We start from the raw sequence: 56,696 nt of genomic DNA on the forward strand, positions 1-56,696 counted from the left end.
AAGCATCCCCGCGAGCAACCCCGTCGCCGGTTCGCGGGTCTACAGCCTGGGCCACCGCAACGTCCAGGGCCTGGCCTGGGACGCCCAGGGCCGCATGTACGCCACCGAGTTCGGCCAGAACACCACCGACGAGATCAACCAGATCGTGGCGGGCGGCAACTACGGCTGGCCGACGTGCGAGGGCACCTGCAACAACCCGTCGTTCCGCAACCCGATCATCACGTGGACGACCGCCGAGGCCTCCCCGAGCGGCCTCGCCTTCGCCAACAACACCCTGTTCGCGGCCGCCCTGCGCGGCACCCGCCTGTGGGCGGTGTCGCTCAACGGCTCGGGCGGCTCCGCCGGCGCCTCCGCCCAGTTCCAGGGCCAGTACGGCCGCCTCCGCGCGGTCGCCGTCGGCCCCGACGGCTGGTTGTGGGTCGGCACCAGCAACCGCGACGGCCGGGGCACCCCGGTCGCGGCCGACGACCGCATCATCCGGGTCCCCCCGGCGGGCGTGACCCCGTCCCCGTCGCCCAGTCCCTCGCCGTCTCCCTCGCCCAGCCCTTCGCCCAGCCCCTCGCCCTCTCCTTCGCCTTCACCCTCGCCTTCGCCGAGCCCGCAGCCCGGCGGGCCGTGCTCGGCGACCGGGACCGTGCAGACCCAGTGGGGCAACGGCTACGTCGTCCAGCCGGTGACCGTGACCAACACGGGCACCTCGGCGCTGAGCGGATGGCGGGTGACGTTCACGCTCCCGGCCGGGCACACGCTCTCGGGCTCGTGGAACGCCACTCTCACGGTCTCCGGGCAGACCGTCACCGCGACCAACCAGAACTACAACGGCAACCTCGCGCCGAACGCCAGTACCACGTTCGGCTTCCAGGTCACCCGCCCCACCGGCAACACCGCCACGGTGAGCGGCTACACCTGCGGCTCACCCTGACGTGAGCGACCCTCCCCGGCCTCAGCCCGGGAGGGTCTCGCCGCCGATCGGGGCCAGGACCTCGCCGGTGTAGTAGGACGACAGGCGCCCGGACGCGAAGAACACGTAGGACGGCGCGATCTCGTCCGGGTCGGCGGCCCGCTTCATCGGGGCCTGCTGGCCGAACTTCTCCACCTTCTCCTCGGGGAAGGTGGCCGGGATCAGCGGGGTCCAGACCGGGCCGGGGGCCACCGCGTTGACGCGGATGCCCTTGTCGACCAGGTTCTGCGCCATCGACATCGTGAAGGCGTTGATCGCGCCCTTGGTCGCGGCGTAGTCGATCAGGCTCTTGTTGCCGCGCAGGCCGTTGATCGACGAGGTGTTGATGATCGACGCGCCGTCGCCCATGTGCCGCAGGGCCGCCTTGGTGACCCGGAAGTAGCTGTGGATGTTCACCGCGAAGGTGTGGTTCCACTGCTCGTCGTCGAGTTCGTCGAGCGAGTCGACCGGCTCCTGATAGGCGACGTTGTTGACCAGCAGGTCGAGCCCGCCCAGTTCCTTGACGGTGCGTTCGACCACCTCCTCGCAGTGGTCGGCCCTGCCGAGGTCGCCCGGCAGCAGCACGCAGCGGCGGCCCTCGCGCTCGACCAGCGCGCGGGTGTGCTCGGCGTCCTCGTGCTCGCTCAGGTAGGCGATGGCGACGTCGGCCCCCTCCTTGGCGAAGGCGACCGCCACGGCCCTGCCGATTCCCGAGTCGCCTCCGGTGACCAGGGCCTTGCGGCCCTTGAGCAGGTCGCGGCCGGCGTAGTCGCGCATCTCGTCGCGGGGCTCGGGCGCCATGTCGCCGCTGCTTCCGGGATAGCTCTGCGTCTGGCCCGGCGGTGTCTGGTTCGGTTCCTCAGGCATGCTGCGACCCTGCCCAGGCGGTTGATCGCTTAACGGAGCCGGGCGGCCATGCCCTCGAAGTAGCTGCGGTGCACGGCGGCCAGGTCGACCCGCTCGGGGTCGAGCAGCCACACCAGGTGGGCGCCCTCGATGAACGCGGCCGTCTCGGCCGCCAGGATCGACGGGTCGAGCCCGGCGCGGGCGGAGCCGTCGGCCACGGCCCTGCCGTACAGCGAGGTCAGATGGGCCCGGAGCGCCCGGCCACGGTCGCGGAACCAGGTGTGCAGCGCGGCGCCGGGCTCCAGGTTCTCGGCGGTGAGCGTGGTGTGCAGGGCGGCCAGGTCGCGGTCGGCGGCGGCGGTGTGCCCGGCGTCCCGGACGAACCACTCGAAGGCCTGGTCGAGGGTGGGTTCGGCGTCCGGGGAGGCCGACAGCCGCTCCAGGGCCCGCCGGTCGGCCTCCTCCAGGACGGCCTGGACGAGCCCGTCCTTGCTGCCGAAATGGTGGATGAGGGCCGATGGGGTGGCGCCGGCGCGCTCGGCGACGGCGGCCACGCCGGTGCCGCGCACCCCCTGCCGCGCGAACAGTTCGATCGCGGCGTCGACCATGGCGCGGCGGCGCGCCACCCCCCGCTTCTGCACCTGTCCCTTGACTCCGGCCATGGGGATCAGGGTGCCGCCGGGGGCGGGGGAGTTCAACTCGGAAAACCGGGGTGCGCGATCACGGGCCGGCCATTATCTTGAACGACCATGCAGGAAAATAACGAACACATCGTCCGCGTCGGTGACCTCGACCTGTGGGCGGAGGCCTTCGGCGACTCCGGGCACCCGACGGTGCTGCTGGTCATGGGCGCGCAGGCGCAGGGTGTCCAGTGGCCCGACGGGCTCGTCCGCCGCCTCGTCGACGGGGGCCGCCGGGTGATCCGCTACGACCACCGCGACACCGGGCGCTCCTCGACCGTCGACTTCGCCGCCCACCCCTACACCGTCGCCGACCTGGCCTCCGACGCGATCGCCGTGCTGGACGACTTCAAGGTCGAACGGGCCCACCTCGTGGGCGCCTCCCTCGGCGGCCTCATCGTCCAGCGGCTGGCCGTCACCCACCCCGATCGCGTGCTGACCCTCACGAGCCTGTCGTCCCAGCCCCTCGGCACCGACACGGCGGCCGCGGTGCGGCGCGTCATGGAGGGGACGCCGACGCCGCCCGGCGAGCTCCCGCCCCCCGCGCCCGAGCTGCTCGCCGCGCTCGCCGCCTCGTTCCCCGAGCCGGGGGCGTCCCTGGAGGACTACCTGGCGGCCCGGTTGCCGCTGTGGCGGATCCTGCACGGCCCGGTCCTGCCGTTCGACGAGGAGGAGTACCGCACGCTGGAGCGGCGGGCCTACACGCGGGCGCGCGACCTGCGGGCCGGCCTCAACCACGCCCTCGCCGGGGCCGCCGACCCGGGCTCCGCGGCCGACCTGGCCGCCGTCACCGCGCCGACGCTGGTCGTGCACGGCACGGAGGACCCGATGTTCCCGCCCGCGCACGCCGAGGCCACCGCCGCCGCCATCGCCGGGGCCCGCCTGGTCATGATCGAGGGCATGGGCCACACCCTGCCCGCGTCGGCGCACGACCGCCTCGCGGAGGAGATCCTGCGCCACACCGGACGTCGTCCTTAGGAGGGCGCCGGGTCGAGCACGTCCATCAGCAGGATGACGCCGGCGGTCCGGCCGTCTTCGGCGAGCATGCGGGAGAACTCGATGCTCAGCCGGGTGGCGCGGCCCCGCCGGTTGACGGCGTCGACGGCCATGCCGTCGGGCCAGTCGCGGGGCTCGGCGTCGCCGACCAGGGCCCGCAGGTGGGCGGCGAGGTTGTCGAGGGGCAGGCCGATGTCCAGGCCGGTCAGCTGCTGCCCGGTGGCCTCGTCGGCGCGCACGCCCCACAACTCCTCGGCCCCGGGGCTCCAGATCAGCACGCGCAACTCGGTGTCGACGACCGCGACGGCGTCGCCGAGGCTGCGGACCATCGCCGAGACGAACGCGTTGGCCTTGTCGAGCTCGTCGCTACGGGCGTTGAGGGCGTCGTTGATCTGCTGAAGCTCGTCGTTGGTCGACTGGAGCTCCTCGTTCATGGTCTCCAGTTCCTCGTTCGTGGACTGGAGTTCCTCGTTGGTGGTCTCGAGCTCCTCGTTCGTGGACTGGAGTTCCTCGTTGGTGGTCTCCAGTTCCTCGTTGAGGGACTGGAGCTCCTCGTAGGCGTTCTCGAGCTCCCGGTTGGCCTGTTCGAGCTCGTCGCGCAGGCGGCGGTAGCGGGTGACGTCGTAGAAGTTGATGCCGACGCCGACGAGGTCGCCGTCGCCGTTCTGCAGCGGGACCACCGAGACGTCGTACACGCCGACGTCGGGCTGCCCCGACCGCTGCCAGATGATCTCCTGGAGCTCGACGGTGCGCAGCTCGGTCTGGGCCTGTTCGATCACCGAGCGCAGCTCGACGGGCCGGTAGGAGACCTCCAGGTCCTGGAACGGGCGGCCGATGTCACGCGGGTTGAGGCTGAAGAGCATCTCGGCGCGGCTGTTGACCAGGGCGAGCCGGCCGTTGGTGTCGAGGCCGAGCTGGGCGACCGGGCCGGAGGCCAGAGCCGAGCTCTGCAGCTCGCCCAACGTCGTGTGGGTGGGCAGCGCCGACGACCAGGCCGGGCGGGCCCCGGAGGACGCGGTTCCGGTCTTCTTGAACAACCGCATGCGCAGGTCGAGGGGCTCGAACTTGTCGCTGTGGTTGAGCAGCATCTCGGCCTTGCCGAGGAACAGGTAGCCCGGGTTGGCCAGCGCGAAGTGGAACCGGCGCACGATGTTGAGCTGCGTCTCGGTGTTGAAGTACATCAGGGTGTTGCGGGCCAGCAGCAGGTCGACCCGGGAGATCGGGGCGTCGCGCGTCAGGTCGTTGCGGCCGAAGATGACCTGGCGGCGCAGGTCGCGCCGGAAGGCGTGCAGACCCCCTGACGACTCGAAGTAGGCGTCGCGCAGTTCCGGGGGGACCTCGGCCATCTGGCGGTCGGTGTAGCTCGCGCTGCGGGCGACCTGGAGCGCCTGTTCGTCGAGGTCGGTGGCGTAGATCTTGACGCGATCCTTGAACTCGTCGACGCCGATCTCCTCGGCCAGGATCATCGCGAGGCTGTAGGCCTCCTCGCCGGTGGCGCAGCCGGCGCTCCAGACGCGGATGCCCTTGCCCGCCTGCTTGCCGGCGACGATGGCGGGCACGACCCGCTCGCGGAGCACCTGCCAGGCGACCGGGTCGCGGAAGAAACTGGTCACGTTGATCAGCAGGCTGTCGAACAGCCGGTTGAACTCCTCGGGCTCCAGCTCCAGGTAGTCGCGGTATTCGCTGTAGTCGCGGAGTTTCAGCGATTCCAGCCGACGGGCGATGCGGCGCATCAGGGTGGTGCGCTTGTAGCCGGTGAAGTCGAAGCCCCTGGTCTCCTTCAGCATCGCCAGGAGGTCGTCGAAGTCACGTTCGTCAGCCGGGATCACACCTCGACCCTATGCCCAGCACGCCTGTCAGGCGCCGGTGACGTCCTCTTCCGCGCCGAGTCGCGACTGCATCACCCTGATGGTCTCCAGCGCCTCGCGCGTCTGCTCGGCCTCCTCGGCGAGCCGGGACACCGACAGCCGGTGCCCCTGCCGCTCGGCGGAGTTGATCATGCGCTGGAGCAGCCGTCCGCGCTCCTCCAGGCGAAGCACGGCCACCCACAGGGCCCGCTCGACGGCCTCCGACTGCCCTGCGATCATGGTTTCCATCGACCACGAGTGGCCCACGCGGCAGTCGTAGCGGGGGTTCGGGTTGCCGGGCCGTATGTACAGCGGGCCGCTGCAGTCGGGGCAGGTGAAGCCGGACAGCTCCCCCTCGGGAGGGGTGCCGGGCAACCGGGGGGCCAGATAGGGGGCCAGGTCACGCAGCAGTTCCTCGTCGGGCATGGTCTCCTCCGCGATCACCGGCGACCGGGTCTGCTCCACGATCCATTCGGCCAGCCGCGAAGCCGGCAGGGTCCGGGCCCGCCCGCTCGCCCGCAGCGCCGCCGACGGCATGCCGGGGAACGCGCACTCCTCCGGGTCCTGCACGACCACCACCCCGCCGTGCCGTTCCACCAGCTCACAACCGCGGGCCCCGTCGTCGAGGGTGCCGCTCAGCACCACCCCGGCGACCCTCGGCCCGGCGGCGACGGCGGCGCTCATGAACAGCAAGTCGGCGGCCGGGCGGTAGCCGTTGTAACGCGGGCCCCGGCTGACCCGCAGGTGGCCGTCGTGCACCAGCAGGTGGTGGCCGGCCACCGCCACCCGGATCTCCCCGCGCACGAGCGGCTGCCCGTCCTCGGCGGGAGTCGCCTTGAGCGGCCCGGACCGGTCGAGGATGCCCGCCAGCGCGCTCGACCCCGACGAGGCCACGTGCAGGACGACCAGGACCGCCGCGGGTAGGCTCGGGGGCAGACGGGCCACCAGGGTGCGCAGCGGTTCGACCCCGCCGGCCGACGCGGCGACGACCACGAGGTCTCTTCCCTGATGGCTGTCCACGGAATTCCCCTGCCCGCTATCTCGGCGTATGCACATAAGACAGCAAAAAGGGGTAGGGATTCGAAATGATCCTTTCACTCGGCGTCGTCCACGAGGACGAGACCGACCTGGAGCTGGCACTGTCCGGCGACATCGACTGGTCCTGGACCGAGTGGCTGGAGAGCTCCCTGGCGTGCCTGCTGTTCCGGCGGTTCGCCCGGGTGACGCTCGACCTGGGCGCGGTGGGCTTCTGCGACCTGGAGGGAGCCCGGGTCCTGCTCCGCTTCAGGGCGCTGGTCGAGCTCGACGGCGCGACTCTGCTGATGACCGGCGGCGGTCTGGCCGTCCGCCTGCTCGGGCTGCTGTCGGCGGCCCCGGAGACCTACGGGCCCTCTACGGGCGGCGAGCACACGCCGGAACGGGCGGTCCGGCATCTGCCGCGCGTGCGCGGCGCCCGGCCCGATGTGGAGTCCCGGCCACGCCGGCCGCTCGACGCGAGCGGACCGGTCGCGGAGTCCGCCGTCCATCCGGCCATGCGGCGGGCCGTGGAACTGCGCGCGATCATGCAGGAGGGGGTGCGGACCATGCGGGAGCGCGCCGCCGCCAACTGCGCCGACGTGGCCGAGCTGCACGACCGGCTGGCGCGGATGCACGAGTTCGCCGGCCACGCCCTCGACTGCGACTGCGACTCCCACCAGCGCAAGGCCGCGGAGTTCCGGGCCAAAAGCAGCCGTTTCGCACCGGTGTGACCTTCTCGTGTGACCTTTTCGGATATTTCAGCGCCATGCCTTCTTACGGCATGGAGGCGACTGTGCGTGCGCCCTGGGGGCATGGTGTCTCCGATGTCGATCAGGCGATGGAGATGAGGCGAGATGAACGAATCGGCGGCCGGCGCGTTCGAAAGCGAGTTCATCGAGTTCCAGAAGCGCCTGGCGTACCTGAGGGAGTCCCGGTCCTACGTGACCGCCGAAGCCGGCCGCGACGAGTGGATCGACGCCGCCCTGCTGGAGCTCGACGTGGCCACCGAGGAGCTCAAGGTCCGCCAGGAGGAACTGGTCTCCTGGGCCGACCAGGTCGCCGCCGAGAAGAGCCCGGCCGAGCTCGAACGCCTCCTGCTGCGCGCCGCCTTCACCGGCTCGCCGTTCCCCACCCTGATCGTGGCCGGCGACGACGGGGTGATCAGGCGGGCCAACGCCGCCGCGCTCGCCCTGCTCGACGTGACCCAGTCGTACGCGGCCGGACGCCCCTTTCCCGTCTTCGCCGACCTGCGCTTCCGGGCCGCCCTGCGGTCGGCCCTGGCGGCGGCGAGCCGCACCGGCGAGGCCCGGACGGTCCGCATGCGCCTGGTGCGGCGGCGGCTGCCGCCGGTGGACGTCACGCTCGCCATCGCCCGGCTCGACCTGCCGGGCGAGCGGCCCCACCTGCTGATCGGCACCTCGGTCGTGCCGCCGGCGGAACCATTGCCGCCATCCGGCCCCGAGATCCGGCCCGCCCGCGAGGACGTGTTGTCCTCCTGGGCCCGGCTGCTGCTCTCGCCCGGGTTCTCCCTCGGGCAGGCGGCGGGCGCGCTGCGGGAGGCCCTGGCCGACTGGGTCCACGTCGACCTGGTGGACCGGAGCGGCGCATGGCGCCCGGCGGCCGCCGTGGCCGGCGAGGGCCTCCCGGCCGGGGTCGAGCGGCCGCTCGACCTGTCGCGCCGGGTGTCCGAGAGCGGGCGCATGGCCCTGGAGAGCCCGCTCGGCGACCTCGGCGTCCTGGGAGAGGACGCCGAGGGCGTCCCGGTGGCCGCGCGGCTGGGCGTCGGCTCGCTGGTCTGCGTGCCGCTCGTCGCCCGCCGCGCGATGGGCGCGGTGACGATCGCGCGCCGCGGCGGCGCACGGCGGCCGCTCTCCCTGGCGGAGGCCGGCCTGCTGCGCGAACTGGGCGACCAGCTCGCCCTCCGGCTCGACCTCGACGAACTTTTGGCCTGATCGGGGGCGTGGGGCGGGCGATGCGGGGCAGGCGAACCCTTGTCGGAAGGAGGAACGATGACAACCGCCCGCGAGATCATGACTCCGAACGCGGAGTGCGTGAACTCCGACCAGACCATCGCCGACGCCGCCGAGAAGATGCAGCGCCTCGACGTCGGCTCCCTGCCGATCTGCGGCGAGGACAACCGCCTCAAGGGCATGATCACCGACCGCGACATCGTGGTGAAGGTGATCGCCCAGGGCCGTGACCCCAAGTCGTGCCTGGCCGGTGAGCTGGGAGGCAGGGAGGTGGTGACGATCGGCGCCGACGACGACGCGCAGGAGATCCTGCGCACGATGGGCGAAGGCAAGGTCCGCCGCCTGCCCGTGATCGACGGCCACACCCTGGTGGGGATGGTCGCTCTGGCCGATGTCGCCAAGGCCCTTCCGGAGACGTCGGTCGGCGACCTCATGGCGGCGCTGACCACCGACTGACGAACTTCGCCGGCCCGGCCGTGCCGCCACGGCCGGGCCCGAAGGAGAGCACGGAGGAAAGACACCCAGAAAGGCAGAGACCATGCCCGCACGCCAGGAACTCCCCGACACGTTGAAGCGCTCCCCGAAGAAGGCCCAGCGGACCTGGCTCAAGGCCCACGACTCCGCCGTCGAACAGTACGGCGAGGGCGAACGGGCCCACCGGACCGCCAACGCGGCCCTGAAGCACAGCTTCGAGAAGGTCGGCGACCACTGGGAGCCCAAGGCCGAGAAGGGCCCCTCGGACCGCCAGGCCGAGAAGAGCACCCCCAAGCCCGGCAAGACCGCCGAGGGCGTCGACGCCAACGCCTCCAAGCAGCACCTCTACGACGTGGCCAAGCGCCTGGAGGTGCCCGGCAGGTCCTCCATGAGCAAGCCCGAGCTGGTGGAGGCGATCAAGAAGGCGAACCGGAGGGCGTCGGCCAAGGCCCGCTCGAAGTGACGCCCGGAGTGACCGCCGTCAGCCTGTGAAGAACGCCCGCACGATCGGCCCGGTGACCTCCGGGTCGATCGTATGCGTCTGGCCGTCGAGGGCCACGACGTGGGCTCCGGCGACCGCCGTGCCCAGGGCCCCCACCATGCCGCGCAGCCGGTCGGGACTGGCCGCGCCGTCGAGGACCAGCGTCGGCGGCGGGCGCAGCGCGGCGAGCTGGTCGGGCAGCTCGCGGTCGGTCACCAGCAGGGCGTCGTAGACCGACGAAGGCGCCAGCGCCTCCAGACGCCGCCAGAAGGGGGCGTTCTTCGCCTCCTCCACCATGTGGGGCGGCATGCCGATGATCTTCAGCTGGAAGTATTCGACCGCCTCCTCGCGCCGCCCCTGGGAGACCAGTTCGGTCAGGTGGCCGGCGTGGTCGGCGGGGGAGGGGTTCTCGTTCTGGTAGGGCGGCTCGTAGAGGGCCAGCCGGGTGATGCGGGCCCCGTCGAGCAGCGCCTTCAGCGCCAGCAGCCCGCCCGAGGAGTAGCCGAACACGGCCGCCTCGCCGCCCGCGGCCTCGATCATGGCCTTCAGGTCGTCGACCTCGTCGGCGATCCGGTAGGGCAGGGCCACCTCCCCGCTGCCGCCGCGCCCCCGCCGGTCGTAGACGAAGACGGTGAAGTGGTCGGCCAGCGCCTCGGCCAGCGGCAGGCCGGCGGCGCGCTCGTTGAAGACGCCCAGCACGACGATCACCGGCGGCCCCTCGCCGACCCGGTCGTAGGCCAGCGTGGTGCCGTCACGCGAGGTCGTAATCATCATGACAACCGTTCTATCAGCCGGTACCGTCGTACCCAGTCCAGCGAAACGAGGAGAGGCCATGGCTGCCCGCCCGGTGTGACCGGGGTGGTCCAGCGCTGCCCCGGTCAAGACGAGAGACAGTTTCTTTCTCACATTGACTGGAGCATTTCTTCCAATGCCGTGGTACACGGATTTCTTCACCGAGCTGCCCAACACCTTCTGGCGGGCCGCCGTCCCCATCGAACACACGACCCCCGAGATCGACTTCCTGATGTCGCTGCCGGGCGACCACGTCCTCGACGTGGCCTGCGGCAGCGGGCGGCACGCCCTCGAACTCGCCGCGCGCGGCCGCCGGGTGACCGGCGTCGACGTGTCGGCCGAGGCCGTCGCCCACGCGACCCGGGAGGCCTCCCGGCGCGGGCTCGACGCCGTCTTCACGGTCGGCGACATGCGCGCGCTGCCCGAGACGACCGCCGACACGGCGATCTGCATGGGCAACGCCTTCGGCTACCTCGACCACGACGAGACGATCGGCTTCCTCAACGGGCTGACCGTTCGCACGCTGGTCCTCGACTACGCCTTCGCGGCCGAGTCGTTCCTCCCGGGCGTGACCCTGGAGGAGGAGCCGATGACCATCGGCGGCGTCACCGCCGAGCAGGTCAACGAGTACGACGTGACGGGCGGCCGCTGGCTCACCCACTTCACCTTCACCCGAGGGGAAGAGGTGCACCGGGGCACCTCGGTCCAGCACGTCTACACCGCCGCCGAGGTCCGCCGCATGGTCGCCGGGGCGGGCTTCACGACGATCGATCTGTACGCCGGCCCCGACGGCGCCCCCTACGAGATCAGGTCCGGCCGCCTGATCCTGGTGGCCCGCCGCTAGGCCAGGAGTGCGACGGCCGCGCGGAAGGCCCACGGGAGCTTCCGCGCGGCCGGCGCGATCAGGTCACCGGCCATCGGGGTGCCCCTGACGCCCACCAGCGCCGCCGTGAGCGCCCGGTGCCGCCGCGACAAGCGCCTCCAGGCGCGCTCGTACGAGCCGGGATCGCCGGTCCGCAGGGCCGCGACCAGCGCCTCGGCCGAGCGCGCCGCCAGCGAGACGCCCTCCCCGGTGAGCGCGTCGACGTATCCGGCGGCGTCGCCCACCAGCAGCACCCGCCCGGCCACCCGGGCTTTGGCCCCCTGCCGCAGCGGCCCCGCCCCCCTGACCGGCGAGCACGCCGGACCGAGGCGGTCGCGCAGCGCGGGGAAGGCCGCCAGGTGCTCCTCGTAGGGCACCCGCCGTGAGCTCAGCACCGCCACCCCGACCAGCTCGGCCCCCAGGGGCGTCACATAGGCCTCCGCGCCCGGCGACCAGTGCACCTCGACGTGGGAGTTCCACGGGGCGACCGCGAAGTGGCGGCGCAGGCCGTGGCGGCGCAGGCGCCCCGGCGGGACGGTCAGCCCCAGGGCGGCGCGTAAGGGGGAGTGCAGCCCGTCGGCCGCGACCAGCCAGCGGGCCCGGCCGAACCCGTCGGCCTCGACGTCGTCCGGCCGCTGCCGGAAGCGCTCCACCCGCCCGGCGACCACCCGCACCCCGAGTTCGGCGGCCCGCTTGGCGAGCGCCTCGTGCAGGATCGTGCGCCGGACGCCGAGCCCGGAGAGCCCGCGCGGGAACGGCGCGGTCACCGAGCCGCCGGCGTCGAGGTAGGTGATGCCGCGCAGCGGCCACCCCTCCGGCCGCACCCCCAGCGCCCGCAGCACCTCGGCCCCCGTGGGCATCAGCCCCTCGCCGCAGGCCTTGTCGACCGGGGTCGCCCGGGGTTCGACGACGACGGCCTCCATCCCGGCCAGCGCGGCGTGGCAGGCGGTCGCCAGCCCGGCGGGCCCGCCGCCCGCGATCAATAAGTCGATCACGCGGTTTCCAGCCGGGTCAGGGCGGCCTCCTCACACCGGATGCGGACCACCATCAGCCCCGCGTTCAGCACCGTGAAGACGAGCGCCGTGACCCAGGCCGAGTGGACGAGGGGCAGCGCCAGCCCTTCGACGACCACCGCGACGTAGTTGGGGTGGCGCAGGAAGCGGTAGGGGCCGCCCGTGACCGCCTTCAGCCCCGGCACCACCACGACCTGGGTGTTCCACTGGTGTCCCAGCGTCCTGATGCACCACCAGCGCAGCGCCTGGGAGGCCGCCACGAGGGCCAGCATCGGCCAGCCGAGGGCGGGCACGAAGGGCCGGTCGGCGGCGTACACCTCGATGAGGCACCCGGCCAGCAGCCCGGTGTGCAGCACCACCATGAACGGATAGTGGCCCTGACCGGCCACGATCCCGCCCCGGGCCAGGCTCCAGCGCAGGTTGCGCTTCGAGACGACGAGTTCGGCCAGGCGCTCGGCCCCGACGAGGGCGACCAGCACGGCGTACCAGCCCATCACCACTCCAGCAGGACGAGTTCCGAGCAGAACCCCGGGCCCATCGCGATCATGAGGCCGGGGGTGCCCTTCGGGGGATCGAGCGCCATCGTGTCGGCCAGCACCCGCAGCACCGACGACGAGGACAGGTTGCCGACCTCGGCCAGCGACCGCCACGTCACGTCGAGGGCGTCGGGCGGCAGGTCCAGCGCCTCGACGACCGCCTCCAGGACCCGCGGCCCGCCGGGGTGGCAGACCCAGGCCGTGACGTCCTTCCTGGTCAGCCCGTGGTCGCCGAGGAAGCCGTCGACGTCGCCGGGCAGGTAGGTGCGGACGACGGCCGGGACGCTGGCGTCCAGCACCACCCGGAAGCCGCCGTTGGTGATGTCCCAGCCCATGACCTGGTCGGAGTCGGGGTAGAGGTGGGAGCGCGAGTCGACCACGCGGGGGCCGGGGCCCTCGGAGGTGGTGGCCACCACGGCGGTCACGCCGTCGCCGAACAGGCCGCCCGCCACGAGGTTGGCGATCGAACGGTCGTCGCGCTGGATGGTGAGGGAGCAGAACTCCACCGAGAGCAGCACCGCGACCTGGGCGGACTTGGCGGTCAGGTAGTCGTGCACACGGGCCACCCCGGCCGCGCCGCCCACGCAGCCCAGGCCGAACAGCGGCAGGCGCTTCACGTCGGGGCGCATGCCCAGGCGGGAGGCGATGCGGGCCTCGATCGACGGCGCCGCGAGGCCGGTCACCGTCGTGAAGAGGATCATGTCGACGTCGCGGGGGGTCAGGCCGGCCGCGTCGAGGGCCTCCGCGATGGCCTGGGAGCCCAGGTCGACCGCCGCCGCGACGAACACGTCGTTGGCCGCGCCGAAGCCGTCGAGTTTCACGTAGTCGTCGAGGGGCAGTACGAGATGCCGGTACTCGACTTGGGCGTGCCGGTGGAGTCGTTCGAGAACGCGGCGTTCGGTGGCGTCGAGGATGCCCAGCCGGGCGATCGCGTCGGTGATCTCAGCCTGCGCGTAGCGGTTCGGCGGCAGGACGCCATGAACGGCGGCGATACGTGACATCGCACTCCCAGATCGGCAGAAATCCATCCCCTTCCGATCTCTGCCCACCCCTCACGGGTTCATGTGCGTCCCGTTGGGAACCCCAACCTCTGTGCTCCTGGGATTAGCGCTCGCCTGCCACCCCGGGCCGACGCTGGCGGTCACCGCCCTCGTGACCGCGCTGGCCGCCGGATCGGGGCAGGACCTCGCCGGCTGCCTGCTCGTGCTGGCCGCCGTGTTGTCCGGGCAGTTGTCGGTGGGCTGGTCGAACGACGCCGTCGACGCGGGCCGCGACCGGGCCCTGGGGCGTACCGGGAAACCGGCGGTCTCCGGAGACGTCTCCGTGCGGACCTTATGGGTGGCCGCCGCGGTCGCCCTGCTGGCGTGTGTGCCGTTGTCGCTGGCGAACGGCCTGCTCGCGGGCGGGTTCCATCTGCTGGGGGTGGCCGCCGCGTGGGCGTACAACCTGGGGCTGAAGGCCACGCTGCTCTCGTGGGCGCCCTACGCGATCGGGTTCGGGCAGTTCCCGGCGTTCGTGTCGCTGGGGCTGCCCGGCCAGCCGTGGCCCGCCTGGTGGTCGGTGGCCGCCGGGGCGCTGCTCGGGATCGGCGCCCACCTGGCCAACGTGCTGCCCGACATCGACGGCGACCTGGAGACGGGGGTGCACGGCCTGCCCCAGCGGCTCGGCCGCCGCCGGACCCTGGTGCTCACCCCGGTCTTCCTGGTCGCCGCCGTCGCCGTGCTCTGGTGGCCCGCGGCGCTGCCCGCCGCCGCGCTGGCGCTGGCCCCGAGGCTGGTGCGCCACCCCGCCGCGCCGTTCCAGAGCGCCGTCGCCGTCGCCGCCCTGGCCGTCGTGCTGCTGCTCGTGCGCGGTACGAGCTAGCCCTTGTAGTTGAACACCTGGCGCAGCGTGTGCTGCACGGTCACCAGGTCGGTCTGGTCGGCCATGACCTGGTCGATCGGCTTGTAGGCCTCCGGGTGCTCGTCGACCAGCGCCGAGGCCCGGTCGGCGTTCCACGTCCGGCCTTCCATCGCCTTCTTCAGCGACGACGCGGTGAGCGTGCGCTTGGCCTGCCCGCGCGACATCCGCCGCCCCGCCCCGTGCGAGCACGAGTTGTAGGAGTCGGCGTTGCCCTTCCCGCGCACGATGTAGGACCGCGTCCCCATCGAGCCCGGGATGACGCCCTCGTCGCCGGTGTCGGCCTTGATGGCGCCCTTGCGGGTGATCCACAGCGACTTGCCGTGGTGCGTCTCCTTCTGGGTGAAGTTGTGGTGGCAGTTGATCGTCCGGACCCGGCGGCCCTTTCCGACCACCGAGAACAGCGCGTTCGACAACACCGCGTCCATCCGCGCCCGCGAGGCCATCGCGTAGGCCTGCGACCACAACATGTCGTCGATGTAGGCGGTGAACTCGGGCGTCCCCTGGACGAAGTAGGCCAGGTCGGGGTCTTCCAGCCCGATCGCCGCCTGCTTCATCGCCTTCTTCGCCCCGGCGATGTGGCGGGTGGCGAGCTGGTTCCCGATCCCGCGCGAACCCGAGTGGAGCACCGTCCACACGTGGTCGCGCTCGTCGAGGCAGACCTCCACGAAGTGGTTGCCCGACCCGAGGGTGCCGAACTGCGTGGCCACCGTCTTGTCCTGCTTGGCGGTCAGTTCCGTGTACGGCCGCCCGATCGCCTCCAGCGCCCGGTCGATGGCCCGGTCGTCGTGGCCCCGGCCCACGCCGGCCGGGATGCGCCGCTCGACCAGCGGCATCAGCGCGTCGAGGCCCGCAGGCAGGTCGGCGGCGGTCAGGTCGGTCTCGGTCGCGATCATCCCGCAGCCGATGTCGACCCCGACGGCGGCGGGGATGATCGCACCCTCGGTGGGGATGACCGATCCGACGGTCGCGCCGATCCCGATGTGCGCGTCGGGCATCAGCGCGACGTGCCCGGAGACGAAACGCAGGCGCGCGGTCCGGGCCGCCTGCTCGATCGTTCCGGCGTCGATCTCGCTGGCCCAGGACAGCAGGTTGTGGGCGACTTCCTTCGGCATGATGATCTCCTGTTCGGTGCGACCAGTGTGCCGAACCGGGGTTAAGCGTTCCCAATGGTTTTCCTCTGGAGGAATCCCCGTTGATCGGGCGCGGTTGTACCTGCTCTAAGCTGGCATACAGAATGGAGATGGTTACGTGCTGGTCGATTCGTACGGGCGTGTCGCGACAGACCTGCGGGTGTCGCTGACCGATCGGTGCAACCTCCGGTGCAGCTACTGCATGCCGCCGGAAGGTCTCGACTGGCTGCCCAAACCCGACCTGCTGACCGCCGACGAGATCGTCCGCCTGGTCACCATCGGGGTGCGCGACCTGGGCGTCACCGAAGTCCGCTACACCGGCGGCGAGCCGCTGCTCCGCCGTGAACTGGTCGACATCGTGGCCCGCACCTCCGGCCTCGGCGCCGAGATCTCCCTGACCACCAACGGCATCGGCCTGGCGAAGCTGGCCGCCCCGCTCGCCGAGGCGGGCCTCCACCGGGTGAACGTGTCGCTCGACACGATCGACCGCGAGACCTTCAAGAAGCTCGCCCACCGCGACCGCCTGCCCGACGTCCTCGACGGCCTGGCCGCCGCCGACGCGGCCGGGCTGCGCCCCGTGAAGGTCAACGCGGTCCTGATGCGCGACGTCAACGACCACGAGGCCGCCGGCCTGCTGCGCTACTGCCTCGACCGCGGCTACCAGCTCAGGTTCATCGAGCAGATGCCCCTCGACGCCCAGCACGGCTGGAGCCGCGACAACATGATCACGGCCGACGAGATCCTGGGCCTGCTCGGCGCCGAGTTCACACTCGACGACGCCGACCCGAAGGAGCGCGGCAGCGCCCCCGCCGAACTGTTCCTCGTCGACGGCGGCCCCGCGACGGTCGGCGTGATCGGCTCGGTCACCCGCCCGTTCTGCGGCGCCTGCGACCGCGTCCGGCTGACCGCCGACGGCCAGATCCGCAACTGCCTGTTCGCCACCGAGGAGTCCGACCTTCGCACGGCCATGCGCGAAGGCGCCTCCGACGACGAGCTGGCCGCCCGCTGGACCGCCTCGGTCGCCCGCAAGAAGCCGGGCCACGGCATCGACAACCCCGAGTTCCTCCAGCCGGCCCGCCCGATGAGCGCGATCGGCGGCTGACCGGCTGGGCCCGCCCTGTTTCCACCTGGTCTGGAGGCCGCTTGTGAACGTGCTGGAGGAATGGACCGCCCTGGTCTGCCGCGAACTCGGCATCGACCCGGCCGTCGTCGACCGCGACCTGGTCCTCGACCTGACGCGCGACGTGGCCCACGGGGTCGCCCGCCCGGCGGCGCCGCTGACGGCCTACCTCCTCGGGCTGGCCCAGGGAGCCGGAACGGCCCCACCCGACGCGGCGGCGGTCATCTCCGCCAAGGCGGCCGAATGGAGCCGCGACTAGCGCCCTGCTCCCGCCGGCTCCAGCCCGCGTCGCGGGCGGGGCCCGGCGTCCTCGGGGATCTCGCCGTGGAGATGATCGCGTGACCGTCGAGGCTCAGGGAGCCGCTCTCTTGCTCGCGCCACCCATGGGGAGATTCGCTGATCTTTTTTCGCGAGGAGGTCAGACGACGCCGCGAGTAAAGGGCGGCAGAAAAGGTCTGAACATAGGGCGACGCCGGGTGGTTACGGGGGCAAACCACCCGGCGTCGCTTCATCGGCGTTCCGACGGGGGCCCGGAACGCCGGCACCAGCGCTCCGACGGGGGACCAGAGCGCTTGGCTAAACTGTACACCTACCACCCTTAGGATGCGTCAAGACTTAGTCACGACCCGATCTCGCGTCGATGCCGTGGTATCTCGTTTTGGTTAGCTCCATCCATGTCCTGAAGTGGGGGAAGGTCCCTTCCCCGCTCGTTGGCCCCGATCACGGCAAGGTACGGCAAAAGCACCGCGCCGGCGATGAAGAGACCGCGCAGCCACAGCGGCGCACCGGGCCACGCCACGGCCAGGATGAGGCAGACGACGCGGATCGACATCTTGATCACGTAGCTGATCTCGCGCCTGCGGATGTCGGCCGTCAGAGACGGCTGCGCGTCGGTCACCTGGTGAACGGTCGTCTTCCGCCGTTGAAACAGCTTCACGATCCAACCCTACGCCCGGGGCATATGATCGTTTCGCGACGACAGGGAGGCACGATGTCTGACCGCACCTACCGGGTGACCGAGATCGTGGGAACGTCCGGGGACTCCGTCGACCAGGCCATTCGCAACGGGATCAAGCGCGCGTCGCAGACGCTGCGCCATCTCGACTGGTTCGAGGTGACGGAGGTCCGCGGCCACATCCAGGACGGCGAGGTCGCCCACTTCCAGGTGGGCATGAAGGTCGGTTTCCGCCTGGAGGACTCCGAGTAGCAGAAGGGGCGGTCCCGTGCAACACGGGACCGCCCCTTGACACCTTTGTCAGATCAGTTGGCCTGGCTCACGGTCGACATGTTGAAGTCGGGCACCCGCAGCGGCGGCATGATCGTGCGGGTGAAGTAGTCGTTCCACTCGCGCGGCAGGGTCTGCGACGCCGCGCCGACCTCGGTGACGCGGCCGAGCAGGTCGACCGGCGACTCGTTGAAGCGGAAGTTGTTCACCTCGGCCGTGACCTCGCCGTTCTCGACCAGGTAGACGCCGTCGCGGGTCAGGCCGGTGAGCAGCAGCGTCTGCGGGTCGACCTCGCGGATGTACCAGAGGCAGGTGAGCAGCAGGCCGCGCTCGGTGGCCGCGATCATCTCCTCCAGCGACTTCCCGCCCGCCGGGCCCTCCATGATCAGGTTGTCGATCGCGGGGGTCTCGGCGAGGCCGGTGACCTCGGCCGAGTGGCGGGTCTGGATCAGGTTCGCCAGCCTGCCGTCGGCGATCCACTTGGTCGGGCCCAGGGTGAAGCCGTTGTCGAAGACCGACGACTCGCGGCTCGACGCGTGGGCCACGGTGAACCCGCCACACTCCACCCCGGCCCGGCCCGGGTCGCTGTAGAGGTCGATCGGCAGCTTGGCCAGTTCCTCGCCGACGCGGGTGCCGCCGCCCGGCTTGGCGAAGACCGTGCGGCCGTCGAAGGCGTCGCGGGCGCCCGCCGACCAGTACAGGTAGATCATCAGGTCGGCCACCGCGCCCGGGGGCAGCAGCGTCTCGTAGCGCCCGGGGGCCAGGTCGACCCTGCGCTTGGCCCATTCGAGGCGCTGGGCCAGCGTCGCGTCGAGGGCGGCGACGTCGACGTCGGTGAAGTCGCGGGTGGCCGCGCCGACCCACGCCGAGCGGGTCATGTCGGGCGACTTGGCGTTCAGTTCCAGGCGGCCGGTCGGCTGGTCGTGGCGGCGGCGCAGGCCGGTGCTGGTGCCGACGAAGACCGAGTTGACCAGGTGTTCGGCGAACCCGTAGAGCCGGCGGCCCCCGGCCTCGGCGGTCGCGAACGCCTCGCCGAGCGCGGGGGCCAGGTCGCGGAAGACCGCGATCGAGGTCTCCTCGGCCGGGCGGTCCCAGTCGGCGGCGGCCTCTCCGGCCACCAGCGGGCGGGCGTCTTCGGACGGCTGCGCGTCGCGGGCCGCCCGGTCGGCCGCGGCCACGACGTCGGCGATCTGGTCGGGCGTGACGCCCGCCCGGGAGACGACGCCGGTGCCGCTGCCCGCGATCGAGACCACGGTCAGCCGGGAGCCGCGGGCGACGCCGTTGGTCGTCAGGGTGTTCCCGGCGAACCGCAGGTTCGCGGTGGTGTCCTCGTCGACGATGACGACGCGGTCGTCGGCGCCGGGCAGCGCCAGCGCGCGCTCGACTACTTCCTGCGGGGTCACTTGCCGCCCTCCTGCACCGTGTTGAGGATCTTCACACCGCGGAACCGGGCGGCCGGGCAGCCGTGGCTGACCGGGGCCACCTGGCCGGGCTGGCCCTTGCCGCAGTTGAACGCGCCACCGAGCACGTAGGTCTGCGGGCCGCCGACGGCGTCCATCGAGCGCCAGAAGTCGGTGGTGGTGGCCTGGTAGGCGACGTCGCGGAGCTGGCCCGCGAGGCGCCCGTTCTCGATCTTGTAGAAGCGCTGGCCGGTGAACTGGAAGTTGTAGCGCTGCATGTCGATCGACCAGCTCTTGTCGCCCAGGACGTAGATGCCGTCGTCGACGCCCGCGATCAGCTCCTCGGCCGACGGGCCGCCCTCGGCGGGCTGGAGCGAGACGTTGGCCATGCGCTGGATCGGGGTGTGGCCGGGGGAGTCGGCGAAGGCGCAGCCGTTCGAGCGGCCCAGGCCCTTCAGCAGGGCCATCCGCCGGTCGAGCTGGTAGCCGACCAGGGTGCCGTCGCGCACGATGTCGAACCGCTGGCCCTGCACGCCCTCGTCGTCCCAGCCGACGGTGGCCAGGCCGTGGTCGGCGGTCCGGTCGCCGGTGACGTTCATGATGGGGGAGCCGTAGGTGAGCTCGCCGAGCTGGTCGAAGGTGGCGAAGGAGGTGCCCGCGTACGCCGCCTCGTAGCCCAGCGCCCGGTCGAGCTCGGTGGCGTGGCCGATCGACTCGTGGATGGTCAGCCACAGGTTCGAGGGGTCGATCACCAGGTCGTAGTCGCCCGCCTTCACCGAGGGGGCGGCCAGCTTCTCGGCCAGCAGGTCGGGGATCTCGGCCAGTTCGGCGGGGAAGTCCCAGCCCGTGCCGGTCAGGTATTCGTAGCCCCGGCCCACCGGGGGCGCGAGGGTGCGCATGTCGTCGAAGAGGGCGCCCTCGGACTTCATGGCCGTCAGCGAGGGATGGACGCGGACCCGCTGCTGGGTGGTGACCGTGCCGGCCGAGTCGGCGTAGAACTTCTGCTCCTTGACCTGCATCAAGGAGGCCGACACGTGGTCGACCCCCTTGGCCAGCAGGCCGGCGGACCAGTCGCCCAGCAGCGCGACCTTGTCGCGCAGCGGCACGTCGAACGGGTCGACGTCGTAGAGGGACACCCAGACGCCCTCGTGCACCGGCTCGGCGGCCAGCTCGACGGGCTCCCGGTTGAGGGGGGCGCTCACCTCGGCCACCTGGACGGCCTGCGCCGCCACCTCGGCCGCGGCCTCGGGCGTGAGCGTGATGCCGCCGGCGAACCCCCAGGTGCCGTTCTTGACCACCCGTACGGCGAAACCGAGGTCGTCGGCGTCGCTGGAGCCTTCGAGGCGGGCGTCGAACAGGCGGAGCGTCTCGGCGCGCACCCGTTCCAAACGGAAGGCGGCGAACTCGGCGCCCAGCTCGCGGGCCCGCTGGAGGGCGGCGTCGGCCAGCCGCCGCAGCGGCAGGGCGAGGAAGTCGGGATCGATCTGACGCATGGAGGGGATCCTAGTCCGCCCCGTAAGAGATGATCTGGAGTAACCCCACCACGCCGCAGCCGCGATCTTGTCTCGGGCGAACAAGAGGCTACCCGGGAGTAACTAGTAACGTCGGGTACATGCCTCGTTCTGTACTCGTCACCGGCGGCAACCGCGGCATCGGCCTCGCGATCGCCCGGGAACTCTCGGCGGCCGGAGACCTCGTCGCCGTCACCCACCGATCCGGCCAGGCCCCCGACGGGCTCTTCGGCGTCACGTGCGACGTCACCAGCCAGGAGTCGGTCGACGCCGCCTTCGAGAAGGCCGAGGCCGAGCACGGCCCGGTCGAGGTCGTCGTGGCCAACGCCGGCATCACCAAAGACACCCTGCTGGCGATGATGAAGGAAGAGACCTTCACCGACGTCATCGACACCAACCTGACCGGGGCCTACCGGGTCGCCAAGCGCGCCGTCCGGCCGATGCTGCGCCTCAAGCGCGGCCGCATCATCCTCGTCTCGTCCGTCGTCGGCCTCCTCGGCTCCGCCGGGCAGGCCAACTACGCCGCCTCCAAGGCCGGCCTGGTCGGCTTCGGCCGGTCGCTGGCCCGTGAGCTCGGCTCCCGGAACATCACCGTCAACATCGTGGCCCCCGGTTTCGTCGAGACCGACATGACCGCCGTCCTCACCGAGGAGCAGCAGGCCGCGATCCAGAAGCAGATCCCGCTCGGCCGCCAGGCCAAGGTGGGCGAGGTCGCGCGCGTCGTCCGCTTCCTGGCGAGCGAAGACGCCTCCTACATCACCGGGGCCGTGATCCCCGTCGACGGCGGCCTGGGAATGGGGCACTGACCATGGGAATCCTCGAGGGCAAGCGCATCCTCGTCACCGGCGTGCTGACCGACGCCTCGATCGCCTTCAGCGTGGCCAAGCTGGCTCAGGAGGAGGGCGCCCAGATCGTCCTCACCGGGTTCGGCCGCCTGAGCCTGGTCGAGCGCATCGCCAAGCGGCTGCCCGAGCCGCCGCCGGTGCTGGAGCTCGACGTCAGCAACACCGAACACCTCGACAGCCTGGCCGAGCGGGTCGGCGAACACCTCGGGGGGCTCGACGGGGTCGTCCACTCCATCGGGTTCGCGCCGCAGACCGCCCTGGGCGGCAACTTCCTCAACACCTCGTGGGAAGACGTCGCCACCGCCTTCCAGATCTCCACCTTCTCCTACAAGTCGTTGTCGATGGCCTGCCTGCCGCTGATGAAGCAGGGCAGCTCGGTCGTCGGCCTCGACTTCGACGCGTCCAAGGCGTGGCCGGTCTACGACTGGATGGGCGTGGCCAAGGCCGGGCTCGAGGCGACCAACCGCTACCTCGCGCGTGACCTGGGCAAGCACGGCATCAGGGCCAACCTGGTGGCGGCCGGTCCGCTGCGCACGATGGCGGCCAAGAGCATCCCCGGCTTCAAGGAGTTCGAGGACTCCTGGCCGGCCAAGGCCCCGCTGGGCTGGGACCTGGCCGACACGGTCCCGGCGGCCAAGGCGTGCGTCGCCCTGCTGAGCGACTGGTTCCCGGCCACGACGGGCGAGATCGTCCACGTCGACGGCGGCGTCCACGCCATCGGCGCCTAGGGTTCTCAGGCGATGCGCTGACGGCGTCGCGACGCCGACTGGAGCCCGGAGAGCGGCAGCGACTCCGGGCACATCGCCTCAAGCTCTTCCTTCCTGGCCCGCTTGAGCCAGGCGACCCGCGCGGCCAGCACCGCCGACACCAGCAGCAGCGTCGTCAGCCCGGTCGCGACGGGGTCGTAGGCCTGCTTCGGCCGCACCGGCGCCTTCCGGGTGTCGCTCATGAGCTCGGGGATGAGCTGGCCGGGCCACAGCAGCGGCGGGGCGACCTCGTCGACGCGGACCGGCTCGGGCTCGGCGACGGGCGGGGGAGTGGGCTCCGGGGAGGCCGTGATCGACTCGCCCGTGGTGACGAACTGGGGGCGGGGCTCCGGCCGACGCTCCCTGCGGTTCTCGCGCCGGCCGGTCGTGGCGGGCTCGGTGGGTTCGGTGGGCTTCACCCGCCCCGGCTCGGCGTCGAGCGTGGGCACCGGGCTGTGGCCGCAGGCGACCGAGCAGCCGTCCACGGAACCGCCGTCGGTCGTTCCGGTCTCGACGCCGGTCGACGACTCCTTCTTCTGGTTCTTCTCCGGCTTGCCCGAGTCCTTGCTCTCCCCCGGAGCGGATGAGGACGTCGAGTCGTCGCTGCCGGTCACCCCGCCGACGACCTTGTCGACCGTGTCGGTGACGTCGCCGAGACCGCCCTTGGTCACGTCGTCGACGACGTCGGTCGCGCCGTCGACCACCTTGCACAGCGTGTCGGTCACCCCCGGCAGCAGGCCGCCCCGGTCGCAGTCGGCGGCCATGGCGGCCTCGGCCATGACCAAGGGGAGAGCGGCGCCAATGGCCACGGCGAGAACGCCGGCGCCGAGGGTGGACGCGCGACGCCCGATCCTCATGTGCCCCTCCCCAGTCACCGGCGGGCCCCCTCCCCTGTGGGCGCACCGCTCCCGTTGGCGCGCTCCAGTCTCTCCCCAACGCCGGGTGGATTTCGCGCTGAGTCGCCCTTCGGTATCCAGGTGTGATACGCGAGACCATTTCTCGTTCGGTTTCTGAACCTTTCAAAGGCCACCTGCTGCGGGCCGGGCCGCGACGCCCCGCGCGTTGACGGCACACCCGGCCGGTCCCGACGATCGGGGCCATGCAGATCACCGCAGTGGTCCTCACCGCCGCTCTGCTCGCGGCGCCGGCACCGACGCCGGCGCCCTCGCCGACCGGCAGCCCCGGCCCGGTCCCCCTCACCTGCCGGACCGGTCCCATCCCCACGAACCCGCCCGCCAACGCCCCGCCGACCGCGCCGGGCGCGCCGTCGGTCGACTGGTGGTTCTTCAACGGCGCGTACCTGCGCTGGGCGCCGTCGACCGACGACCACGGCGTGGCCTGCTACGAGGTCTACGAGGACGACGGAGGGAACGGGATAATCCGGGCCGTCTTCCAGGGGCCTGCCGAGGGCTGGGTCAACCTCCCGACCCCCACGGGAACCAAGGACTATCCCGTCTACGTGGTCGCCGTCGACCGCTACGGCGTGCGCGGCGGCCGGTCGCCGGTCACCCGGGTGCGCATCAGCAACGACATCGTGCAGCCGCAGCCGAGCCGCCCGGTCGCCGCTCCGCTGAGCCCCACCAGCGTCCGCCTGTCGTGGACGATGCCCTCGTACGCCGCACCCGCCACGGCCTACCAGGTCATCTCGGGCGGGCAGCTGCTCATGACGGTCCCGGGCACCACCGCGACCCTCACCGGGCTGACGCCGGGCACCGAGTACTCCGTCACGGTCCGCCCGCTGTACGCCGACCGCAGCTGGGGGTACGAGTCGCCGCCGGTGGTCTTCACCCCCAGCACGCCCGCCGTGTCATGCGAGGTGGACTACTCGACCCGCACCTGGGGCACCGGAATGACCACGAACGTCGCGATCACGAACACCGGCGACGAGCCCATCGAGGACTGGGAGCTCACGTTCACCTTCCCCACGCACGGGCAGCGGGTGGACCGGGGCTGGTCGGCGGTCTGGGAGCAGAACGGCCAGCGGGTCACCGCCACCGGCGTGGACTGGAACAGGGACATCGCGCCCGGCCGGACCCTGTGGATCGGCTTCAACGGTGAGCACACCGGTGCGAACCCCGCGCCGGCCGACTTCACCGTCAACGGCTCCGCCTGCGCCTGACCCGCAGGCGGCGATCACCCGGGAGGCCCTGGGCGAGGTGTCACGACGACACGTCGTCCAGGGCCTCACGGATCTCCCAGGGGAGCACGAGCGTCTCGGACTCCAGCACACCGAGGAGCTGGGCGTGGGTGCGCGCGCCCACGATCGCCGAGGCGACCCCGGGCCGGTCGCGGACCCACGCCAGCGCCACCGCCAGCGGCGAGGCGCCCAGGCCCTCGGCGGCGGTCACGCACGACTCGACGATCCGGCGCGACCGCTCGTCGAGATAGGGCTGGACGAAGTCGGCGAAGTGCGGCGTCGCGGCGCGCGAGTCGGCCGGGATGCCGGTCCGGTACTTGCCGGTCAGCACGCCCCGCCCGAGCGGCGACCAGGCCAGCACGCCCGCGCCCACGTGGGCGGCGGCCGGGAACAACTCGTCTTCGGCCTCGCGGGCCACCAGCGAGTATTCGACCTGCGCGGCCACGATCGGGGCCCGCCCCGCCGCCGAACGCTGGTGCACCCCGGCCGCCGCGACCTGCCAGCCCGCGTAGTTGCACACCCCGGCGTAGGCGGCCCGCCCGGTCGAGACGGCGATGTCGACGGCCAGCAGCGTCTCTTCGAGCGGCACGTCGGGATCGAAGGCGTGGAGCTGCCATAAGTCGACCTCGTCGACGCCCAGGCGGTCGAGCGAGGCGTCGAGGGCGCGGATCAGGTGGCGACGGGAGCCGTCTTTGCCGCCGGGCGTGAGGACGGCCTTGGTGGCGATCACCAGGTCTTCTCTGGGGACCACCTCTTTGAGCAGCCGGCCGATCAGCCGTTCGGCGTCGCCGCCCGCGTAGACGTCGGCGGTGTCGACCAGCGTGCCGCCCTCTTCGGCGAACGTCGTGAGCTGGGCGGAGGCCTCTTCGGCCGACGTGTCGCGCGCCCAGGTCATGGTGCCGAGCCCGATGCGTGAGACGGACAGGCCGCTGCGCCCGACATATCGCTGATCCATTGCGAGTCAGAGTATCGTGTCCGAGGCTCTAAGCTGGCCGACCGTGAACGTCTTTGAGGCGGTCGTCCTCGGCATCGTGCAGGGGCTGACCGAGTTCCTGCCGATCTCCAGCTCGGCGCACCTGCTCATCGTGCCCAAGCTGGCGGGCTGGGAAGACCCCGGAGCCGCGTTCACCGCCGTCATCCAGCTCGGCACCATGCTGGCGGTGCTGATCTTCTTCTGGCGCGACATCCTGCGGATCACCGCGGTCTGGCTGCGCAGCCTGACCGACAAGGAGCTGCGCGCCCACCTCGACGCGCGCATGGGGTGGTACATCATCCTCGGCACGATCCCGATCTCGGTCGCCGGCCTGCTGTTCTCCGACGCGATCGAGGGGCCGGCCCGCAACCTGTGGCTCAACTCGGCCATGCTGATCGTGTTCGGCCTGATCCTGCTGGGCGCCGAGCAGTTCGGCAGGAAGGCCAAGCAGCTGTCCGACCTGGGGCTGAAAGACGGCCTCATCATCGGCGCGTGGCAGATGCTCCCGCTGATCCCCGGCGCCTCCCGCTCGGGCTCCACGATGACCGGGGCGATGTTCCTCGGCTACACCCGCGAGGCGGCGGCCCGCTACTCGTTCCTGCTGTCGATCCCGGCGGTGGTCCTGTCGGGCGTCTACGAGATGCGCCACGTCGGCGACGGCGGCGGTCCGCCCCTGGTCGGCACGGCCGTGGCCACGATCGTGTCCTTCGTCGTCGGCTACGCCTCGATCGCCTGGCTGCTGAAGTGGGTGGCCAAGAACTCGGTGAACATCTTCGTGATCTACCGGGTGTTCGCCGGCACCCTCCTGCTGACCCTTCTCGGACTGGGTGTGATCACGGCATGACGACCCTCCTGCTGCTGCGCCACGGCCTGACCCCGCTGACCGGGCCGGTCCTGGCCGGGCGCACGCCGGGCGTGCACCTCGACGACCGGGGCCGCCGGCAGGCCGCCGACGCCGCCGAGCGCCTCAAGGACGTCCGGCTCGACGCGGTCGTCTCCAGCCCGCTGGAACGCTGCCGTGAGACCGTCGAACCTTTCAACGCCGAAAACCTCCAGATCGACGACCGATTCGCCGAGTGCGACTACGGCGACTGGACCGGGAAGAAGCTCGGCGACCTCGCCAAGGAGCCCGAGTGGCGGGTCGTGCAGGCCCACCCGAGCGCCGCCGTCTTCCCGGGCGGCGAGTCGCTGGCCGCCGTGTCGGCCCGCGCGGTGGCGGCCGTCCGCGACTGGAACGCCCGGCTGGGGGAGCGGGCGACCTACCTGGTCTGCTCACACGGCGACGTGATCAAGGCGATCGTGGCCGACGCGCTCGGTCTGCACCTCGACCAGTTCCAGCGCATCAACGTCGATCCGGGATCGGTCACAGTTCTCGAATACACCCCCATACGCCCCTTTCTTCGCAGACTTAACGACACCCGAAATTTCGGGCTTCCGGAGCCGCCTCCGGAGCACAAAGATGGAGGAGAAAACATCGCGGGGAGCGACGCCGCCGTCGGCGGCGGAGCCGGGACCACGTAAGGTCGGGGCTATGCCGGTCTTCGATTACGATCCGCCTGAGAGGTTCGTGGCCGGTGCCGTTGGGCAACCGGGCGCGCGAACCTTCTTCCTACAGGCGAGGGCGCAGGGGCGCCTCACCACGGTCTCGCTCGAGAAGTTCCAGGTCGCGGTGCTCGCCGACCGCCTCGACGAGTTGCTCGATGAGGTGCTGCGCCGCAGCGGCGGCCGCGCCCCCGTCCCGGCCGTGGCTCCCGGCGAGGTCTCCGACGAGGGCCCCCTCGACACCCCCATCGAAGAGGACTTCCGGGTCGGCACCATGGCCCTGGCCTGGGACCCCGACACCTCCCAGGTGATCATCGAGGCGCAGGAGGCCACCGCCGAAGAGGAGGAGGACCCGATCTTCGGCGATCCCGACCGGCCCGAGCCCGCCGTCCTGCGGGTGCGCATCAGCGCCGCCGCCGCGCGGGCCTTCAGCCGCCGGGCCCTCGACATCGTGGCCGCCGGGCGGCCGCCGTGCCCGCTGTGCGGGCAGCCCCTCGATCCCGAGGGTCACATCTGCGTCAGGCTCAACGGACACCACCCCGGGGGACTCACCGCATGACCGCTGAGAACGCGGAAGAGGGAACGAGGCTCGACGACGCGGCGGCCATGCGCCTGCTGCGCGGCGGGCGGCTGGAGATCGCCGGCCGTCTGATCGAGGCCAGCAACATGACCCTCTACTGCACGATCAGCGCGGGCGACCAGGTCGCGGCCTGCGTCTACAAGCCCGTGGAGGGCGAACGCCCGCTCTGGGACTTCCCCGACGGCACCCTCGCCGCCCGCGAGGTCGCCGCCTACGAGGTGGCCGTGGCCACCGGCTGGCGGCTGGTGCCGCCCACCGTCTACCGCGACGGCCCGTTCGGCCCCGGCATGGTCCAGCTCTGGATCGACGCCGACCCCGACGCCGACCTGATGGCCGTCATGCGCAGCCGCCAGCCCGCGCTGCGCCGCATGGCCGTGCTCGACGCGGTGATCAACAACGCCGACCGCAAGGGCGGCCACCTCCTGCCGCTGCCCGACGGCCACGTCTACGGCGTCGACCACGGAGTCTGCTTCTCCGTCGACACCAAACTCCGCACCGTCCTGTGGCAGTGGAAGGGCCGGCCGCTCTCCCGCGAGGCGGTCGCCGTCCTGGTCCATCTCGATCAGGAACTCGAAAGAGGACGACTCGGGCGAAGATTGCGCGAACTGCTGACCGCCGCCGAGGTGGAGGCGACCTGGAACCGGGTACGCAGACTGCTGGACACCGGAATTCACCCCTACCCATCGGGCGACTGGCCCGCGATCCCCTGGCCCCCGATATAACTGCTTTCCCGGAGCCTCACTGAGCTGGACGTAGCACTTTATTTCCGGCACTCTGCATGAGTCTCTACCGATAGTGGAGGGAACGGGCATTGTGTACGGTCATCGTGAGCTTCGACCCCGATGCGGAGTCGCCGATCCTGCTGGCCGGGGTCCGCGACGAGTTCGTCAACCGCCCCTGGATGTCCCCCTCCGCCTACTGGCCCGGCCATCAGGGCGTCGTCGGCGGCCGTGACCTCCTGGCGGGCGGCACCTGGCTGGCCCTCCACCCCGCCGCCCGTCGCGTCGCGGCCCTGCTGAACGGCCACGGCCTGCTGACCTCCTCGCCCAACCGCGCCTCCCGCGGCGAGCTGCCGCTGCTGGCCGCCTCCGGCGGCGAGATGCCCCTGGTCGAGCTGACCCGCTACGACCCCTTCCACCTGCTGCTGTGCGGCCTCGACGGCGTCCGGTTGTGGACCTGGACGGGCGACCGGCTGTCGGAGGAGAAGTTGCGCCCCGGCACCTACGTCGTGGTCAACGCGGGCCTGGCCGACCCCCGCGAGAACCCTCGCGTGGCCCGCTTCCAGCCCGCCTTCGCCACGGCGCCCCGGCCCGGCCGGCCGGGCGGGGGACCCTCCGAACGCTACTGGGGCGAGTGGCTCACCCTCGCCTCCGGCGACGGCCTGCCCTACGAAGACCCGGCCGCCCTGCTGGTCCGCCACGAGCTGACCGACGGCCGCCTGTTCATGTCGTTGTCGGTCAGCCTCGTGGCCCTGGCCGAGTCGGGCGTGCGCTACGACTTCCTGCCCGCGCCCGACGACCCCCTCACCTGGCATCCGGTGGACATCCCCCGCGAGGCGCGCGGATAGGCTCACACCATGCAATCGTGGTCTTCGTCGAACGTCCCCCGCCTGCCGGGCCAAGGTCACCCGCTCCGCCTCTACGACACCGCCGCCCGCGAGATCCGGACCACGGAGCCCGGCCCGGTGGCCCGCATGTACGTCTGCGGCATCACCCCCTACGACGCGACCCACCTCGGCCACGCCAACACCTACCTGGCCTTCGACCTGGTGAACCGCGCCTGGCGCGACGCCGGCCACGAGGTCCACTACACCCAGAACGCGACCGACGTCGACGACCCGCTGCTGGAGCGCGCCCAGCGCGACGGGCAGGACTGGCGCGAGCTGGCCGAAGACCAGATCGAGCTGTTCCGCACCGACATGGCCGTCCTGCGCATCCTGCCCCCGGCCGAGTACGTCGGCGTCACCGAGGTCGTCGACCAGGTCGCCGCCCTCATCGAGCGGCTGGGCGAGGCGACGTACACGATCGACGGCGACGTCTACTTCGCCCGCACCGCCGCCCCCAAGTTCGGCGCGGTCTCCGGTTACGACGAGGAGACCATGCTGGCCCTGTTCGGCGAGCGCGGCGGCGACCCCGGGCGGCCGGGCAAGCGCGACCCCCTCGACTGGCTGCTCTGGCGGGCCGAGCGTCCCGGTGAGCCCTCCTGGCCCTCGGCCTTCGGCCCGGGACGCCCCGGCTGGCACATCGAGTGCACCGCGATCGCCCTGGCCAACCTCGGCCCCGGCTTCGACGTCGCGGGCGGCGGCACCGACCTGATCTTCCCCCACCACGAGATGGGCGCCTGCGAGGGCCACGTGGCGACCGGCGAGTGGCCGTTCGCCAAGGCCTACGTCCACTCCGGCATGGTCGGCCTCGACGGCGAGAAGATGTCGAAGTCGCGGGGCAACCTGGTGTTCGTCTCGAAGTTGCGGCAGCACACCGACCCGATGGCGATCCGGCTGGCCCTGCTCGCCCACCACTACCGCACCGACTGGGAGTGGACCGACGCCGAGCTGGCCGAAGCGACCGACCGCCTGGCCCGCTGGCGCGCGGCCGTCGCGCGGGAGCGGGGTCCCTCGGGCGCCGAGCTGCTGGAGAGGGTGCGCGACCGGATCGCCGACGACCTCGACGCCCCCGGCGCGCTGGCCGAGATCGACGCCTGGGCCGCCGCCGAGGGTGACGATCCGCAGGCGCCGGAACTGGCCCGTGACGTCGCCGACGCACTGCTCGGGATCACCCTCGGAAAGTGAGGATCGCGGTTGAAGCGGTTATTGGTAGGTCTTGTCCTGATAGCGGGATGCACGACCGCGCCACCGCCCGCCGCGACGCCCACGAGCGCCCCCACGCCTGAGTTCACCATCACGGCCGGCCTGCGGCACGTCGCGAACGTGCCGCCCGGCCCGCCGTTCGACACCCCCGAGTCGTTCGCGACCGACCTGGCCTTCCAGGGGAGGTACGCCTTCGCCGGCAACTACGGCGGCTTCACCGTCTACGACATCGGCGATCCCACCAGACCGACCGTGGTGGCGCGGGTGCTCTGCCCCGCCGACCAGAACGACGTCTCGGTCTACAACAACCTGCTGTTCCTGTCGGTCGACGTGCCCCGCGCCGGTCCCGACTGCGCCAGCGGCCCCGGCGACCCGTCGGCGGAGACGCAGTTCGAGGGTGTGCGGATCTTCGACATCACCGACGTCGCCCGGCCCCGCTACGTCACCGCGGTCCGCACCCCCTGCGGGTCCCACACCAACACGATCATCCCGGGCGACGACGTCCACCACGTCTACGCCTCGGCCGCCGGGCCGGCCCCCGACACGGCCCGCTGTCCCGCGCCCCACGAGCTCGTCTCGGTCATCGAGGTGCCGGCCGCCGACCCGGCCGCCGCCAAGCTCGTGGCCACGCCCGTGTTGTTCACCGACCGCGACCCGGGCCGGTTCGGCGGCTGCCACGACGTCAGCGTGCTCCCGGCGAAGAACCTGGCGGTGGCCGCCTGCTACGGCGACGGCCTGCTGCTCGACATCACCGACCGGGCCGACCCGAAGGTGCTCCAGCGGGTCACCGACCGGAGGAACTTCTCGATCTGGCACTCCGCGGCGTTCACCCCCGACGGCACGAAGGTCGTCTTCAGCGACGAACTGGGCGGCGGCACGGCCCCGATGTGCACCGCCGAGGTGCCGGGGAACAAGGGCGGCACCGCGATCTACGAGATCACCGACGACCGCCGGATGCGGCCGCTCGGCCTGTTCAAGATCCCCAGGGCGCAGAGCGAGGCCGAGAACTGCGTCGCCCACAACGGCAACGTCATCCCGATCGAGGGCCGGAACCTGATGGTGCAGGCCTGGTACCAGGGCGGCGTCTCGGTCTGGGACTTCACCGACCCGGCCAAGGCCCGGGAGGTGGCCGCGTTCGACCGGGCGCCGCTGGCGGCCGGCACGCTCGGCGGGTCGTGGTCGGCCTACTTCTACAACGGTTACATCTACTCCAGCGACATCACCCGGGGGCTCGACGTGCTGGAGCTGACCGAGCCGCCGGTCGCCGGGGCGAAGAGGCTGCCGGGGCTCAATCCGCAGACGCAGGAGTAGTGCCGCGCCGGGCCGCGACCCATCGGGCGGCGCGGTCGGCGGCGCCGTACAGGACCGGGGTGGAGAGCACCAGGTTCACGGCGCGGCGCCTCGGCTCGTGGACCAGCCAGTGGCGGGCCGCCGCGACCGAGGGGCGGGCCAGGCGGCCCTCGGCGACCATCAGGTCGCCGGTCTTGAGGCTGTCCTTGTAGCCCTTCTCGCCCCGGCCGAGGTCCATCAGGGTCACCCCCGCCTCGGCGACCGCCCGGCACAGGCGCAGGCGGTGGATCAGGCCGGGGGAGTAGAAGGCGAAGGCCGGGTCGTAGACGGGGAACCAGGCGATGATCGTCGTCTCGGTGCGCACCCCGAAGTTGCCCGCGACCAGCGTGTCGCCCGCGTAGAGCAGGCCCAGGGTGCCGGTGAACACGGGGGTGCGGACGTCGTGGAGGCGCTCGGTGACGGCGACCACCCACGGCTCGGCGAAGCGGTCGGGGCGGCCGGTGCGGCGGTACTGCGCCGACTTCCACCGCTGGAGGGTGCGCAGGGCCGCGCGGTCGGGCGAGTCGAGCTCGAACCGGACCTCGCCGACCTCACGGGCCAGCCGCCGCTCCTTCTTCAGGGTCGACTTGTAGATCTTGTTCGACCGCTCGGCCAGCCCCTTGGCGTAGACGTCGTAGCCGCCGGTCAGGTCGATGACCGGGGAGGGGTGCAGGGCCTTGTGGTGGTGGACGAACTGGGCCGGGTCGAGATGGTCGAAGGCCCACACCTTGAGGTCGCAGGCGCGCAGCAGCTCCCTGGGCGCGACCTCCAGCCCGGGTTCGGCCGCCATGCCCTGGAGATCGGAGAGCACCGAGCCGATCGGGAGGCCGACCGCGCCGCGCCGCTCGAACGGGAAGAAGGCCCGGCCGCCGTCGACCACGGCCACGTGGGCGTCGTCGCGGACCGCGCCGACCGCCTGGGCGTACTCCGGGGCCAGGAACGGGTTCGGGCGGCGGTCCAGGCGCTCCAGGGCCCGCCAGTCGGCGAGCTGGGCCGCGGAGAGCTCCGCCGGCCGCACGACGTCGATCCTCACCCCCGGCCCCGCATCCGCAGCGCCCGGTCGGCGAGCGCGTGGAGCCGGGGGTTGCCGACGATCGTCTTCTTGATCCGCCGCGCGGGCGCGGTGCGCGCCCAATGGAGGGCCGCGGCCGCGCCGGGCCGCCGCGCCACCCCTTCCGACAGGGGGAGGGTGCCGTTGCAGATGGTCTGTTTGTATTCTCCGGCGGTGCCGGTGTCGATGTGCCGCAGTCCGCGGGCGGCGGCGGCCTCGACCAGGCGTAAATGATGGATGAGACCGGGTGAATACGACCCGAGTTCCGGATCGTAGGCGGGGAACCAGCCCGCCATGACGCCTTCGCTGACCAGCCCGAAATGCGCGGCGACCGGGCGGTCGCCGATCTTCAGAACCGACAGCGGCGCGCTGAATTCGGGGGTCTGAACGTCGCGCAGCCTTTCGATCAAGGCGGCCACCCACGGTTTCGCCGTGCGGTCGGCGCGGCCGATGCGGCGATACTGGTCGGACTTCCAGCGCAGCAGCGCGCCGAAATGATCGTCGGAGGCGTATTCGTAGGTCAGCGGGCCGATGTCCCGCTGGATCTTGCGCTCCTTGTAGACGATTGTCTTGTACGACTTCGGCGAAGTCTCACGAAAGAACTTGATATATCCGTCATATCCGGATTCGAGATCGAGCAGCATCGCCGTCCGATTCTCGTCGGAAGTGAACCACGGTTGCCCGCCCACCAGATATTCGAACTCGAACACGTCCAGCCCGCAGCCTTTCAGCAGGTCCGGGCCGGTCACCTCGAATCCCGGCCGGTGCACCAGCCCCTGCGCCAGGGTGACCCACGCGGCCAGCGGCCGGGCCGCCCCGGGGCCGCACGGCTCGAACGGCAGGAACCCCGCAAGGCCGGTGTCGTCGCAGATCACGGCCACTCTGGCGGCGTCGCGGACGTGGCTGACCGCCTGCGCGAACTCGGGCGCCAGCCACGGGCTGGCCAGGTGGGGGGAGGCCCTGCGCATCCGTCTCCACGCCGACAATTCCGGCTCGCCGAGATCGCGGGGACGTACGACATCGATCTTCATATGCGATGAATTCCGGTGACCTAGGGGGTGATGACCGCGCCATACTAATCACGCGAATAACGTCTCGTCCCCCGACCCGAGGTGCTGCCCCTTATGACCGTCGTGCAGGACATCGACCTGGGCAGCCTCTCGTTCTGGGGCAGGCCCCATCCGGAGAGACTGGCGGCCTTCGAACGGCTGCGGGAGATCGAGCGGCCGATGTACTTCGGCGAGCCGCGGGTCCCGGGACTGCGGTCGGGCAAGGGGTTCTACGCGCTGGTCCGGCACAAGGAGATCACCGAGGCGCTGCGCAACCCCGGCGTGTTCAGCAGCTACCCGTCGGTGTCGATCCCGCCGCCGCCGTTCTGGGCCAAGTACATCTTCGGCAACTCGATGGTGAACCTCGACGACCCCCAGCACGGCCGCCTGCGCCGCATCATCGCCCGCGCGTTCACCCCGCGCATGCTCGACAAGAGCGAGCAGGACGTCACCGCCAACGTCAACCGCATCATCGACCGCGTCGTCGCCGCAGGTCCGGGCGGTGACTTCATCACCCAGGTCGCCAACCCGATCGCCGCGGGCGTCATCTGCGACATCGTGGGGGTGCCCGAAGAACACCGCGGCCTGGTCATCGAGCGGGTGCACACCTGGGCCGACTACACCGGCGTGCGGCCCGGGTTCGCCTCCTCCCTGCGCCTGGCCGCCAAGAACACGATGGGCCTGGTCGGCCTGCGGCGGATGGTCATCGAGCTGGGCAGGGAGCGCGGGAAGAACCCCCGCGAAGACGTCATCTCGCAGCTCGTCACCGCCAACATCGACGGCGAGAAGCTCACCAGCATGGAGCTCGGCGCGTTCTTCACCCTCCTCGTGACCGCCGGCATCAACACCGCCAGCAACGCGATGGCCCACGGCCTGCGGCTCCTCACCACCCACCCCGACCAGCGCGAACTCCTCGTGAACGACTTCGACGCGCACATCGGCACCTGCATCGAGGAGATCGTCCGCTACGTCACGCCGGGCATGCGCACCGGCCGCACGATCAAGGTCGAGCACGAGGTCGGCGGGCAGGTGCTCAAACCGGGCGACAAGGTCGTCCTGTACTTTCTCTCGGCCAATCGCGACGACTCCGTGTTCGCCGATCCCGACACGTTCGACATCACCCGTGACCCGAATCCACATGTCGGGTTCGGGGCGCCCGGTATCCACTTCTGCCTCGGTGCGAATCTCGTCCGGAAAGAACTCACCGTGGCGTTCCGGGAACTGTTCCGGCGCCTTCCCGGCATCCACGCGATCGGCGAAGGACGCCAACTTCGCTCCAACTTCGAGAACGGCCTGACCGAGTTGCGATTCGGCTTCTAGATTCCGGGGTAACCGGCGATTCATTCTTTCGCCCGATATCGTGGCCGGGTGGCACGAGAGAATCGGCGGCACTGGCGTCACGCGCGCCGTTCCCTCCGCACCAGGCTCGTCATGCTCTTCGCGACCGTCACGGTCGCCGGCGCGGCCGGCGCGCTCGTCCTGGCGATGTCCGGGCCCCCGGCCGTGCCGTGGCAGCCCTTAGGCGACCAGGGGAACCCGCCGCCCGAGGCGGTGGCCGGCCCGGCCGCGGCCAAGCCGATCGTGGTCGGCGGCGGCGCGCCCGCCGGGTTCCCCGTGTGGGGCTTCTCCCACACCCGGTTCAGCGTCGACTCCGGCCCGCCCGACGTGACGGCCGTCGCCGAGAGGAGCCTCGCGCGCGGCCGGATCATCCAGAACCAGCACATCATGGGCTTCGGCACCCTCAACCCCGAGCCCTCGCCCGGCAGGTACGACTGGAAGTCCATGGACAGCCGGATGGCCGCCATCAAGCGGTCGGGCGGCCTGCCGGTCATCACCCTCTGCTGCGCCCCCGACTGGATGGTCGGCGGCGAGCCCGGCGAGACCGACTGGGAGAACAACTTCACCCAGTCGCCGCTGCGCGAGCACTACCGGGACTTCGCGAACCTGGCCGCCGCCGCGGCCAAGCGCTACCCCCACGTCCGCCACTTCATCGTCTGGAACGAGTTCAAGGGCTTCTTCAACGAGGGCCTGAAGCGGTGGGACTACGAGGGCTACACCGAGATGTACAACCTCGTGTACGACGCCCTGAAGAAGGTCAACCCGAAGATCCAGGTCGGCGGCCCCTACATCAACGTCACCGACCGGCCGGGCTGGAAGTCCGAGGTCTCCGGCCCGTGGGGCAGTCAGGACCAGCGCGGCCTCGACGCCATCCGGTTCTGGCTGAAGAACAAGCACGGCGCCGACTTCCTGGTCGTCGACGGCACCTCCGAGTCGTCCAAGGGCATGTATCCCGACGAGTTCTCCGCCCTGGCGAAGTTCTCGGCCGTCAACGCGTGGCTGCGCAAGCAGAGCAACCTGCCGGTCTGGTGGGCCGAGTGGTACTTCGAGCCCGCCGAGTCCGACTGGACGACGGGCCGCCGCCTGGCCGTCCAGGCCGCCGCGATGATCGAGTTCGCCAGGAGCGGCACCGCCGCCGCCCTCTACTGGTCGCCGCAGGGCGAGGGCCCCGAGTGCGACGGCTGCCTGTGGACCAACCTCGACCAGCCCGGGGCCGGCAAGGCGCTGCCCGCCCTGACGATGCTCCAGGACTTCGCGAAGTGGTTCCCCGCCGGCACCCGTCTGGTGAGCGTGCCGTCGGCCCACCCGTCGCTCCGGCTGCTGGCCTCGGCGAAGAAGATGGTCGTCGTCAACACCCGGGGCGAGGAGACCACGGCCACGGTCGACGGGAAGCGGCTGACGCTCAAGTCCTACGAGGTGCGGTGGGTCACCCGATGAAGAACACCGACCGCCCGCCGGTCAGCGTGGTCGTCTGCACGACCGGCAACCGCCCCCAGATGCTGCGCGAGGCGCTGGCCTCGATCCGGGCGCAGGACTACGAGGGCGACGTCACCGCCGTCGTCGTGTTCGACCGGTGCGACCCCGACAAGGAGGTCCTGTCGGACGACCCGCACCGCCGCGTGACCTGGACGACCAACGAACGGGTGCCCAACGTGGCCGGCAGCCGCAACAGCGGCATCCTGGCGGCCTCCGACGACCTGGTGGCCTTCTGCGACGACGACAACACCTGGCGCCCGTCGAAACTGCGCCTCCAGGTCGAGGCCCTGCACCGGAACCCCGACGCCGCGCTGGTGTCGTGCGGCATGGTCTCGACGCAGGAACGCCTCTGGCCGTCCGCCCACATCACCTTCGACGACCTGCTGCGCTCCCGCATCCCGGCGGCCACCACGTCGTCGTTCCTGATGCGCCGCCCCCTGCTGCTGGGCCCGGTCGGCATCTTCTCCGAGGAGATCCCGCGCGGCTTCGCCGAGGACTACGAACTGCTGCTGCGCTGCGCCCGGCACGCGCCCATCCCCTACGTGCCGGAGATCCTCGTCGAGGTCCCGCCCCACGAGGGCTCCCACTTCTACGGCCGCTGGTCGATGATCGCCGACTCCCACGAGTGGCTGCTCGACCACTACCCCGAGTTCCGGCGCGACCGCCGGGGATACGCCCGCCTGGCGGGCCAGGTGGCCTTCGAGAGCTCGATGGCCCGCGACTGGGGGCGCTCGCTGAAGTGGGCCCGCCGGGCGTTCGCCGCCTCGCCGCTGGAGCCGCGCACCTACGCGGCCCTGGCCGTCACCTCCCGGTTGGTCTCCGGCGAGTGGGTCATCGGCAGGGTGCAGGCCCGGGGCAGCGGCACCTAGATTTCGCAGTCGATTGTGTGATGCAAGTAGCAACGTCTACAGTTACTTTTATCACGCTATCGACTAGGGAGACGTTGTGAAACAGAGCCGGGCACTGCTGCGCGCCACCACCTGGCCAGGTGTTCCCGACCGTCTGCTCGTCCTGCTGGCCGTCCAGCTTCTGGCGGCGCGGCGGTACCGCGAGGGTCTGGAACACTTCCGCGCGCTCGCCGCCGAGCGGCCCGGCTCGGCGCTGATCCAGAGCCTGACCGGCGTCTTCGGCGTCCACCTCGCCGGACCGGAGGAGGAGGCGCTCGCCGCCCTCGACGCCGCGGCCGAACGCGAACTCGGCCTGCCGCACTACTTCCGGGGCACCACGCTGGCGGCCCTGCCCGGCTGCGCCGGCCGCGCCGACACCGTGATCGCCGACCTCGAGTTCGTCCTCGCGGTACGCGACCAGTTCCCGCCCGGGTTCATGCACGCCGTCCAGTGGGCGCTGGCGCGCGGCTACGCGTGCGCGGGCCGCCCGCACGACGCCCGGGAGGCGCGCGGGCGGGTCGGCCACGACCACGATCTGGCCCTGGTCGCCGACTACCTCGCCGACCCCGGCCACGGCCTGCGCTTCGGCCCTCCCCGCCTGGTGGAGACGGCGCCCGGCGTGCACGTCGCCCAGGGATACGACTTCGCCGACTTCGGGTTCGTCGTCACGGGCGAGGGCGTCGTGGCGATCGACGCCGGCAGCGACCCGGGTCATGTGAAGGCCGCCCTCCGCGACCTGCGCGCCGTCACCGACCGGCCGATCACCCATGTGATCCTCACCCACGCCCACTTCGACCACATCGGCGGCCTCGACGCCCTTCTGGGCGAAGGGGTGCAGGTCATCGCCCAGGAGGCGTTCGCCGCCGAGCTCGCGCTCCAGGCCGCGAGCCCGCCGCCCTTCCCCTATCTGCTCCCGGACGGCCAGGAACACCGCAAGCACGTCGTGCCCGACCGGCTCGTCAGCCGCCCGGAGACCCTCACCGTCGGCGGAGTCGAGTTCGGCCTCGTCCCGATCCGCGGCGGGGAGAGCGCCGACGGGCTGCTCGTCCACCTGCGCGACCGGGGCGTGGTGTTCACCGGGGACATGTGCATGCCCTACCTGGGCGCGCCGTTCTTCCCCGAAGGGTCGGCCGAGGGTCTGTTCGAGGCCCTCGCGACCGTCCAGGAGCTGCGGCCGCGCTCACTGGTCCACGGGCACACCGCACTGACCGAGAACTTCACGGTCGAGGCCCTCCCCGGCCTGCTGGCCGCCCTGCGCGAGCTGCACGCCGTCGTGCTCGCGGGAGTCGCCGCCGGACGTCCGCTGGTCGAGCTGCTCGACCTCGACCACCTGCCCGAGACGCTGCGCGACCACCCCGCCGCGATCACGCCGTATCTGGTCATCCGCGACGGCTTCCTCCAGCGTGTACACCACCAGGCGTCGGGTTACTGGCAGCCCGACGGAACGGGCGTGGAGCACTTCTCCGCCGGAGAATGGGCCGCCGCGCTCGACCTGCTGGGCGGCGGAGGAGCCGAGCCCTTCGCGGCGGCCGCGGCGGAACTGCTGAACCGCGGTGAGCCCGCTCTCGGGCTGCGGATCGTCGAGCACGGGCTGCTCCGCCACCCTCAGGCCCCGGCGCTCGCCGAGCTGCGTCACCGGCTCCTGCTCGCGCTCGTCGAACGGAATCAGTTCTTCGATCCGTTCAAGTTCGCCTACTACGCCGGGCTGGCCGGACTGACGCTGGCTCCCGCGGGCTGAGCCCCCGGACCGGGTTCCATGTCGCAGTCGTGCGGCCCGAGCGACCGGCCGCACCGGTCACAGGTCAGCCCGGGCCGCAGCGACCCGCCGCAGCCCCGGTGCCGGACCAGCAGCGGCGGGCCCTCGGTCGCCCGGTGGTGGTCGCCCCACAGCAGCAACGACATGATGACCGGCCACAGGTCCAGCCCGGCCGCCGTCACCTGGTATTCGTACCGGTCGGGCCGGGTCTGGTAGAGGGATCGCTCCAGGACGCCCGCCTCGCAGAGCTTGCCGAGCCGGTCGGACAGGATGTTGTGGGCGATGCCGAGGTTCGCCCGGAAGTCCTCGAACCGGCGGGTGCCGCGCAGCGCGTCGCGCACGATGAGCAGCGTCCAGCGCTCGCCGACCACCTCCAGCGAGCGGGCGATCGAACAGACCTGTCCTTCGTACGTACGCGGCAGCATGCCCCCATCCTAGGTCCATTGCATCACGCAAGTAAGAGGAGGTTCAGACGCTCAGCAGCATGAACCTCTCCAGCACGACCCAGCCCGCGAGCAGCAGGAACGGGAGCGACAACCAGGCCAGCCGCCGGCTCCAGTACCAGGTGCCGGGGCGCTGCCGGATCCGGATGACCTCCCGGGTCAGCACGATCAGGACGAAGATCCCCAGGGCCACCAGGCCGTAGGGCGTCCACGGGGTCTCGCCGATGCGGAAGGGGGTGCCGCGCAGCTGGGGGGCGATGCGGCCGGTCGGCTGCTCCTTTAGGGCGTAGACGGCCGCGTCGTCGTTCCAGACCAGGGTCCTCAGGTCAGGGTGCTGGGCCAGCGACACCCGGATCTTCGGGCCCCAGTCGGCCGGGTAGTTGGCGTCGATCTCCAGCGACGCCTCCTGGCTGCGGGTGGCCAGGATGAACGAGCCCGGGCCCGCGTCGCGGAGCTGCTCGACCACGTTGTCGACCTTGTACGGGTCGCGGCCCGCCGTCGCGCGGATCTGCCGCACCCGCTCGACCCCGGTGAGGCTCCACGAGATCGACGAGCCGCCGTCGCCCTCCGGGACCAGGTAGAGGATGCGGGTGGTCTCCAGATCCTGCTCGTAGATGTAGTCGATGGCGGCGCGTTCCTGCGGGGACGTCCACTCGTACTTCTCGTTGCCGAACCGGGCCAGCAGGAACGCGCCCGCGAGTCCCAGCACCAGACCGCAGGCCACGACCGGACGCAGTGTGGCCAGCACCGGGAAGCGGCGCTTGGCCGGCACCTTGCTGGGCAGGCCCGGGTAGAAGAGGTAGGCCACGAGGATGCTGGTGGCCGGCAGGGTGAACAGGTAGACGCGCAGGCCCAGCTCGCCGCCGTAACTGAGCATGGCCAGCGACAACACCGGCACGACCATCATCACGAAGACGACCCGGTCGCCGATGCCCTTCTTCAGCCGGCGCAGCAGGCCCAGCCCGGCCAGGCCCAGGATCACCCCGGTGATGGCCAGCCGCGTGTAGAGCACGACCAGGCGTTCGGGGTTGGTCGAGCTGATCCGGCCCGTGGTCTGCGAGGTGAGGTTGCCGCCGACCTGGCCGACCGAGCCGACCATCGCGTCGAGGTGGCCCGACCAGTAGGCGACGGCCATGTAGTTGACGTACGCCGCGACGATCGCGCCGAACAGCACGACCATCATGAAGCTGAGCCGGGTCCGCCGGAACACCACGAAGCCGAGCAGCACTCCGCACATCATGAACGGGGTGATCTGGTGGGACGTCGCGGTCGCCACGAAGATCATCACGATCAGGACCAGGATGATGACCCGGTCGGCGACGGTGCTCTTCCTGGGGGCGCGTTCGCCGGGGATGAGCGTCCAGCGGCGTCTCCAGAACGACGAGGCCGGGTCGACGCGCAGGAACCAGGTCACCAGGATCGCGACGAAGAGCAGATAGAGCAGGTACGTCATGCCCTGCGGCGAGAAGTAGTCCTGCCCCACCCACTGCGACACCACGAAGACCATCAGGGCCAGCCATTTGGCCCGGCGGTCGGCCTGGAGCCGCCGGACGATGACGACCAGGGGGATCAGGTAGGCGACGTTCGAGATCAGCGGCCACCAGTTGAGCAGCGCCGCCGCGTCCTCGACCCCCGCCGCCCTGATCATGAACGCCGAGAAGACCGAGAAGCCCGGCCAGTTGAAGCGGGCGTCCAGGGCCGTCAGGGTCTCGCCGGTCCGGGCGATGTAGTCGACGAACCCGCCGATCGTCCAGGCGACCGGGAAGCGGGGGAGCGGCTCGACCAGGACCGCCGCGCCGTGCAGGGCGAACAGGACGGCCAGGATCTGGAACAGCAGCAGGACCGGCCGGTTGCGCTGCTGGGTGAGCGTGTCGAAGAAGCTCAGGATGAGGAGCGCGACGGCCAGCAGGGCGACCGGCGGCATGACCGACACCAGGCCGAGGCCGGTCATCGCGTAGAGGTCCACGCCGACCAGCCCGGTGGGGCGGGCCTTCATCGCCAAGACGTACATGACCAGGGCCTGGACCGTGATGACGGCGCCCAGCCACTCACGCGGCTGCCTCATGAGCAGCGCCGCGCCCGCCAGCCGGCCGCTTCTCTTCGGCGGGGTCACCCGCTCGGGCACCACGACGAGCTCACCGGCGGGCGCGACGTCCCATCCGGGGGCGACGACCCGGATCAGACCCGAATTCGCTGACTCATCGGTGTCCAGCCCGGAATCGGCATCGTCCCGGTCGGCATTCTTCTCGGCGACGGGCGGAGGTTCGGGCGTTTCCGGCCCGTTGGATTCTCCGGCCTTTTCGATTTCCGGATCCGCTTCTTCTTCGGCCGGAATTCCACCGTTGTCATTGTCGTCTTTCGCGGAATTCTCGACGGCGTTGTCTTCTCCGTCGGGCCCGTCGACTATCGGGTCGGTGATTCTCGACGTGGTCAGCCGGCGGATGCCGCCGAAAGGGAGGGCTACGGGTTTGATGGTGTCCACCGTTTCCGAGTCGTCGGAGGTGTGCCGCGACGGTGGGGGTTCGATCGAGGGCACGGCATCTGTTTCTGCACCTTTCGGCTGGCAGAGCCGGAACAGCGCGGGGGCCACCGCCGCCGCCATGACACTCTGCGTGACGACCAGCGCGATGCCGACGCCCTCGATGCCCTGGCGGGGTAAGAGCAGCCACGTCAGCCCCAGCGCCAGCGCGCACCGCACGGCCTGGATGGAGAGCAGCGCGCGGCCCCGCCCCAGGGCCCGCAGCGCGCCGAGGTAGAGCTCGACGAACGCCCGCGCCAGCGTGGCCAGGGCGATCAGCCGCAGCAGGGTGCTCCCGTTGTCGGCGAACTCGGCGCCGAAGACCGACAGGACCAGCGGCGCGGCCAGCACCACCACGACGATCAACGGGATCAGCACGGTCAGGCTGCGATGCAGTGCCCGGCGGGTGTTGCGGCCCAGCGCGGCGGGGTCGAAGGAGCCCTCGACCGTCAGGCTGGTCGCCATCGTGAACGCGAAGATCTCCAGCAGGCCGCCGACGGTGACCGCGATGCCGTAGTAGGCGTAGGTCCGGTGGTCGACCTGGGTGGCCACCACGACCGGGATCAGGTAGATCGCGGCCAGCGTGAACACCGAGCCGAAGTAGTCGCCTCCGGCGAACCGGGCGATCCTCTTCGGCGACGGGGGAGTCCGGTGCGCCGTCTCGGCGACGTGGCGGGGGATGACGCGTACGAAGAGCAGGTAGTTGACGGGGAGAACGGCCAGCGCGCAGGGCACGATCCAGGCCAGGAACACCTGCCACGAGACCACGTCGCCCCGCGCCGCGACCAGGAACGCGCAGGCCGCCACGGCGGTGACCTTCACGAACCCCACGGCGACGTTCACCACGGGCACCCACGTCGAGCGCCGCAGCGCCGACAGCACCACCTCTTGCAGCGTGTAGACCGACCACACGATCACGACCAGCGCGAACACCCCGGCGGGCACCCAGCCCCACAGGATGCGGAAGCCCGGTTCGTCCTTGGTCGCCACGACGAAGACCGCCGTGGCGACCAGCCCGAGGCCGCCGCCCAGCAGGTAGACCGCGCCGACGAACCGCCCGGTCGCCCGCCCGGTCTCCGGCACGAACCGGGTCAGCGCCCCCACGAACCCGAACGAGGTGAGCGCCGCCAGCATCCGCATCGCGTTGATCAGCGCCTGGCCCTCGCCCACGTCGGCGGCGGGGAACAGCCGGGCCGCGATCACCCAGTAGCCGACGCCGAGCGCCGCCCCGATGCCGGCGTTGACGACCAGCGCGTAGGCGTTGCGCAGCAGCGGATCCTGAAGGTCGGCGGGCAACCGCCGGCGAAGCGTCTCGGTCACCGGTTCTCAGTCGTCACGGGTCGGGGCGGGCGGCCCGGCACCTGTCGGCACCGGGCGTTTCTCGAAGCGGCGGGTCGGCCGGCGCCCTGCGGCACCGGTCGTGGGGTTCCGTGGTCAGGCCGCGCCCTGGTCGGCGGGGACTCCGGTGTCCGTGTTCACGCGTGCGGGCGCGGGGAGCCGGGTGTCGCGTTCGCGCAGGATCGTCTTCAGGACCCGCCAGCCGTCGCGGAACGTGCGCAGGTTGCTGGTGCCGTGGATGCGGCCGCGCTCGTGGCTGGGCACTTCGTGGACCTTCAGGCCGGCCTTGGCGGCGCGGATGTTCATCAGCGTCTCGACCTCGAAACCGGCGCAGTCGGGCGAGAGGACGTCGAGGCCGCTGGCCCAGAACGCGTTGTAGCCGTAGCAGAGGTCGGTGTAGCGGGTGCCGTAGATGAGGTTGACCAGGCCCGACAGCAGCAGGTTGCCCAGGCGGCGGCCGAGGGTGATGTCGTCGCTGCCGCCGCCGTGGGTGAAGCGGGAGCCCTTGGCGTAGTCGGCCCCGGCGACCAGCGCGGCGACGAAGCGGACGATCTCCCGGCCGTCGGTCGAGCCGTCGGCGTCGATCATCACGATGATCTCGCCGGTGCAGGCGGCGAACCCGGCGGCCAGCGCGTCGCCCTTGCCCCGGCCCGGCTGGGTCACCACGCGCAGCCCGGGGCGCAGTCGCCGCGCCACCGCGACCGTGTCGTCGGTCGAGTCGCCGTCGACCAGCACGACCTCGTGCACCCACCGGGGCAGCGTCGCGAAGACGTGGGGCAGGTTCTCGGCCTCGTTCATCGCCGGGACCACGACGCTCACCCGAGGTGCGATCGCCATTAAAGGGGTGATTGTGGTAAATGACCCTAAATGGGATATAGGACGAGAAATGCTGCTCTCGGGATTCATGGTGCGGGGATCCTCCGGGGCAAGGTGCGTGCTGCGTCGTTGCAAAGGGGGCACGATTGCCATCGCGAGCTGCGAGGACGTGAAACGTACCAGGGATGGGCTCGCCTTGGGAACCGCGTCCGTCCGGATGTGTCCGGACCGGAACGCGGCCGAAACAAGGAGCGCTAAGACGCTACATGTCCTGATCTCATGCCGGGTGGAGATCCCGCCGAAACACGCCAGGACGTAAAGAAGATCTTCATTCGGCCCCCACCTCACATCACCGGGAAGTTCCCTCGTTGGACGTTAGGTGCATGTACGTCCACATTCCAGGTGTATTAGAACGATGTATACATCTGAGCAAGATTGATCACTTCGGTCAACCGTGACGACCGATTTCGGTCAGGGTCTCCGAGAATCCGATCGCGGGGCCATGATCGAATACGCGGTCGGGCCGTTCGGCGAACATCACGCCCCGGCGCGGCAGCGTCGCCTGCTCCAGCTCCCAGATCAATGGGTCGAACCGGCGGCCGACCATCCGGTGCCACACCCGCTCGCGCAGCTCGGGCAGCAGGTCGTAGAGGTAGTCGCCGGGGCAGCGGGTGTTGTTCAGGTCGCGGTGGCCGACGATCGACTCGTACGGGTCGAGGTCGTAGATCGCGCACAACCACGCCGTCAGCTTGACCAGCGAGCCGAGCAGGGGCAGCGGCGGGCTGGTCCGGGCGTAGGTGCCCTCGTTCTCGATGCCGAGCGTGGTCCGGTTGTGGTCGGCGGTGTGGGCGCCCACGGCGTGCATGCCGCGGGAGACGGCCAAGAGGGTGCGGTTGCGGCCCTCCATGATGTGGCCGCCCCGGCTGATGGTGAACTGCTCGCCGATGTCGTCCCACCGGTTGCGGCGCATGTGGTGCTTCTGGATCGCCCGCGAGAGGCGGTAGGCGTGCTCCAGGCTGTCGTCCATCGTGTTGGACGTCGCGGTGTGGTGGATCACGATGTACGCGGGGGCCCGGCGCAGGATCGTCGCCGTCTCCTGGGGTTCCCGGGCCCCCCATTCGAGCCGTTGGTGGATGCGGGGCCGGATCGGCCCCCGCGCGGCCCCCGCTCTCGCGGCGCCCAGCAGGGGGACCGCGGCGCCCGCGATGCCCACAGAGAAACCGAGCGAGAGGACGTGGCGGCGGTCCAGGGGCATGCGCGCTCCTCCGAGAGGCGGGAGGAGACGGTCTTTTCGAGGCAGATTCAGAACGCGAGCCGCAGCCGGCCTTCGGCCGTCCGCGTCTCACTTCGGTTACACAGCGTGACAGGTAGGATGAATACCTCAGGAACGCCGCGCCCAAACCGGGCATCACACCTGTGCCAGGAACTTCTCCCGCTCTTCGGGTGCCAGCCGGTCGCTGAACAACATCCCGTCGAGGTGGTCGGCCTCGTGCTGCAGCACCCGGGCCAGCAGGCCGACGGCCCGGACGGTCACCGGCTTGCCGAACATGTCACGGCCCCGGGCGGTGACCGAGAAGGATCGTTCCAGGGGCCACCAGATCCCCGGGGCGGACAGACAGGCCTCGTCGGCGACGACCTTCCGCTCGGAGGTCTCCAGCCGCGGGTTCACGATGTGGCCCGCCCGGCCGTCGAGGGAGAAGGCGAACACCCGGAGGGGGACGCCGAGCTGCGGCGCGGCCAGCCCGGCCCGTCCGGCGCCCGCGCGGAGGGTCAGCGTGAGCGACTTGACCAGCTCACGCAGCTCCTTGTCGAAGGTGGTGACGTGTTGGGCTACGGTCCGTAGCGCTGGATCGGTGAACGGGACGATCTGATGAGCAGTCACAGCACGCTCCCCGCGGCGGTTCCTTCAGGCAGATTCCCAGCGCGAGCCACGGCCGGCCTACGGCCGTCCCCGTCTCGCCAGCGACACCACAACGAAATGCCCGGCCCACTCTTGCCCTAATCGCGGTTAAATCGGCGTTGCGTCGGTGCGTCGTGTGAGTTTCTTGTTTCGTACGTGCGACCCACTTAACGGGCGCACCGTCACCGATCGTCAGTGTGCGTAACGGCGGCCTCCTACGTTCCAGGCAACCCTGGAAACCGAGGAAGGACCCCCTCATGGCACGTTGGATCGCCGACTGGCGCCCGGACGACCCCGACTTCTGGGCCGCCGGAGGGCGGCGGGTCGCCCGCCGCAACCTGATCTTCTCGATCTTCGCCGAGCATCTCGGGTTCACGCTCTGGACGGTGTGGAGCATCGTCGCGGTACGCCTGAGCGCCTACGAGTTCACGACCGACCAACTGTTCTGGATCGTCGCGCTGCCGAACCTGGTGGGGTCGGCGCTGCGGCTGCCCTACACCTTCGGGCCCGCGAAGTTCGGCGGGCGTAACTTCACGGTGGTCAGCGCGCTGCTGCTGCTCGTGCCTGCGGGGCTGCTCGCGGTGGCGGTCAGCGACCCGGCGACACCTTACTGGATCTTCCTCGTCATCGCCGCGACCGCCGGGCTGGGCGGCGGCAACTTCGCCTCCAGCATGGCGAACATCACCTACTTCTACCCCCAGTCCAAGCAGGGGGCCGCGCTCGGCCTGAACGCGGCCGGAGGCAACATCGGGGTCTCCTCGGTGCAGCTGGTGATGCCGCTGGTGATCGGCGCCTTCGGGCTGGCGGCGGCCGGGCTGTTCTGGGTGCCGTTCATCCTGGCGGCGGCGGTGGGCGCCTACTTCTTCATGGACAACCTGACGGTCGCCAAGGCCGAGCCGCGCGAGATGGCGAAGGCGGCGGCCAAGCCGCAGACCTGGATCATGTCGGTCCTCTACATCGGCACCTTCGGCTCGTTCATCGGCTACTCGACCGCCTTCCCGCTGCTGCTCACCTCACAGTTCCCCGAGCAGTCGGGGCTGACCTCGCTGGCGTTCCTGGGCGCCCTGCTCGGCTCGCTGATCCGGCCCGTGGGCGGCTGGTTGTCCGACCGGCTCGGCGGCGCGGCGGTCACGTTGTGGAACTTCGCCGCGATGGCGGGCGCGGTCCTCCTCGTGTACGCCGGCCTCGCGGCCCACAACGTCGGCCTCTTCTTCGCCGCCTACCTGCTGCTGATCGGCACCGCGGGGGTCGGCAACGGGTCGACGTACCGGATGATCCCGGCGATCTTCCGGGCCAAGGCGATCGAGGGCCTGGAGCCGGGCACCACGGCCTACGACGACGCCCTGGCGGCCGGACGCCGGGACGCCGCGGCGGCCATCGGCTTCATCTCCGCGGTCGGCGCCTTCGGCGGGTTCTTCATCAACCGCGGGTTCGGCTCGTCCATCGCCGCGACCGGGGGAGCGGGGGCGGCGATAACCGCTTTCGCCATTTTCTATGGCATTTGCTTCGTTCTGACCTGGTTCTGCTACCTGCGACGCCACGCCACCGGGACCTCTCCCAGCCTCGCGGCCGCCCGTGTTTAACCGAGGAACCCCACCTTGTAGCACAGCGGTAACAGAAGGGACCCAGCGGTGAAACCGCCTGAAAGCACCATCGGACCCATGCCGTTCTCACTTTCCGCTCCGGCGTCTGTGATGTCGCCGCTGCCCGCGGGGACGGCCACGCACTGCCCGTACTGCGCCCTGCAGTGCGGCATGCACGTCACCCCGGCCGAGACCACCCAGGTCGAGATCACCCCGCGCGACGACGTGCCGGCCAACCAGGGCGGCCTGTGCCAGAAGGGCTGGACCGCCGGCGCGCTGCTGGGCTCGCCGCACCGGCTGACCACGCCCCTCATCCACGGCAAGCCGGCGGGCTGGGACGAGGCCCTCGGGTACGCCGCCTCCCGCATCGCCAGGATCCAGGACGCGCACGGCCCCGACGCGATCGCCGTCTTCGGCGGCGGCGGGCTGACCAACGAGAAGGCCTACCAGCTCGGCAAGTTCGCCCGGGTCGCGCTGCGCACCAGCCAGATCGACTACAACGGCCGGTTCTGCATGTCGTCGGCCGCCGCGGCGACCAACCGGGCCTTCGGCCTCGACCGGGGCCTGCCCTTTCCGATCACCGACCTGGCCGGGGCCGACGCGGTGCTGCTGGCGGGCGGCAACGTCGCCGAGACCATGCCGCCCTTCGTGCGCCACCTCAACCCGGCCGGGCTCATCGTCGTCGACCCCCGCGAGACCGCCACCGCGCGGCTGGCCGCCCTGCACCTGCAGAACACCCCGGGCACCGACCTGGCCCTGGCCCTCGCGCTGCTGCACATCGCCATCGCCGACGGCCACGTCTCCGAGGAGTACGTGGCCGCCCGCACGACCGGCTTCGACGCGGTCCGCGACAGCGTCGCGGCCTGGTGGCCCGAACGCGCCGAGCGGGTCACCGGCGTGCCGGTCGCGGACATGCGCCGGGCCGTCGCGATGCTCGCCGAGGCGGGCAACGCCGTCGTGCTCACCGGGCGCGGCGCCGAGCAGCACGCCAAGGGCACCGACACGGTCACCGCCTACATCAACCTGGCGCTCACGCTCGGCCTGCCCGGCCGCCCCGGGTCCGGCTACGGCTGCGTCACCGGCCAGGGCAACGGCCAGGGCGGCCGGGAGCACGGGCAGAAGGCCGACCAGCTCCCCGGCTACCGCAAGATCGACGACCCGGCGGCCCGCGCCCACGTGGCCGCCGTCTGGGGCGTCGACCCCGCCGACCTGCCCGGCCCCGGCCGCTCGGCCTACGAGCTGCTCGACGCGCTGGGCACCCCCGAAGGCCCGAAGGGCCTGCTGCTGTTCGGCTCCAACCCGGTCGTCTCCTCGCCCCGCTCCGGTCACGTGGCCGGGCGGCTGGCGGCGCTCGACCTGCTGGTGGTGGCCGACTTCGTGCTCTCCGACACCGCCGAGCTGGCCACCGTCGTCCTGCCCACGGCCCAGTGGGCCGAGGAGGCGGGCACGATGACCAACCTCGAAGGGCGCGTGCTGCTGCGCCGCCGGGCCGTCGCTCCGCCCTCGGGGGTGCGGAGCGACCTGGAGATCCTCTCCGGCCTGGCCGACCGCCTCGGCCGGGGCGGCTCGTTCCCGGCCGACCCCCGCACCGTCTTCGACGAGCTGCGCCGGGCCAGCGCCGGCGGTCTGGCCGACTACTCGGGCATCACGTACGAGAAGATCGCCGACCAGGGCGGCGTCTTCTGGCCGTGCCCCGCCGACGACCACCCCGGCACCCCGAGGATCTTCCTCGACCGGTTCCCCACCCCCGACGGGAGGGCCCGCATGGTCGTCGTCGACCACCGGCCGCCCGTCGAGGACGTCGACGCCGACTACCCCTACTACCTGACCACCGGCCGCCTGCTGGCGCACTACCAGAGCGGCGCGCAGACCCGCAGGGTGGCCGACCTCGTCCAGGCCGCCCCCGAGCCGTTCCTGGAACTCCACCCCGACCTGGCCGACCATCTCGGCATCCGCCCGGGCGACCTGGTCAGGGTGACCGGCCGGCGGGGGGTCACCGAGGCGACGGCCCGGATCAGCGCGGCGATCCGGGCCGACACCGTTTTCCTGCCCTTCCACTGGGAGGGTCCCAACCGGCTGACCAATCCGGCGCTCGACCCGGTCTCGCGCATGCCGGAGTTCAAGGTGTGCGCGGTCAACCTCGCGGTCGTGGGAGGTGGCCGATGAGGGGCATCGTCGTGGTGGGCAACGGCATGGCCGGAGCCCGCCTGGTCAGCGAGGTGCGCGCGCGCGACAAGAAGGCGCGGGTGACCGTGTTCGGGGCGGAGGAGCGGGCTCCGTACAACCGGGTGCTGCTGTCCAACGTGCTGGCCGGCACCACGCGGGCCGACCAGGTGCGCCTGCACGGGCCCTCCTGGTACACCGACCACAACGTGACCGTCCACCTCGGCACCGAGGTCGTCGCGATCGACCGGGAGACCCGGTGCGTCATCACGGCCGACGGGGGGCGCACGCCCTACAGCGTGCTGGTGCTGGCCACCGGCAGCCGGCCGGTCGTCCCGGACGTCCCCGGCGCCGAACGGGCCATCGCGTTCCGCACCATGGACGACTGCGAGCGCATCCTCGCGGCGGCCAAGGAGGCCCGGCGGGCCGTCGTCATCGGCGGCGGGCTGCTCGGCGTCGAGGCCGCCCGCGGCCTGGCCGGGCGCGGCCTGCCGGTCACCCTGCTCCACCTCAAGGGCCACCTGATGGACCGCCAGCTCGACCAGGAGGCCGGGCAGGTGCTCGGCGACACCCTCGAAGGGCTCGGCGTCGAGATCATGACCGGCGTCTCCGTCACCGGGATCACCGACGGCAAGGTCGAGCTGACCACCGGCCACGTCGAGGCCGACCTGGTCGTGGCGGCGTGCGGGGTCCGGCCGGTCACCGGGCTGGCCGAGGACGCCGGTCTGCACGTCGAACGCGGGATCGTCGTCGACGACGAGATGCGTACCGACGACCCGGCGATCTTCGCCATCGGGGAGTGCGCCCAGCACGACGGCCAGGTCTACGGGCTGGTCGCGCCCTGCTGGGAGCAGGCCGCCATCGTCGCCGACCTCGTCACCGGCGCCGACGCGCGGGCCCGCTACCGGGGTTCGCGCCTGGTCACCCGGCTCAAGGCCAAGAGCGTCGAACTGGCCGCGATGGGCGAGACCCACCTGACCGACGCCGACGCCGAGATCGTGAGCTTCACCCACCGGCGCGGCGGCACCTACCGCAAGCTCGTCATCCGCGACGGCCGCCTGGTCGGCGCGATCCTCGTGGGCGACCCGGCCACGGTCGGCACGCTCACCCAGCTCTACGACCGGGGCGGCCCGCTCCCCGCCGACCGGGCCGGGCTGCTGTTCCCCGCTCTGTCGGGGGCGGCGCCGGTCAGTCCCAGTCCGGTACGCATGCCCGACGCGGCCCAGGTCTGCCGCTGCAACAACGTGACGAAGGGACAGATCAGGGCCTGCTGGGAGGCCGGTGCCCGCGACGTGGCCGCCGTGGCGGCGGCGACCCGGGCGACCACCGGCTGCGGCAGTTGCGCCGAGACGGTCGGCGGAATCGTGGAATGGCTGTGCGAACAGGAAGGGGCGAGCGCATGACCCGCGTTCTCATCGTCGGTAATGGCCCGTCCGCGCACCGGCTGGCCGAGACCCTCACGACCCGGGGCTTCACCGGTTCGGTGACGATCCTCGGGGAGGAGCCCCGGGGCGCGTACGACCGGGTGGCCCTCACCACCCATCTGACAGAGGGCCGCGACCTCATGTACCCCGAGATCCCCGGGGTCACGACCTTCGTCGACACGAAGGTCGTCTCGATCGAGCCGGCCGCCAAGACGGTCAACGGCACGATCCCCTACGACGTGCTGGTCCTGGCGACCGGCTCGGCGCCGTTCGTGCCGCCGGTGCCCGGACGCGACCTGGACGGTTGCCACGTCTACCGGACCATCGACGACCTCGACGCCATCAGGGCCTCCGCGAAGACGGCCACGGCCGGCGTCGTCGTGGGCGGCGGCCTGCTCGGCCTGGAGGCCGCCGACGCCCTCCGGGGGCTGGGCCTGCAGACCCACATCGTCGAGATGAGCCCGTGGCTGATGCCCCGCCAGGTCGACGAGGGCGGCGGCGCCGTGCTGAAGAGGCACGTCGAGGCCCTCGGCCTGACCGTGCACACCGGCTCGGGCGTCACCCGCATCGAGGGCGACGACCGCGTCACCGGCCTGCTGACCCCGGACAAGGGTGTCATCGACGCCCAGGTCGTGGTGTTCTCCGCGGGCATCCGGCCCCGCGACGAGCTGGCCAGGGGCGCCGGGCTCCAGGTCGGGGAGCGCGGCGGCATCGTGGTCGACGACGGCATGCGCACCAGCGACCCGTCGATCCTCGCCATCGGCGAGTGCGCCCTGCACAACGGTCAGATCTACGGCCTGGTCGCGCCGTGCATGACGATGGCCGAGGTGGCCGCCGACCGCATCATGGGCGGCTCGGCCGCGTTCACCGGCGCCGACCTTTCGACCAAGCTCAAGCTGCTCGGCGTCGAGGTGGCCCAGTTCGGCGCGATGGCGGGGGCCCTCGACGTCACCTACCTCGACCCGGTCGCCGGGGTCTACAAGAAGCTGTTCGTCAGCGACGACGCCTCGACCCTGCTCGGCGGCATCTGCGTCGGCGACGCCGCCCCCTACGCCACGCTGCGCTCGTTCGTCGGGTCCGAGCTGCCGGCCGCCCCGAGCGACCTGCTGTTCAGCCCGGTCGCCGTGGAGCTGCCGGGGGACGCGCCGGTCTGCTCGTGCAACAACGTGACCAAGAACGATGTCACCGCGGCCATCAAGGAGCACAACCTCACCGACGTCGCCGGGGTCAAGGCCTGCACCCGCGCCGGCACCACCTGCGGCAGCTGCGTGCCGCTGCTGAAGAAGATCCTCACGGAGTCGGGCGTCGACACCGGGACGGGCCTGTGCGAGCACTTCACGCACAGCCGGGCCGAGTTGTTCACGATCGTCCAGGTCCGCGGCATCACCACGTTCACCCAGCTCATCGACGAGCACGGGACCGGGCGGGGCTGCGACATCTGCAAGCCCGTGGTGGCCTCGATCCTGGCGTCGCTGCACAACGGTCACGTCCTGGAGGGCGAACAGGCCGCCCTGCAGGACACCAACGACCATTTCCTAGCTAACCTACAGAAAAATGGGACATACTCGATCGTGCCCCGGATCCCGGGGGGCGAGATCACCCCAGAGAAACTGATCGTGATCGGCGAGGTCGCCCGCGACTTCGGCCTGTACACCAAGATCACTGGAGGCCAGCGCATCGACCTGTTCGGCGCCCGCGTCGAAGAGCTGCCCCGCATCTGGCAGCGTCTGGTCGACGCCGGATTCGAGTCGGGCCACGCCTACGGCAAGGCCCTGCGCACGGTGAAGTCGTGCGTCGGCTCCACCTGGTGCCGTTACGGCGTACAGGACTCGGTGACCCTCGCCATCGACCTGGAGCTGCGCTACCGCGGCCTGCGCTCGCCGCACAAGCTGAAGTCGGCCGTCAGCGGCTGCGCCCGCGAGTGCGCCGAGGCCCGGTCGAAGGACTTCGGCATCATCGCCACCGAGAAGGGCTGGAACCTCTACGTCGGCGGCAACGGCGGCTTCACCCCCCGCCACGCCGACCTGCTGGTCCAGGACGTCGACACCCCGACCCTCATCCGCACGATCGACCGGTTCCTGATGTTCTACATCCGCACCGCCGACCGTCTCCAGCGCACCTCCGCGTGGCTGGAGAACCTCGAAGGCGGCCTCGACCGGCTCCGCGAGATCGTCATGGACGACGCCCTGGGCATCTGCGCCGACCTCGACGCCCAGATGGCCGCCCACGTCGCGACCTACGCCGACGAGTGGCGGGCCACCCTCGACGACCCGGTGAAGCTGCGCCGCTTCGTCAGCTTCGTGAACGCGCCCGGCACGCCCGACCCGTCGATCACCTTCACCACCGAGCGCGACCAGATCAAGCCCGAGATCCTGCAGGTGACGAGCCGATGACGACGATGCCGCTGCCCCAGCGCGTGTGGGAGGCCGTGTGCCCCCTCTCCGACCTGCTGCCCGAGCGCGGCGCCTGTGCCCTGATCGGCGGCGAGCAGGTGGCCGTGTTCCGAACCCACGACGGGTCCCTGTACGCCATCGGCAACCGGGACCCCTTCAGCGGTGCCTACATCCTGTCCCGGGGGATCGTCGGCACCAGGAACGGGGAGCCGACCGTGGCCTCCCCGATGCACAAACAGGTGTTCTCGCTCACCAGCGGGGTCTGCCTGGACGATCCCGGGACTGTGATTCCGACATTTCCGATTCGCGTCACCATGGGGATGGTTGAGGTGAGCGTCAAATGACCGCACTGCTCGAAGAGACGCAACTGGCCACACTGGCCGAGGGGCTGTCTCCGGAGACCGCGCCGAACGCGCTGTCCGGCTTCACGATCGGCGTCACCGCCACCCGCCGTCGCGAGGAGTTCTCGGCGCTGCTCGAACGCCGGGGCGCGCGCGTGGTGAGGGCGCCCGCGATCCGGCTGGTGCCGCTGACGGAGGACGTCGACCTGATGTCCGCCACCCGCGAGTGCCTGGCCACACCGGTCGACGACGTGGTCGTCACCACCGGCGTCGGGTTCCGCGGCTGGGTCGCCGCCGCCGAGGGCTGGGGGCTGGCCGGCCACCTGACCGCCCGCCTGGCCGACGCCCGGCTGCTCACCCGCGGCCCCAAGGCGCGCGGCGCCGTCCGGGCCGCCGGACTCACCGACCACTGGACGCCCGCGACCGAGTCGTGCGAGGAGGTCCTGCGCTACCTGCTGAGCCAGGACCTGCGCGGCCGCCGCATCGCGGTCCAGCTGCACGGCGAGCCGCTGACCGGCTTCGTCGCCGACCTGCGCGCCGCCGGGGCCGAGGTCATCGAGGTGCCCGTCTACCAGTGGCTGCCCTACCGCGACACCTCGCCGCTGCGCCGCCTGGTCAGCCAGGTCGCCTCCGGCGCGATCGACGCGGTCGCGTTCACCAGCGCCCCGGCCGTGCACGCCATGCTCAACGCCGCCCGCGCCGACGGGCTGGAGGAGGCCCTGCTCGCCGCCTTCCGCGGCCCGGTGACGGCGGCCTGCGTCGGGCCGGTCACCGCGCAGCCGCTGGTCGCCAAGGGCGTGCCGGTGATCCAGCCGGAGCGGTCGCGGCTCGGCTCGCTGGCCCGCACGCTGGCCCGGCACCTGCCGGAGAACAGCGTCACCCGGCTCACCGCCGGGGGTCACGAACTGGAGATCCGGGGCCACGCGGTGGTCGTCGACGGCGAGCTCAAGCCGCTGCCCCCGGCGCCGATGGCGGTGCTGAAGCGGCTCGCCGACCGGCCCGGCCACGTCGTGGCCCGGGGCGACCTGCGGATGGTGCTGCCCGGCGGCCCCTCCCGCGACTCGGCCGAGCACGCCGTCGAGATGGCCATCACCCGGCTGCGCCGCGCCCTGGGCCCCAGCGGCATCGTCGAGACGGTCGTCAAGCGCGGCTACCGCCTGGCCTGTGACCGGGAAGACGTGTGACGACCCTCGTCATGGCGGCCCACGGCGCCCGCAACCCCGAATGGGACGCCGTCCTCGCCGACCTGGCCGGGCGGGTGCGGCGGACCCGCCCGGGGAGCCCGGCCCGGCTCGCCTTCCTGGAGCTGAGCGACCCGCCGCTGGATCGGGTGCTCGCCGAGGTCGCGGGCCCGGTCGTGGTGGTGCCGTTGCTGCTCGCGGGGGGCTACCACGTCCACATCGACCTGCCCGAGGTGATCGCCCGGGTGCGTCCCGACGCCGTCGTCGCGGGCCCGCTCGGTCCGCACCCCCTGCTCACCTCGGTGCTGGCCCGGCGGCTGGCCGCCGCCGGGCTGCGACCCCGTGACGCGGTGATCCTGGGCGCGGCCGGCTCGTCCGACCCGGCCGCCCTCGCCGCCGTGCGGGCGGCCGCCCGCCTTCTGTCGGTACGCCTCTCCCGCCCGGTCACCGCCGCGTTCGCGTCGGCGGGCCGGCCGGGCATCACCGAGGCGGTGGCCGAGGTCCGCAGAGGCCCGGCCCCCCGGACGGTGGTGGCCTCCTACCTGCTGGCCCCCGGCCTGTTCCACACCCGCCTGGCCGAGAGCGGCGCCGACGTGGTCAGCGCCCCGCTGGGCGTCGACGACGACCTGGCCAGGCTGGTCTGGCACCGGTACGACGAGGCGCGTCAGGGATCCAGCCGCAGCTCCCGCACGATCGCCTCGGCCGCCTCGGGCCGCGACGGCTCCGAGTCGGCGCCGGTGAAGATCTCGTAGTAGGCGTGCCGGAAACAGCCGGCCAGCAGCAGCCGGGCGCTGGACTCGGGGTGCACGTCGGCCCTGACCCGCCCGAGCTCCTGCTCGCCGGCGAGGTAGGCCGCCAGCGGCAGCACCTCGCCCTCGGGCCCGAGCTCCGAGTCCCGCATGGCCTGCCGGAAGCGGACCGTGAGGATCGGGGAGACGAAGGCCGGGAGGGCTGCGGCCTGGATCTCCGTGTAGTAGTGGATGCCGGCCAGCGCGACCGGCCGCAGGTTCCCGGTCACGTCGCCGTGCCCGGGGCGGAGGTCGTGCAGCAGCCGGAGCCAGGCCGGCAGCCGGTCCTGCAGCAGGGCCAGGAACGTCTCGACCGCCTGAGCCGGGGTGGTGCCCCGGATCTGGGGAGTGGCGGTTCCGATCGGTTCGGCGGTGCCCGTTTTCATCCGCATCGCCATGTCGAGGACACGCCGACGGGTTTCCTGAGAAGAATGGTGCGGAGGTGGGGAGGGAGTTACCATTTTCGCCCTTGTGCGCGCAGTCCACAGAAGACGCTTGTGAGGAAGGAAGCGCTAATTATTACCGCATAAGGGCGGTGAAGTGGCAGGAAA

Annotated in this window: 54 protein-coding genes (1 of these 54 only partly in view); 32 read left to right on the forward strand and 22 right to left on the reverse strand. The window is 71.4% G+C overall.

The features are described from left to right. Positions 1-922 carry the 3' portion of a PQQ-dependent sugar dehydrogenase gene (locus GT755_RS31095; RefSeq protein ID WP_161483143.1) on the forward strand. 563 nt of this gene lie to the left of the window's left edge, so the window shows 922 of its 1,485 coding nt (coding positions 564-1,485); the start codon falls outside the window, past its left edge; it ends in the stop codon at positions 920-922. 21 nt (positions 923-943) lie between these two features. Here GT755_RS31095 and GT755_RS31100 read toward each other — a convergent pair whose 3' ends face one another. After that, positions 944-1,807: an SDR family oxidoreductase gene (locus GT755_RS31100; RefSeq protein ID WP_161483144.1), complete on the reverse strand. Its 864-nt coding sequence runs from the start codon at positions 1,805-1,807 to the stop codon at positions 944-946. Positions 1,808-1,836: 29 nt separating this feature from the next. Further along, positions 1,837-2,448 carry a TetR/AcrR family transcriptional regulator gene (locus GT755_RS31105; protein ID WP_161483145.1) on the reverse strand — a complete coding sequence of 204 codons (612 nt, stop codon included), beginning with the start codon at positions 2,446-2,448 and terminating at the stop codon, positions 1,837-1,839. Positions 2,449-2,535: 87 nt separating this feature from the next. Between GT755_RS31105 and GT755_RS31110 the strand changes: the two genes are divergently transcribed. Next, the gene (locus GT755_RS31110) at positions 2,536-3,444 is read left to right on the forward strand and encodes an alpha/beta fold hydrolase (protein ID WP_161483146.1); all 909 of its coding nucleotides are present in this window, start codon (positions 2,536-2,538) and stop codon (positions 3,442-3,444) included. On the opposite strand, the gene GT755_RS41410 is transcribed toward GT755_RS31110, so the two are convergent. Together GT755_RS41410 and GT755_RS31120 are read right to left on the reverse strand one after the other, a co-directional pair. Beyond that, positions 3,441-5,291, reverse strand: coding sequence for a CheR family methyltransferase (locus GT755_RS41410; RefSeq protein ID WP_161483147.1), 1,851 nt, complete (start codon positions 5,289-5,291; stop codon positions 3,441-3,443). The two genes, GT755_RS31110 and GT755_RS41410, sit on opposite strands and share 4 nt — an antisense overlap. 27 nt (positions 5,292-5,318) lie before the next feature. Continuing rightward, entirely contained in the window at positions 5,319-6,329 is a 1,011-nt protein-coding gene (locus tag GT755_RS31120; RefSeq protein WP_161483148.1) for a chemotaxis protein CheB, read from the reverse strand. A 65-nt stretch (positions 6,330-6,394) separates the two neighbouring features. Between GT755_RS31120 and GT755_RS31125 the strand changes: the two genes are divergently transcribed. The 4 genes from GT755_RS31125 to GT755_RS31140 all read left to right on the forward strand — a co-directional run bounded on the left by GT755_RS31125 (position 6,395) and on the right by GT755_RS31140 (position 9,233). After that, entirely contained in the window at positions 6,395-7,057 is a 663-nt protein-coding gene (locus GT755_RS31125; RefSeq protein ID WP_161483149.1) for an STAS domain-containing protein, read from the forward strand. 123 nt (positions 7,058-7,180) lie between these two features. Next, a complete protein-coding gene (locus GT755_RS31130) occupies positions 7,181-8,278 on the forward strand; it encodes a PAS domain-containing protein (RefSeq protein ID WP_161483150.1) in 1,098 nt (365 codons plus the stop codon). A 57-nt stretch (positions 8,279-8,335) separates the two neighbouring features. After that, positions 8,336-8,752, forward strand: coding sequence for a CBS domain-containing protein (locus tag GT755_RS31135; RefSeq protein ID WP_161483151.1), 417 nt, complete (start codon positions 8,336-8,338; stop codon positions 8,750-8,752). Positions 8,753-8,834: 82 nt separating this feature from the next. Beyond that, positions 8,835-9,233, forward strand: a complete 399-nt coding sequence (locus tag GT755_RS31140) for a ChaB family protein (RefSeq protein WP_161483152.1) — start codon at positions 8,835-8,837, stop codon at positions 9,231-9,233. Between the two features lie 18 nt (positions 9,234-9,251). Here GT755_RS31140 and GT755_RS31145 read toward each other — a convergent pair whose 3' ends face one another. Beyond that, positions 9,252-10,025 (reverse strand): alpha/beta fold hydrolase, encoded by a 774-nt coding sequence (locus tag GT755_RS31145; RefSeq protein WP_161483153.1) that lies wholly within the window; start codon positions 10,023-10,025, stop codon positions 9,252-9,254. Between the two features lie 154 nt (positions 10,026-10,179). Between GT755_RS31145 and GT755_RS31150 the strand changes: the two genes are divergently transcribed. Then, positions 10,180-10,887 (forward strand): class I SAM-dependent methyltransferase, encoded by a 708-nt coding sequence (locus tag GT755_RS31150; protein WP_161483154.1) that lies wholly within the window; start codon positions 10,180-10,182, stop codon positions 10,885-10,887. Here GT755_RS31150 and GT755_RS31155 read toward each other — a convergent pair. Genes GT755_RS31155 through GT755_RS31165 form a run of 3 tightly spaced genes read right to left on the reverse strand, consistent with a single transcriptional unit; the run spans position 10,884 to position 13,455 of the window. Further along, positions 10,884-11,900: an NAD(P)/FAD-dependent oxidoreductase gene (locus tag GT755_RS31155; protein WP_161483155.1), complete on the reverse strand. Its 1,017-nt coding sequence runs from the start codon at positions 11,898-11,900 to the stop codon at positions 10,884-10,886. The genes GT755_RS31150 and GT755_RS31155 overlap by 4 nt on opposite strands. Continuing rightward, entirely contained in the window at positions 11,897-12,412 is a 516-nt protein-coding gene (locus GT755_RS31160) for an isoprenylcysteine carboxyl methyltransferase family protein (protein WP_161483156.1), read from the reverse strand. The genes GT755_RS31155 and GT755_RS31160 overlap by 4 nt, the downstream gene beginning before the upstream one ends. Beyond that, positions 12,412-13,455, reverse strand: coding sequence for a type III polyketide synthase (locus GT755_RS31165; protein WP_161483157.1), 1,044 nt, complete (start codon positions 13,453-13,455; stop codon positions 12,412-12,414). The genes GT755_RS31160 and GT755_RS31165 overlap by 1 nt, the downstream gene beginning before the upstream one ends. 91 nt (positions 13,456-13,546) lie before the next feature. Between GT755_RS31165 and GT755_RS31170 the strand changes: the two genes are divergently transcribed. Next, positions 13,547-14,317 carry a UbiA family prenyltransferase gene (locus GT755_RS31170; protein ID WP_328794610.1) on the forward strand — a complete coding sequence of 257 codons (771 nt, stop codon included), beginning with the start codon at positions 13,547-13,549 and terminating at the stop codon, positions 14,315-14,317. Here the strand turns inward: GT755_RS31170 and GT755_RS31175 are convergent. After that, on the reverse strand, positions 14,314-15,468 hold the full coding sequence (locus GT755_RS31175; protein ID WP_161483159.1) for an RtcB family protein: 1,155 nt from the start codon (positions 15,466-15,468) through the stop codon (positions 14,314-14,316). The genes GT755_RS31170 and GT755_RS31175 overlap by 4 nt on opposite strands. Positions 15,469-15,604: 136 nt before the next feature. Here GT755_RS31175 and moaA point away from each other — a divergent pair, with 136 nt between their 5' ends. Together moaA and GT755_RS31185 are read left to right on the forward strand one after the other, a co-directional pair. Beyond that, positions 15,605-16,588, forward strand: coding sequence for a GTP 3',8-cyclase MoaA (gene moaA / locus GT755_RS31180; RefSeq protein ID WP_161483160.1), 984 nt, complete (start codon positions 15,605-15,607; stop codon positions 16,586-16,588). 43 nt (positions 16,589-16,631) lie between these two features. After that, a complete protein-coding gene (locus GT755_RS31185; RefSeq protein WP_030452315.1) occupies positions 16,632-16,865 on the forward strand; it encodes a DUF6457 domain-containing protein in 234 nt (77 codons plus the stop codon). Positions 16,866-17,225: 360 nt separating this feature from the next. Here the strand turns inward: GT755_RS31185 and GT755_RS31190 are convergent, their stop codons facing one another. Continuing rightward, on the reverse strand, positions 17,226-17,543 hold the full coding sequence (locus tag GT755_RS31190; protein WP_161483161.1) for a DUF3099 domain-containing protein: 318 nt from the start codon (positions 17,541-17,543) through the stop codon (positions 17,226-17,228). A 54-nt stretch (positions 17,544-17,597) separates the two neighbouring features. On the opposite strand from GT755_RS31190, the gene GT755_RS31195 reads away from it, so the two are divergent. Next, the gene (locus tag GT755_RS31195; protein ID WP_161483162.1) at positions 17,598-17,813 is read left to right on the forward strand and encodes a dodecin; all 216 of its coding nucleotides are present in this window, start codon (positions 17,598-17,600) and stop codon (positions 17,811-17,813) included. A gap of 53 nt (positions 17,814-17,866) precedes the next feature. Here the strand turns inward: GT755_RS31195 and GT755_RS31200 are convergent, their stop codons facing one another. Beyond that, the gene (locus GT755_RS31200; protein ID WP_161483163.1) at positions 17,867-19,234 is read right to left on the reverse strand and encodes a metallopeptidase TldD-related protein; all 1,368 of its coding nucleotides are present in this window, start codon (positions 19,232-19,234) and stop codon (positions 17,867-17,869) included. Then, entirely contained in the window at positions 19,231-20,724 is a 1,494-nt protein-coding gene (locus tag GT755_RS31205; RefSeq protein ID WP_161483164.1) for a TldD/PmbA family protein, read from the reverse strand. Before GT755_RS31205 ends, GT755_RS31200 begins: the two co-directional genes overlap by 4 nt. A gap of 119 nt (positions 20,725-20,843) precedes the next feature. Between GT755_RS31205 and fabG the strand changes: the two genes are divergently transcribed. Continuing rightward, positions 20,844-21,548, forward strand: a complete 705-nt coding sequence (gene fabG / locus GT755_RS31210; RefSeq protein WP_161483165.1) for a beta-ketoacyl-ACP reductase — start codon at positions 20,844-20,846, stop codon at positions 21,546-21,548. A gap of 2 nt (positions 21,549-21,550) precedes the next feature. Further along, entirely contained in the window at positions 21,551-22,315 is a 765-nt protein-coding gene (gene fabI / locus GT755_RS31215) for an enoyl-ACP reductase FabI (protein WP_062340315.1), read from the forward strand. 5 nt (positions 22,316-22,320) lie between these two features. Here fabI and GT755_RS31220 read toward each other — a convergent pair whose 3' ends face one another. Then, on the reverse strand, positions 22,321-23,190 hold the full coding sequence (locus tag GT755_RS31220) for a hypothetical protein (protein ID WP_161483166.1): 870 nt from the start codon (positions 23,188-23,190) through the stop codon (positions 22,321-22,323). A 242-nt stretch (positions 23,191-23,432) separates the two neighbouring features. On the opposite strand from GT755_RS31220, the gene GT755_RS31225 reads away from it, so the two are divergent. Next, entirely contained in the window at positions 23,433-24,452 is a 1,020-nt protein-coding gene (locus tag GT755_RS31225) for a cellulose-binding domain-containing protein (RefSeq protein WP_161483167.1), read from the forward strand. 40 nt (positions 24,453-24,492) lie between these two features. On the opposite strand, the gene GT755_RS31230 is transcribed toward GT755_RS31225, so the two are convergent. Next, on the reverse strand, positions 24,493-25,425 hold the full coding sequence (locus tag GT755_RS31230) for an aldo/keto reductase (protein WP_161483168.1): 933 nt from the start codon (positions 25,423-25,425) through the stop codon (positions 24,493-24,495). Between the two features lie 43 nt (positions 25,426-25,468). Here GT755_RS31230 and GT755_RS31235 point away from each other — a divergent pair, with 43 nt between their 5' ends. The 7 genes from GT755_RS31235 (at position 25,469) to GT755_RS31265 (ending at position 31,682) form a co-directional block, all read left to right on the forward strand. Then, positions 25,469-26,287, forward strand: a complete 819-nt coding sequence (locus GT755_RS31235; RefSeq protein WP_285586988.1) for an undecaprenyl-diphosphate phosphatase — start codon at positions 25,469-25,471, stop codon at positions 26,285-26,287. Continuing rightward, entirely contained in the window at positions 26,284-26,964 is a 681-nt protein-coding gene (locus GT755_RS31240; protein ID WP_161483169.1) for an MSMEG_4193 family putative phosphomutase, read from the forward strand. The genes GT755_RS31235 and GT755_RS31240 overlap by 4 nt, the downstream gene beginning before the upstream one ends. 10 nt (positions 26,965-26,974) lie before the next feature. Then, positions 26,975-27,544: a DUF3090 domain-containing protein gene (locus GT755_RS31245; protein ID WP_030452328.1), complete on the forward strand. Its 570-nt coding sequence runs from the start codon at positions 26,975-26,977 to the stop codon at positions 27,542-27,544. Next, entirely contained in the window at positions 27,541-28,287 is a 747-nt protein-coding gene (locus GT755_RS31250) for an SCO1664 family protein (protein ID WP_161483170.1), read from the forward strand. Before GT755_RS31245 ends, GT755_RS31250 begins: the two co-directional genes overlap by 4 nt. Before the next feature lie 89 nt (positions 28,288-28,376). Then, on the forward strand, positions 28,377-29,132 hold the full coding sequence (locus tag GT755_RS31255) for an NRDE family protein (protein WP_161483171.1): 756 nt from the start codon (positions 28,377-28,379) through the stop codon (positions 29,130-29,132). 9 nt (positions 29,133-29,141) lie between these two features. After that, positions 29,142-30,353, forward strand: a complete 1,212-nt coding sequence (gene mshC, locus GT755_RS31260) for a cysteine--1-D-myo-inosityl 2-amino-2-deoxy-alpha-D-glucopyranoside ligase (protein ID WP_161483172.1) — start codon at positions 29,142-29,144, stop codon at positions 30,351-30,353. A 9-nt stretch (positions 30,354-30,362) separates the two neighbouring features. Continuing rightward, entirely contained in the window at positions 30,363-31,682 is a 1,320-nt protein-coding gene (locus tag GT755_RS31265; RefSeq protein WP_161483173.1) for an LVIVD repeat-containing protein, read from the forward strand. On the opposite strand, the gene GT755_RS31270 is transcribed toward GT755_RS31265, so the two are convergent. Together GT755_RS31270 and GT755_RS31275 are read right to left on the reverse strand one after the other, a co-directional pair. Then, positions 31,660-32,733, reverse strand: a complete 1,074-nt coding sequence (locus GT755_RS31270) for a GNAT family N-acetyltransferase (RefSeq protein ID WP_161483174.1) — start codon at positions 32,731-32,733, stop codon at positions 31,660-31,662. The two genes, GT755_RS31265 and GT755_RS31270, sit on opposite strands and share 23 nt — an antisense overlap. Further along, entirely contained in the window at positions 32,730-33,626 is an 897-nt protein-coding gene (locus GT755_RS31275) for a GNAT family N-acetyltransferase (RefSeq protein WP_328794611.1), read from the reverse strand. The genes GT755_RS31270 and GT755_RS31275 overlap by 4 nt, the downstream gene beginning before the upstream one ends. Positions 33,627-33,875: 249 nt before the next feature. Here GT755_RS31275 and GT755_RS31280 point away from each other — a divergent pair, with 249 nt between their 5' ends. The 4 genes from GT755_RS31280 (at position 33,876) to GT755_RS31295 (ending at position 39,239) form a co-directional block, all read left to right on the forward strand. Continuing rightward, entirely contained in the window at positions 33,876-35,120 is a 1,245-nt protein-coding gene (locus tag GT755_RS31280; RefSeq protein ID WP_161483176.1) for a cytochrome P450, read from the forward strand. Between the two features lie 48 nt (positions 35,121-35,168). Then, positions 35,169-36,575 carry a GH39 family glycosyl hydrolase gene (locus GT755_RS31285; RefSeq protein WP_161483177.1) on the forward strand — a complete coding sequence of 469 codons (1,407 nt, stop codon included), beginning with the start codon at positions 35,169-35,171 and terminating at the stop codon, positions 36,573-36,575. Then, positions 36,572-37,483 (forward strand): glycosyltransferase family 2 protein, encoded by a 912-nt coding sequence (locus GT755_RS31290; RefSeq protein ID WP_161483178.1) that lies wholly within the window; start codon positions 36,572-36,574, stop codon positions 37,481-37,483. The genes GT755_RS31285 and GT755_RS31290 overlap by 4 nt, the downstream gene beginning before the upstream one ends. A 76-nt stretch (positions 37,484-37,559) precedes the next feature. Further along, positions 37,560-39,239, forward strand: coding sequence for an MBL fold metallo-hydrolase (locus GT755_RS31295; protein ID WP_161483179.1), 1,680 nt, complete (start codon positions 37,560-37,562; stop codon positions 39,237-39,239). Here GT755_RS31295 and GT755_RS31300 read toward each other — a convergent pair. The 5 genes from GT755_RS31300 to def form a co-directional block, all read right to left on the reverse strand. After that, complete coding sequence (locus GT755_RS31300) at positions 39,197-39,682, reverse strand: winged helix-turn-helix transcriptional regulator (protein WP_161483180.1); 486 nt, start codon at positions 39,680-39,682, stop codon at positions 39,197-39,199. The genes GT755_RS31295 and GT755_RS31300 overlap by 43 nt on opposite strands. 43 nt (positions 39,683-39,725) lie before the next feature. Next, the gene (locus GT755_RS31305; RefSeq protein WP_161483181.1) at positions 39,726-43,538 is read right to left on the reverse strand and encodes a lipopolysaccharide biosynthesis protein; all 3,813 of its coding nucleotides are present in this window, start codon (positions 43,536-43,538) and stop codon (positions 39,726-39,728) included. Between the two features lie 114 nt (positions 43,539-43,652). Then, positions 43,653-44,393, reverse strand: a complete 741-nt coding sequence (locus GT755_RS31310; RefSeq protein ID WP_235967808.1) for a glycosyltransferase family 2 protein — start codon at positions 44,391-44,393, stop codon at positions 43,653-43,655. 427 nt (positions 44,394-44,820) lie between these two features. Further along, on the reverse strand, positions 44,821-45,627 hold the full coding sequence (locus tag GT755_RS31315; RefSeq protein WP_161483183.1) for a peptidoglycan recognition protein family protein: 807 nt from the start codon (positions 45,625-45,627) through the stop codon (positions 44,821-44,823). A gap of 153 nt (positions 45,628-45,780) precedes the next feature. Continuing rightward, positions 45,781-46,254, reverse strand: coding sequence for a peptide deformylase (def, locus tag GT755_RS31320; protein WP_161483184.1), 474 nt, complete (start codon positions 46,252-46,254; stop codon positions 45,781-45,783). A gap of 275 nt (positions 46,255-46,529) precedes the next feature. Here def and GT755_RS31325 point away from each other — a divergent pair, with 275 nt between their 5' ends. The 7 genes from GT755_RS31325 to GT755_RS31355 all read left to right on the forward strand — a co-directional run bounded on the left by GT755_RS31325 (position 46,530) and on the right by GT755_RS31355 (position 56,109). Beyond that, the gene (locus tag GT755_RS31325) at positions 46,530-47,855 is read left to right on the forward strand and encodes an MFS transporter (RefSeq protein WP_161483185.1); all 1,326 of its coding nucleotides are present in this window, start codon (positions 46,530-46,532) and stop codon (positions 47,853-47,855) included. 78 nt (positions 47,856-47,933) lie between these two features. Beyond that, on the forward strand, positions 47,934-50,021 hold the full coding sequence (locus tag GT755_RS31330) for a molybdopterin oxidoreductase family protein (protein ID WP_161483186.1): 2,088 nt from the start codon (positions 47,934-47,936) through the stop codon (positions 50,019-50,021). Then, positions 50,018-51,421 carry an FAD-dependent oxidoreductase gene (locus tag GT755_RS31335; protein WP_161483187.1) on the forward strand — a complete coding sequence of 468 codons (1,404 nt, stop codon included), beginning with the start codon at positions 50,018-50,020 and terminating at the stop codon, positions 51,419-51,421. Before GT755_RS31330 ends, GT755_RS31335 begins: the two co-directional genes overlap by 4 nt. Continuing rightward, a complete protein-coding gene (gene nirB / locus GT755_RS31340; protein ID WP_161483188.1) occupies positions 51,418-53,835 on the forward strand; it encodes a nitrite reductase large subunit NirB in 2,418 nt (805 codons plus the stop codon). The genes GT755_RS31335 and nirB overlap by 4 nt, the downstream gene beginning before the upstream one ends. Further along, positions 53,832-54,179: a nitrite reductase small subunit NirD gene (nirD, locus tag GT755_RS31345; protein WP_161483189.1), complete on the forward strand. Its 348-nt coding sequence runs from the start codon at positions 53,832-53,834 to the stop codon at positions 54,177-54,179. The genes nirB and nirD overlap by 4 nt, the downstream gene beginning before the upstream one ends. Beyond that, positions 54,176-55,360, forward strand: a complete 1,185-nt coding sequence (locus GT755_RS31350) for a uroporphyrinogen-III synthase (protein ID WP_161483190.1) — start codon at positions 54,176-54,178, stop codon at positions 55,358-55,360. The genes nirD and GT755_RS31350 overlap by 4 nt, the downstream gene beginning before the upstream one ends. Further along, positions 55,357-56,109, forward strand: coding sequence for a sirohydrochlorin chelatase (locus tag GT755_RS31355; RefSeq protein WP_161483191.1), 753 nt, complete (start codon positions 55,357-55,359; stop codon positions 56,107-56,109). The genes GT755_RS31350 and GT755_RS31355 overlap by 4 nt, the downstream gene beginning before the upstream one ends. On the opposite strand, the gene GT755_RS31360 is transcribed toward GT755_RS31355, so the two are convergent. Next, positions 56,022-56,531 carry a hypothetical protein gene (locus tag GT755_RS31360; RefSeq protein ID WP_161483192.1) on the reverse strand — a complete coding sequence of 170 codons (510 nt, stop codon included), beginning with the start codon at positions 56,529-56,531 and terminating at the stop codon, positions 56,022-56,024. The two genes, GT755_RS31355 and GT755_RS31360, sit on opposite strands and share 88 nt — an antisense overlap. Between the last annotated feature and the right edge of the window lie 165 nt (positions 56,532-56,696).

Source organism: Herbidospora solisilvae, from assembly GCF_009901565.1.
Lineage (GTDB): Bacteria > Actinomycetota > Actinomycetes > Streptosporangiales > Streptosporangiaceae > Herbidospora > Herbidospora solisilvae.

Excerpts from the sequence above, each read along its gene's own strand:
- GT755_RS31130 (WP_161483150.1), top strand. The coding sequence starts at position 7,181 with ATGAACGAATCGGCGGCCGGCGCGTTCGAAAGCGAGTTCATCGAGTTC.
- GT755_RS31105 (WP_161483145.1), bottom strand. The coding sequence starts at position 2,448 with ATGGCCGGAGTCAAGGGACAGGTGCAGAAGCGGGGGGTGGCGCGCCGC.
- GT755_RS31300 (WP_161483180.1), bottom strand. The coding sequence starts at position 39,682 with ATGCTGCCGCGTACGTACGAAGGACAGGTCTGTTCGATCGCCCGCTCG.
- GT755_RS31245 (WP_030452328.1), top strand. The coding sequence starts at position 26,975 with ATGCCGGTCTTCGATTACGATCCGCCTGAGAGGTTCGTGGCCGGTGCC.
- GT755_RS31240 (WP_161483169.1), top strand. The coding sequence starts at position 26,284 with ATGACGACCCTCCTGCTGCTGCGCCACGGCCTGACCCCGCTGACCGGG.
- GT755_RS31350 (WP_161483190.1), top strand. The coding sequence starts at position 54,176 with ATGACCGCACTGCTCGAAGAGACGCAACTGGCCACACTGGCCGAGGGG.
- GT755_RS31360 (WP_161483192.1), bottom strand. The coding sequence starts at position 56,531 with ATGAAAACGGGCACCGCCGAACCGATCGGAACCGCCACTCCCCAGATC.
- fabG (WP_161483165.1), top strand. The coding sequence starts at position 20,844 with ATGCCTCGTTCTGTACTCGTCACCGGCGGCAACCGCGGCATCGGCCTC.
- fabI (WP_062340315.1), top strand. The coding sequence starts at position 21,551 with ATGGGAATCCTCGAGGGCAAGCGCATCCTCGTCACCGGCGTGCTGACC.
- GT755_RS31140 (WP_161483152.1), top strand. The coding sequence starts at position 8,835 with ATGCCCGCACGCCAGGAACTCCCCGACACGTTGAAGCGCTCCCCGAAG.
- GT755_RS31280 (WP_161483176.1), top strand. The coding sequence starts at position 33,876 with ATGACCGTCGTGCAGGACATCGACCTGGGCAGCCTCTCGTTCTGGGGC.
- GT755_RS31135 (WP_161483151.1), top strand. The coding sequence starts at position 8,336 with ATGACAACCGCCCGCGAGATCATGACTCCGAACGCGGAGTGCGTGAAC.
- nirB (WP_161483188.1), top strand. The coding sequence starts at position 51,418 with ATGACCCGCGTTCTCATCGTCGGTAATGGCCCGTCCGCGCACCGGCTG.
- GT755_RS31205 (WP_161483164.1), bottom strand. The coding sequence starts at position 20,724 with ATGCGTCAGATCGATCCCGACTTCCTCGCCCTGCCGCTGCGGCGGCTG.
- mshC (WP_161483172.1), top strand. The coding sequence starts at position 29,142 with ATGCAATCGTGGTCTTCGTCGAACGTCCCCCGCCTGCCGGGCCAAGGT.
- GT755_RS31110 (WP_161483146.1), top strand. The coding sequence starts at position 2,536 with ATGCAGGAAAATAACGAACACATCGTCCGCGTCGGTGACCTCGACCTG.
- GT755_RS31175 (WP_161483159.1), bottom strand. The coding sequence starts at position 15,468 with ATGCCGAAGGAAGTCGCCCACAACCTGCTGTCCTGGGCCAGCGAGATC.
- GT755_RS31150 (WP_161483154.1), top strand. The coding sequence starts at position 10,180 with ATGCCGTGGTACACGGATTTCTTCACCGAGCTGCCCAACACCTTCTGG.
- GT755_RS31165 (WP_161483157.1), bottom strand. The coding sequence starts at position 13,455 with ATGTCACGTATCGCCGCCGTTCATGGCGTCCTGCCGCCGAACCGCTAC.
- GT755_RS31220 (WP_161483166.1), bottom strand. The coding sequence starts at position 23,190 with ATGAGGATCGGGCGTCGCGCGTCCACCCTCGGCGCCGGCGTTCTCGCC.
- GT755_RS31315 (WP_161483183.1), bottom strand. The coding sequence starts at position 45,627 with ATGCCCCTGGACCGCCGCCACGTCCTCTCGCTCGGTTTCTCTGTGGGC.
- GT755_RS31145 (WP_161483153.1), bottom strand. The coding sequence starts at position 10,025 with ATGATGATTACGACCTCGCGTGACGGCACCACGCTGGCCTACGACCGG.
- GT755_RS31310 (WP_235967808.1), bottom strand. The coding sequence starts at position 44,393 with ATGGCGATCGCACCTCGGGTGAGCGTCGTGGTCCCGGCGATGAACGAG.
- GT755_RS31100 (WP_161483144.1), bottom strand. The coding sequence starts at position 1,807 with ATGCCTGAGGAACCGAACCAGACACCGCCGGGCCAGACGCAGAGCTAT.
- GT755_RS31330 (WP_161483186.1), top strand. The coding sequence starts at position 47,934 with ATGCCGTTCTCACTTTCCGCTCCGGCGTCTGTGATGTCGCCGCTGCCC.
- GT755_RS31125 (WP_161483149.1), top strand. The coding sequence starts at position 6,395 with ATGATCCTTTCACTCGGCGTCGTCCACGAGGACGAGACCGACCTGGAG.
- GT755_RS31230 (WP_161483168.1), bottom strand. The coding sequence starts at position 25,425 with ATGGATCAGCGATATGTCGGGCGCAGCGGCCTGTCCGTCTCACGCATC.
- GT755_RS31195 (WP_161483162.1), top strand. The coding sequence starts at position 17,598 with ATGTCTGACCGCACCTACCGGGTGACCGAGATCGTGGGAACGTCCGGG.
- GT755_RS31250 (WP_161483170.1), top strand. The coding sequence starts at position 27,541 with ATGACCGCTGAGAACGCGGAAGAGGGAACGAGGCTCGACGACGCGGCG.
- GT755_RS31290 (WP_161483178.1), top strand. The coding sequence starts at position 36,572 with ATGAAGAACACCGACCGCCCGCCGGTCAGCGTGGTCGTCTGCACGACC.
- GT755_RS31160 (WP_161483156.1), bottom strand. The coding sequence starts at position 12,412 with ATGGGCTGGTACGCCGTGCTGGTCGCCCTCGTCGGGGCCGAGCGCCTG.
- GT755_RS31325 (WP_161483185.1), top strand. The coding sequence starts at position 46,530 with ATGGCACGTTGGATCGCCGACTGGCGCCCGGACGACCCCGACTTCTGG.
- nirD (WP_161483189.1), top strand. The coding sequence starts at position 53,832 with ATGACGACGATGCCGCTGCCCCAGCGCGTGTGGGAGGCCGTGTGCCCC.
- GT755_RS31225 (WP_161483167.1), top strand. The coding sequence starts at position 23,433 with ATGCAGATCACCGCAGTGGTCCTCACCGCCGCTCTGCTCGCGGCGCCG.
- GT755_RS31335 (WP_161483187.1), top strand. The coding sequence starts at position 50,018 with ATGAGGGGCATCGTCGTGGTGGGCAACGGCATGGCCGGAGCCCGCCTG.